This window comes from Gordonia spumicola, from assembly GCF_009932475.1.
Lineage (GTDB): Bacteria > Actinomycetota > Actinomycetes > Mycobacteriales > Mycobacteriaceae > Gordonia > Gordonia spumicola.
Genome location: NZ_BJOV01000005.1, coordinates 1,550,106 through 1,606,884 on the forward strand (window position 1 = coordinate 1,550,106; position 56,779 = coordinate 1,606,884).

General features: G+C 68.9%; 57 protein-coding genes, 1 tRNA gene and 1 pseudogene (2 of these 59 only partly in view). 13 read left to right on the plus strand and 46 right to left on the minus strand.

Features of this window, described 5'->3' with window-relative positions; genetic code table 11:
* The 10 genes from GYB83_RS18420 to GYB83_RS18465 form a co-directional block, all read right to left on the minus strand.
* A protein-coding gene (locus GYB83_RS18420) for an SPOR domain-containing protein (protein ID WP_161896785.1) crosses the window boundary here: on the minus strand, positions 1–492 show its 5' portion. It extends 3 nt beyond the left edge of the window; 492 of the gene's 495 nt are visible here — the first part of the coding sequence; its start codon is at positions 490–492; the stop codon falls past the left edge of the window.
* Positions 492–3,221 (minus strand): DNA polymerase I, encoded by a 2,730-nt coding sequence (gene polA, locus GYB83_RS18425; protein WP_161896786.1) that lies wholly within the window; start codon positions 3,219–3,221, stop codon positions 492–494. Before polA ends, GYB83_RS18420 begins: the two co-directional genes overlap by 1 nt.
* A 61-nt stretch (positions 3,222–3,282) precedes the next feature.
* Positions 3,283–3,558: a hypothetical protein gene (locus GYB83_RS18430; RefSeq protein WP_161896787.1), complete on the minus strand. Its 276-nt coding sequence runs from the start codon at positions 3,556–3,558 to the stop codon at positions 3,283–3,285.
* A 151-nt stretch (positions 3,559–3,709) separates the two neighbouring features.
* Entirely contained in the window at positions 3,710–4,447 is a 738-nt protein-coding gene (locus tag GYB83_RS18435; protein WP_161896788.1) for an ABC transporter ATP-binding protein, read from the minus strand.
* Positions 4,431–5,276, minus strand: coding sequence for an ABC transporter ATP-binding protein (locus tag GYB83_RS18440; RefSeq protein ID WP_161896789.1), 846 nt, complete (start codon positions 5,274–5,276; stop codon positions 4,431–4,433). The genes GYB83_RS18435 and GYB83_RS18440 overlap by 17 nt, the downstream gene beginning before the upstream one ends.
* Positions 5,273–6,574, minus strand: a complete 1,302-nt coding sequence (locus GYB83_RS18445) for a branched-chain amino acid ABC transporter permease (RefSeq protein WP_161896790.1) — start codon at positions 6,572–6,574, stop codon at positions 5,273–5,275. The genes GYB83_RS18440 and GYB83_RS18445 overlap by 4 nt, the downstream gene beginning before the upstream one ends.
* Positions 6,571–7,617, minus strand: a complete 1,047-nt coding sequence (locus GYB83_RS18450) for a branched-chain amino acid ABC transporter permease (protein ID WP_161896791.1) — start codon at positions 7,615–7,617, stop codon at positions 6,571–6,573. The genes GYB83_RS18445 and GYB83_RS18450 overlap by 4 nt, the downstream gene beginning before the upstream one ends.
* 71 nt (positions 7,618–7,688) lie before the next feature.
* A complete protein-coding gene (locus GYB83_RS18455) occupies positions 7,689–8,897 on the minus strand; it encodes a branched-chain amino acid ABC transporter substrate-binding protein (protein WP_161896792.1) in 1,209 nt (402 codons plus the stop codon).
* 154 nt (positions 8,898–9,051) lie between these two features.
* Positions 9,052–9,639: an ANTAR domain-containing response regulator gene (locus GYB83_RS18460; protein ID WP_161896793.1), complete on the minus strand. Its 588-nt coding sequence runs from the start codon at positions 9,637–9,639 to the stop codon at positions 9,052–9,054.
* Between the two features lie 40 nt (positions 9,640–9,679).
* A tRNA-Leu gene (locus GYB83_RS18465) sits at positions 9,680–9,761 on the minus strand.
* 214 nt (positions 9,762–9,975) lie between these two features.
* Here GYB83_RS18465 and GYB83_RS18470 point away from each other — a divergent pair.
* The gene (locus tag GYB83_RS18470) at positions 9,976–12,033 is read left to right on the plus strand and encodes a CocE/NonD family hydrolase (protein WP_186349807.1); all 2,058 of its coding nucleotides are present in this window, start codon (positions 9,976–9,978) and stop codon (positions 12,031–12,033) included.
* Positions 12,030–12,740 (plus strand): copper homeostasis protein CutC, encoded by a 711-nt coding sequence (locus GYB83_RS18475; RefSeq protein ID WP_161896794.1) that lies wholly within the window; start codon positions 12,030–12,032, stop codon positions 12,738–12,740. Before GYB83_RS18470 ends, GYB83_RS18475 begins: the two co-directional genes overlap by 4 nt.
* On the opposite strand, the gene GYB83_RS18480 is transcribed toward GYB83_RS18475, so the two are convergent.
* From GYB83_RS18480 to trpC, 7 genes are all read right to left on the minus strand, one after another.
* Complete coding sequence (locus GYB83_RS18480) at positions 12,725–13,198, minus strand: hypothetical protein (RefSeq protein WP_161896795.1); 474 nt, start codon at positions 13,196–13,198, stop codon at positions 12,725–12,727. The genes GYB83_RS18475 and GYB83_RS18480 overlap by 16 nt on opposite strands.
* Positions 13,195–14,085: an acyl-CoA thioesterase gene (locus GYB83_RS18485; protein ID WP_161896796.1), complete on the minus strand. Its 891-nt coding sequence runs from the start codon at positions 14,083–14,085 to the stop codon at positions 13,195–13,197. Before GYB83_RS18485 ends, GYB83_RS18480 begins: the two co-directional genes overlap by 4 nt.
* 64 nt (positions 14,086–14,149) lie before the next feature.
* The gene (gene pyk, locus GYB83_RS18490; protein WP_161896797.1) at positions 14,150–15,583 is read right to left on the minus strand and encodes a pyruvate kinase; all 1,434 of its coding nucleotides are present in this window, start codon (positions 15,581–15,583) and stop codon (positions 14,150–14,152) included.
* A gap of 88 nt (positions 15,584–15,671) precedes the next feature.
* Positions 15,672–17,834: a prolipoprotein diacylglyceryl transferase gene (lgt, locus tag GYB83_RS18495; RefSeq protein WP_161896798.1), complete on the minus strand. Its 2,163-nt coding sequence runs from the start codon at positions 17,832–17,834 to the stop codon at positions 15,672–15,674.
* 24 nt (positions 17,835–17,858) lie between these two features.
* On the minus strand, positions 17,859–18,656 hold the full coding sequence (trpA, locus tag GYB83_RS18500; RefSeq protein WP_161896799.1) for a tryptophan synthase subunit alpha: 798 nt from the start codon (positions 18,654–18,656) through the stop codon (positions 17,859–17,861).
* The gene (trpB, locus tag GYB83_RS18505) at positions 18,653–19,969 is read right to left on the minus strand and encodes a tryptophan synthase subunit beta (protein ID WP_161897589.1); all 1,317 of its coding nucleotides are present in this window, start codon (positions 19,967–19,969) and stop codon (positions 18,653–18,655) included. Before trpB ends, trpA begins: the two co-directional genes overlap by 4 nt.
* 85 nt (positions 19,970–20,054) lie before the next feature.
* Positions 20,055–20,873: an indole-3-glycerol phosphate synthase TrpC gene (trpC, locus tag GYB83_RS18510; protein ID WP_161896800.1), complete on the minus strand. Its 819-nt coding sequence runs from the start codon at positions 20,871–20,873 to the stop codon at positions 20,055–20,057.
* Between the two features lie 130 nt (positions 20,874–21,003).
* Here trpC and GYB83_RS18515 point away from each other — a divergent pair, with 130 nt between their 5' ends.
* Genes GYB83_RS18515 through GYB83_RS18535 form a run of 5 tightly spaced genes read left to right on the plus strand, consistent with a single transcriptional unit; the run spans position 21,004 to position 28,238 of the window.
* Complete coding sequence (locus tag GYB83_RS18515; RefSeq protein WP_161896801.1) at positions 21,004–22,278, plus strand: SWIM zinc finger family protein; 1,275 nt, start codon at positions 21,004–21,006, stop codon at positions 22,276–22,278.
* Positions 22,275–23,696: a DUF5691 domain-containing protein gene (locus GYB83_RS18520; protein WP_161896802.1), complete on the plus strand. Its 1,422-nt coding sequence runs from the start codon at positions 22,275–22,277 to the stop codon at positions 23,694–23,696. The genes GYB83_RS18515 and GYB83_RS18520 overlap by 4 nt, the downstream gene beginning before the upstream one ends.
* Positions 23,693–24,802, plus strand: a complete 1,110-nt coding sequence (locus tag GYB83_RS18525) for an ATP-binding protein (RefSeq protein ID WP_161896803.1) — start codon at positions 23,693–23,695, stop codon at positions 24,800–24,802. The genes GYB83_RS18520 and GYB83_RS18525 overlap by 4 nt, the downstream gene beginning before the upstream one ends.
* A complete protein-coding gene (locus tag GYB83_RS18530; RefSeq protein WP_186349808.1) occupies positions 24,799–27,090 on the plus strand; it encodes a DUF5682 family protein in 2,292 nt (763 codons plus the stop codon). The genes GYB83_RS18525 and GYB83_RS18530 overlap by 4 nt, the downstream gene beginning before the upstream one ends.
* On the plus strand, positions 27,087–28,238 hold the full coding sequence (locus GYB83_RS18535) for a VWA domain-containing protein (RefSeq protein ID WP_161896805.1): 1,152 nt from the start codon (positions 27,087–27,089) through the stop codon (positions 28,236–28,238). The genes GYB83_RS18530 and GYB83_RS18535 overlap by 4 nt, the downstream gene beginning before the upstream one ends.
* Positions 28,239–28,265: 27 nt before the next feature.
* On the opposite strand, the gene GYB83_RS18540 is transcribed toward GYB83_RS18535, so the two are convergent.
* From GYB83_RS18540 to GYB83_RS18615, 16 genes are all read right to left on the minus strand, one after another.
* Positions 28,266–28,799 carry a hypothetical protein gene (locus tag GYB83_RS18540; RefSeq protein ID WP_161896806.1) on the minus strand — a complete coding sequence of 178 codons (534 nt, stop codon included), beginning with the start codon at positions 28,797–28,799 and terminating at the stop codon, positions 28,266–28,268.
* Positions 28,796–29,461: a TIGR02234 family membrane protein gene (locus tag GYB83_RS18545; RefSeq protein ID WP_161896807.1), complete on the minus strand. Its 666-nt coding sequence runs from the start codon at positions 29,459–29,461 to the stop codon at positions 28,796–28,798. Before GYB83_RS18545 ends, GYB83_RS18540 begins: the two co-directional genes overlap by 4 nt.
* Positions 29,458–30,978, minus strand: a complete 1,521-nt coding sequence (locus GYB83_RS18550; protein WP_161896808.1) for an anthranilate synthase component I — start codon at positions 30,976–30,978, stop codon at positions 29,458–29,460. The genes GYB83_RS18545 and GYB83_RS18550 overlap by 4 nt, the downstream gene beginning before the upstream one ends.
* Positions 30,975–31,154 (minus strand): tautomerase family protein, encoded by a 180-nt coding sequence (locus tag GYB83_RS18555; RefSeq protein ID WP_161896809.1) that lies wholly within the window; start codon positions 31,152–31,154, stop codon positions 30,975–30,977. The genes GYB83_RS18550 and GYB83_RS18555 overlap by 4 nt, the downstream gene beginning before the upstream one ends.
* Positions 31,155–31,156: 2 nt before the next feature.
* The gene (hisI, locus tag GYB83_RS18560) at positions 31,157–31,528 is read right to left on the minus strand and encodes a phosphoribosyl-AMP cyclohydrolase (protein WP_161896810.1); all 372 of its coding nucleotides are present in this window, start codon (positions 31,526–31,528) and stop codon (positions 31,157–31,159) included.
* Positions 31,529–31,554: 26 nt separating this feature from the next.
* The gene (gene hisF, locus GYB83_RS18565) at positions 31,555–32,364 is read right to left on the minus strand and encodes an imidazole glycerol phosphate synthase subunit HisF (RefSeq protein WP_161896811.1); all 810 of its coding nucleotides are present in this window, start codon (positions 32,362–32,364) and stop codon (positions 31,555–31,557) included.
* The gene (locus GYB83_RS18570) at positions 32,361–33,209 is read right to left on the minus strand and encodes an inositol monophosphatase family protein (RefSeq protein WP_186349809.1); all 849 of its coding nucleotides are present in this window, start codon (positions 33,207–33,209) and stop codon (positions 32,361–32,363) included. The genes hisF and GYB83_RS18570 overlap by 4 nt, the downstream gene beginning before the upstream one ends.
* Positions 33,206–33,955 (minus strand): bifunctional 1-(5-phosphoribosyl)-5-((5-phosphoribosylamino)methylideneamino)imidazole-4-carboxamide isomerase/phosphoribosylanthranilate isomerase PriA, encoded by a 750-nt coding sequence (priA, locus tag GYB83_RS18575; RefSeq protein ID WP_161896813.1) that lies wholly within the window; start codon positions 33,953–33,955, stop codon positions 33,206–33,208. The genes GYB83_RS18570 and priA overlap by 4 nt, the downstream gene beginning before the upstream one ends.
* 19 nt (positions 33,956–33,974) lie before the next feature.
* Positions 33,975–34,238, minus strand: coding sequence for a hypothetical protein (locus tag GYB83_RS18580; protein ID WP_161896814.1), 264 nt, complete (start codon positions 34,236–34,238; stop codon positions 33,975–33,977).
* The gene (gene hisH / locus GYB83_RS18585; RefSeq protein ID WP_161896815.1) at positions 34,239–34,880 is read right to left on the minus strand and encodes an imidazole glycerol phosphate synthase subunit HisH; all 642 of its coding nucleotides are present in this window, start codon (positions 34,878–34,880) and stop codon (positions 34,239–34,241) included.
* Positions 34,877–35,518, minus strand: coding sequence for an imidazoleglycerol-phosphate dehydratase HisB (gene hisB / locus GYB83_RS18590; protein WP_161896816.1), 642 nt, complete (start codon positions 35,516–35,518; stop codon positions 34,877–34,879). The genes hisH and hisB overlap by 4 nt, the downstream gene beginning before the upstream one ends.
* A 2-nt stretch (positions 35,519–35,520) precedes the next feature.
* Positions 35,521–36,636: a histidinol-phosphate transaminase gene (locus GYB83_RS18595; protein ID WP_161896817.1), complete on the minus strand. Its 1,116-nt coding sequence runs from the start codon at positions 36,634–36,636 to the stop codon at positions 35,521–35,523.
* Entirely contained in the window at positions 36,633–37,985 is a 1,353-nt protein-coding gene (gene hisD, locus GYB83_RS18600) for a histidinol dehydrogenase (RefSeq protein WP_161896818.1), read from the minus strand. The genes GYB83_RS18595 and hisD overlap by 4 nt, the downstream gene beginning before the upstream one ends.
* 105 nt (positions 37,986–38,090) lie before the next feature.
* A complete protein-coding gene (locus GYB83_RS18605) occupies positions 38,091–38,351 on the minus strand; it encodes a type II toxin-antitoxin system RelE family toxin (protein ID WP_161896819.1) in 261 nt (86 codons plus the stop codon).
* Positions 38,344–38,577 (minus strand): type II toxin-antitoxin system RelB family antitoxin, encoded by a 234-nt coding sequence (gene relB / locus GYB83_RS18610; protein ID WP_228461612.1) that lies wholly within the window; start codon positions 38,575–38,577, stop codon positions 38,344–38,346. The genes GYB83_RS18605 and relB overlap by 8 nt, the downstream gene beginning before the upstream one ends.
* Positions 38,578–38,665: 88 nt before the next feature.
* Positions 38,666–39,097, minus strand: coding sequence for a GNAT family N-acetyltransferase (locus tag GYB83_RS18615; protein ID WP_161896821.1), 432 nt, complete (start codon positions 39,095–39,097; stop codon positions 38,666–38,668).
* Between the two features lie 69 nt (positions 39,098–39,166).
* On the opposite strand from GYB83_RS18615, the gene GYB83_RS18620 reads away from it, so the two are divergent.
* Both GYB83_RS18620 and adhP read left to right on the plus strand, forming a co-directional pair.
* Positions 39,167–40,150, plus strand: coding sequence for a hypothetical protein (locus tag GYB83_RS18620; protein WP_161896822.1), 984 nt, complete (start codon positions 39,167–39,169; stop codon positions 40,148–40,150).
* Between the two features lie 91 nt (positions 40,151–40,241).
* Entirely contained in the window at positions 40,242–41,273 is a 1,032-nt protein-coding gene (adhP, locus tag GYB83_RS18625) for an alcohol dehydrogenase AdhP (protein ID WP_186349810.1), read from the plus strand.
* Positions 41,274–41,316: 43 nt separating this feature from the next.
* Here adhP and GYB83_RS18630 read toward each other — a convergent pair whose 3' ends face one another.
* The 3 genes from GYB83_RS18630 to nadA form a co-directional block, all read right to left on the minus strand.
* The gene (locus tag GYB83_RS18630; RefSeq protein ID WP_161896824.1) at positions 41,317–41,574 is read right to left on the minus strand and encodes a hypothetical protein; all 258 of its coding nucleotides are present in this window, start codon (positions 41,572–41,574) and stop codon (positions 41,317–41,319) included.
* 103 nt (positions 41,575–41,677) lie between these two features.
* Positions 41,678–42,568 carry a carboxylating nicotinate-nucleotide diphosphorylase gene (gene nadC, locus GYB83_RS18635; RefSeq protein ID WP_161896825.1) on the minus strand — a complete coding sequence of 297 codons (891 nt, stop codon included), beginning with the start codon at positions 42,566–42,568 and terminating at the stop codon, positions 41,678–41,680.
* The gene (gene nadA / locus GYB83_RS18640; protein WP_228461765.1) at positions 42,565–43,575 is read right to left on the minus strand and encodes a quinolinate synthase NadA; all 1,011 of its coding nucleotides are present in this window, start codon (positions 43,573–43,575) and stop codon (positions 42,565–42,567) included. Before nadA ends, nadC begins: the two co-directional genes overlap by 4 nt.
* A gap of 256 nt (positions 43,576–43,831) precedes the next feature.
* Here nadA and GYB83_RS18645 point away from each other — a divergent pair, with 256 nt between their 5' ends.
* Together GYB83_RS18645 and GYB83_RS18650 are read left to right on the plus strand one after the other, a co-directional pair.
* On the plus strand, positions 43,832–44,647 hold the full coding sequence (locus tag GYB83_RS18645; protein WP_161896827.1) for a DUF817 domain-containing protein: 816 nt from the start codon (positions 43,832–43,834) through the stop codon (positions 44,645–44,647).
* 9 nt (positions 44,648–44,656) lie between these two features.
* Positions 44,657–45,340, plus strand: a complete 684-nt coding sequence (locus tag GYB83_RS18650; protein WP_161896828.1) for an NUDIX hydrolase — start codon at positions 44,657–44,659, stop codon at positions 45,338–45,340.
* 33 nt (positions 45,341–45,373) lie between these two features.
* Here the strand turns inward: GYB83_RS18650 and GYB83_RS23715 are convergent.
* From GYB83_RS23715 to GYB83_RS18680, 6 genes and pseudogenes are all read right to left on the minus strand, one after another.
* Positions 45,374–45,937 (minus strand): annotated as a pseudogene (locus GYB83_RS23715) (DUF2567 domain-containing protein); the annotation flags it as partial.
* A complete protein-coding gene (bsaP, locus tag GYB83_RS18660; RefSeq protein WP_371865343.1) occupies positions 45,877–46,107 on the minus strand; it encodes a biotin synthase auxiliary protein BsaP in 231 nt (76 codons plus the stop codon). The gene bsaP and the pseudogene GYB83_RS23715, both read right to left, overlap by 61 nt.
* Positions 46,108–46,168: 61 nt before the next feature.
* On the minus strand, positions 46,169–47,206 hold the full coding sequence (gene bioB, locus GYB83_RS18665) for a biotin synthase BioB (protein WP_161896830.1): 1,038 nt from the start codon (positions 47,204–47,206) through the stop codon (positions 46,169–46,171).
* On the minus strand, positions 47,203–47,910 hold the full coding sequence (gene bioD / locus GYB83_RS18670; protein ID WP_161896831.1) for a dethiobiotin synthase: 708 nt from the start codon (positions 47,908–47,910) through the stop codon (positions 47,203–47,205). The genes bioB and bioD overlap by 4 nt, the downstream gene beginning before the upstream one ends.
* Positions 47,907–49,043: an 8-amino-7-oxononanoate synthase gene (locus GYB83_RS18675; RefSeq protein ID WP_161896832.1), complete on the minus strand. Its 1,137-nt coding sequence runs from the start codon at positions 49,041–49,043 to the stop codon at positions 47,907–47,909. The genes bioD and GYB83_RS18675 overlap by 4 nt, the downstream gene beginning before the upstream one ends.
* Positions 49,040–50,335: an adenosylmethionine--8-amino-7-oxononanoate transaminase gene (locus GYB83_RS18680; protein ID WP_161896833.1), complete on the minus strand. Its 1,296-nt coding sequence runs from the start codon at positions 50,333–50,335 to the stop codon at positions 49,040–49,042. Before GYB83_RS18680 ends, GYB83_RS18675 begins: the two co-directional genes overlap by 4 nt.
* A 101-nt stretch (positions 50,336–50,436) precedes the next feature.
* Between GYB83_RS18680 and GYB83_RS18685 the strand changes: the two genes are divergently transcribed.
* Positions 50,437–51,000, plus strand: coding sequence for a TetR family transcriptional regulator (locus GYB83_RS18685; RefSeq protein ID WP_161896834.1), 564 nt, complete (start codon positions 50,437–50,439; stop codon positions 50,998–51,000).
* Between the two features lie 54 nt (positions 51,001–51,054).
* Positions 51,055–53,352: a malto-oligosyltrehalose synthase gene (gene treY / locus GYB83_RS18690; RefSeq protein WP_161896835.1), complete on the plus strand. Its 2,298-nt coding sequence runs from the start codon at positions 51,055–51,057 to the stop codon at positions 53,350–53,352.
* Between the two features lie 12 nt (positions 53,353–53,364).
* Here treY and GYB83_RS18695 read toward each other — a convergent pair whose 3' ends face one another.
* The 4 genes in view from GYB83_RS18695 to GYB83_RS18710 are tightly spaced (at most 12 nt apart) and all read right to left on the minus strand, a layout consistent with a single transcriptional unit that may run on beyond the window.
* Entirely contained in the window at positions 53,365–54,120 is a 756-nt protein-coding gene (locus tag GYB83_RS18695) for a hypothetical protein (RefSeq protein ID WP_161896836.1), read from the minus strand.
* A 12-nt stretch (positions 54,121–54,132) separates the two neighbouring features.
* On the minus strand, positions 54,133–55,293 hold the full coding sequence (locus tag GYB83_RS18700) for an MCE family protein (RefSeq protein WP_161896837.1): 1,161 nt from the start codon (positions 55,291–55,293) through the stop codon (positions 54,133–54,135).
* Positions 55,294–55,299: 6 nt separating this feature from the next.
* On the minus strand, positions 55,300–56,385 hold the full coding sequence (locus GYB83_RS18705) for an MCE family protein (protein WP_161896838.1): 1,086 nt from the start codon (positions 56,383–56,385) through the stop codon (positions 55,300–55,302).
* Positions 56,382–56,779: the 3' portion of an MCE family protein gene (locus tag GYB83_RS18710; protein ID WP_161896839.1), read on the minus strand. Its footprint extends 703 nt past the window's final position; only the last 398 of its 1,101 coding nucleotides appear in the window; its start codon lies off the right edge, out of view; the stop codon is at positions 56,382–56,384. The genes GYB83_RS18705 and GYB83_RS18710 overlap by 4 nt, the downstream gene beginning before the upstream one ends.

Here is a 56,779-nt window from a genome sequence, read left to right on the forward strand (position 1 = left end):
TTCGGCGTTCTTCACGACGCATGAACCGTCCGAAAACTGTGCGCAGACACTCGCGGCCTCACTGTAGGACGACGCGGGCCGGACCACGACCCATCTCGAGGACGATCCGACCGACGATCCGGACGTGATCACCGAGTTGTAGTGCTGGTCGCGCATGGCGACCGCATTCTCGTAGCTGTCGAACGCACCGAACTGCGCGTAGTAGGGCGCAGAGCCGCTGTCAGGCGCGGCAATCGTGGTGCGCGGAGTCTGCGTGACGGTCACCGGAGGTTGCACAGTCTGAGTGACGGTCTGCGGCGGAGTGACGGTGACCGTGCTCGTCCGTTGCGGCGCTTGTCGCAGGGTTGTCGTCGGGACAGACGAGGCTTCGTCGGCCGCGGAGGTGCTCGGCTTATCAGTCATCACCAGCCATGCGACGATGCCAAGCACGCCGACGAGCACAACGATCACGCCGACGATCGCGGGGAGCACCCAATCTCGACGTGTGTTCATCAGTGCGCGGCCTGATCCCAGGTTCGACCGAAGCCGACCGACACCTCGAGCGGGACGGACAGCTCGATGGCGCCGCCCATCTCCTCGCGGACCAGCGCCTCGACGGCGTCTCGCTCGTCGGCGGCGACGTCGAGCACCAGTTCGTCGTGCACTTGAAGGAGCATGCGCGAGCGGTGGCCCTCGGCGGTCAGGCGACGCTGGACGTTGATCATCGCGACCTTGATGATGTCGGCGGCGGTGCCCTGGATCGGCGCGTTCAACGCCATGCGCTCGGCGGACTGCCTGCGCTGGAAGTTGTCTGAGTTCAAGTCGGGAAGGTACCGGCGGCGGCCGAACAGGGTGGCCGTGTACTCGTTCCGACGTGCCTCGACGACCACGTTGTGCAGATAGTCGCGCACTCCACCGAACCGGTCGAAGTACTGCTCCATCTGCTGTTTGGCCTCTTCTCGACCGATCCCGAGCTGGGCGGCGAGACCGAACGCGCTCAACCCGTAGGCCAGACCGTACGACATCGCCTTCACCCGCGAGCGCATCTGGGCGTCCACCTGATCGACGGGTACCCCGAACGCGCGCGACCCGACGAAGTTGTGCAGGTCCTCCCCCGAGCGGAAGGCCTCGATGAGCCCTTCGTCCTCGGACAGGTGCGCCATGATGCGCATCTCGATCTGCGAGTAGTCGGCCGTCATCAACGAATCGAACTCGGGAGCCACGACAAAACCGCCGCGGATCTGCCTGCCGGCGTCGGTCCGGACCGGGATGTTCTGCAGGTTCGGATCGGTCGACGAGAGACGCCCGGTGGCCGCGACGGTCTGGTTGAACGTCGTGTGGATACGGCCGTCGTCGGCGACGGATTTCAGCAGACCGTCCACGGTCACCTTGAGGCGTGTCGCGTCGCGGTGCTCGAGCAGGAACTTCAGGAACGGGTGCTCGGTCTTCTCGTACAGTGACGCGAGCGCGTCGGCGTCGGTCGTGTAGCCGGTCTTCGTCTTCTTCGTCTTCGGCATGTCGAGCTTGTCGAAGAGGATCGCCTGCAGCTGCTTCGGCGAGCCGAGATTCACCTGTTCGCCGATCACCTCGTACGCCGACTCCGCGGCGTCGCGGACGCGCTGGGCGAACTCGGACTGCAGGTCGGTGAAGTGGTCGGTGTCGACCCCGATGCCGACCGCCTCCAGTTCCGCGAGGACGAACGCGAGCGGCAGCTCCATCTCGGTGAGGAGCGCCGTCGAGTCGATGCGTTCGAGTTCGGTGTCGAGGGCGTCGGCCAGTTCGGCGACGGCGCGGGCCGAGAGCATCAGGTTCTCGGCCGCGCGGGCCGCGTCCGCGTCGTCGTCGAGCAGCGACAGCTGTCCACCGTCGTCGACGGCGTCGTCGGCACGCAGCTCGCGGCGCAGGTAGCGGAGGGCGAGATCGTCGAGGTTGAAGGTCCGCTGGCCCGGGCGGACCAGATACGCCGCGAGCGACGTGTCGGACGTGACACCGGCGATCGTCCATCCCCGACCGCGGAAGGCGTGGACGGCCCACTTCGCCTCGTGGACGGCCTTGGCGATCGATTCGTCGGCCAACCAGTCGCCGAGAGCGGCCTCGTCGTCGACCGACAACGTCACCGGGTCGATGTACGCGGCCTCGCCGTCGGCCGCCGCGATCGCCAGACCGTCGACGTCGGCCCCGACGACCACCTGCTTGCCCGCCACCGAGATGCCGGATCGGCCGGTCCGCGCGTGCGCGTCGAGCCACGCCGAGACCTCGTCGGCTCCCAGGCGACTTCCGTTCACTTCGAAGCCCTCGTCGGCTTCGGGCTCGCTGGACGTCAGGGTCGAGAACAGACGATCGCGGAGGACCTTGAACTCGAGATCGTCGAACAAGCGGTGGATGCGGTCACGGTCCCACCCGTGCAGAACGAGGTCGGACGGCCCGACCGGCAGGTCCATCTCGCGTTTGAGCTCGGTGAGGTTCCGGTTCATGATGACGCCCGCGAGGTTCGCGCGCAGCGAGTCGCCGACCTTGCCGCGCACCTCGTCGGCGCGTTCGACGAGCTGCGCGAACGAGCCGTATTCACGGATCCACTTGGCCGCCGTCTTCTCGCCGACGCCGGGGATGCCTGGCAGGTTGTCGCTCGGATCGCCGCGAAGTGCCGCGAAGTCGGGGTACTGGGCGGGCGTGAGACCGTATTTGGCCTCCACCTCCTCCGGTGTGAACCGCGTCAGTTCGGACACGCCGCGCTTCGGGTAGAGGACGGTGATGTTGTCGTTGACGAGCTGCAGCGAGTCGCGGTCGCCGGTGACGACGAGGACCTTGAAGCCTTCGGCGTCGGCCCGTGTCGCGAGGGTGGCGATGATGTCGTCGGCCTCGAAACCGTCGACGGCGAACGCCTGGATGCCCATCGCCTCGAGCACGTCCTTCGTCAGATCGACCTGACCGCGGAACTCGTCGGGCGACTTGCTGCGCTGCGCCTTGTACTCCGGGAACATCTCCGAACGGAACGTCTTCCGGGAGACGTCGAACGCCGCGGCGATATGTGTCGGCTCCTCATCGCGCAGCAGGTTGATCAGCATCGACGTGAATCCGTAGACCGCGTTCGTGCTCTGGCCGGTGTTGGTCTTGAAGTTCTCCGGCGGCAGCGCGAAGAACGCTCGGTACGCGAGCGAATGCCCGTCGAGCAGCATGAGGGTCGGGCGGCCCCCCTTTGTTCGAGCGGACGATGGGCTGACAGACGACTGCGCGGGACTCACGGGACCAGCATAGTGATGCCGTCCGACAAATCCCGCGCGGTCGGCCGTCGCCCCCGCGGTGTCAGCTCACGGCGGCTGCGCCGACGGACCCCGCCACCCGAGAACCCTGCGGGCGTCCGTCGGCCGTCGTCCGCGAACGCATCACCACGACCAGCGCGACCGCGCACATCAGACTGATGATCAGTCCGATGTTGGTGATGTTGTACAGCGTCTGCGCGTCCGTCCGCGCGACCGCCCATGCGGTGATCAACGGTGCCGCGATGGCGCCCGCCCGCCCGAAGCCGAGCATCGCACCGTAGCCCTTCGCGCGCGCCTCGAGCGGGTACGCGGCGGGCACCAGCGCGCTGAACGAGGAGATGCCGACGCCGAGAACGAACGCGAGGATGTAGATGTCCGCGCCGGGAACCCGCCTGCGTCAGCCGCCATGCTGCGCCTGTGCGACGAACCTTCCTGACACCCCCACCCGAGAATATATTATTCCGGAGGGTCTACGCGACGCCCAGATACGCCTCCCGCACCTTCGGGTCGACGAGGAGTTCTCGGCCGGGGCCCTCGAGGGTGATGGAGCCTGTCTCGAGGATGTACCCGCGGTCCGACCGGGTGAGGGCTTGCTGCGCGTTCTGTTCGACGAGCAGGATCGTCGTGCCCGCCGCGTTGATGTCGGCGATGATCGAGAAGATCTGCCGGATCACCATCGGAGCCAGACCCATCGACGGCTCGTCGAGCAGCAGCAGTCGAGGACGGGCCATGAGCGCACGCCCGATCGCGAGCATCTGCTGCTCGCCGCCCGACATGGTGCCGCCGTACTGCTTGACCCGCTCCTTGAGCCGCGGGAACAGCTCGAAGACGTGATCGAGGACCTCGGCTCGCTCTGCCTTCGACGAGAACTTCCGTCCGTAGCAGCCCATGTCGAGGTTCTCGAGCACGGTCATGCCGGGGAAGATGTGCCTGCCCTCGGGAACCTGGATGATGCCGCGGTGCACGCGTTGGTGCGTCGACAGCCCGTCGATGCGCTCCCCGTCGAACCGGATCTGACCGCTGGTGAGCTTCGCCAGACCCGAGATGCCGCGCATCGTGGTCGACTTGCCCGCACCGTTCGCGCCGAGCAGTGTGACGAGTTCACCCTCGGCGACCTGCAGCGATATCCCGTGCAACGCCCGGATGCGCCCGTAGCCGATGACGACGTCCTCCAGTTCGAGGACCGGTCGGTCAAGCGATTTCGTCATCGGGCACTCCAAGGTAGGCGGCGATCACTGCCGGATTCTCGCGGACGTCCTTCGGCTTGCCGTCGGCGATCTTCCGACCGAATTCGAGGACGACGATCCGATCGGTCACGCCCATCACGAGTCGCATGTCGTGCTCGATCAGCAGAACGGTGTACCCGTCGTCGCGGATCTTCTTGATCAGGCTCATCAGAGCGGTCTTCTCGCTCGGGTTGAAGCCTGCGGCGGGCTCGTCCAGGCACAGCAGTTTCGGCTCCGTCGCCAGCGCCCGCGCGATCTCGAGCCTGCGCTGATCGCCGTACGGGAGATTCGACGCCTTCTCCCCCGCCCGGTGCGCGATGCCGACGAACTCCAGCAGCGCCATCCCGCGGTCGACGGCGTCGCGCTCCTCCCGATAGAAGCGCCGGGACCGGAACACCGCTCCCCACACCGACGACTTGTGGCGGGCGTCGGTGCCGACGCACACGTTCTCCAGCGCCGTCATCTCGCCCCAGAGTCGGACGTTCTGAAACGTCCTGGCGATGCCGCGCCGGGTGATCTGGTGTCGTTTGACCTTCCCGAGCGGCGCGCCGTCGAACACGACGGATCCGCGGCTCGGCGTGTAGACACCGGTGATGGCGTTGAAGCACGTCGTCTTGCCCGCCCCGTTCGGCCCGATGAGCCCGAGGATCTCACCGCGGCGGATGCCGAACGACACTCCGTCGAGCGCCGCGAGACCGCCGAACTCCACGGTCAGGTCCGACACGTCGAGCAGGATGTCGCCCTCGTCGGTCGCGATGTCCCGCTGCGGCGCGACGGCGTCGGCGATCTCGTCACCGTGGTTGATGCTCATGCCTTCGACTCCTCGACCACGGGCTGCCTGTCGGCAGACGAATAGACCTTGCGCCCGAATGCGATCAGCCGCGCGCGGGCGGGCATCAGGCCCTGCGGCCGGAAGATCATCAGCGTGACCAGCGCCAGGCCGAAGAACAGGTACTTGTAGTCGCCGAGCGACTGGTCTCCGACCTGGACGCCCTGCACTCGGGCGGGCAGGTACACGATGATGAACGCACCGACGATGACGCCGAGTTTGTTGCCCTGACCGCCGAGTACGACGGCGCACAGGAAGAGCATCGAGTTGATGACGGTGAACGCCTTCGGGTCGACGTACTGCACCTGCCCCGCGTATACGGCTCCGGACAGTCCGCCGATGCCCGCACCGATCACGAACGCCCACAGCTTGTACTTGAACGTCGGGACGCCCATGATCTCGGCGGCGTCCTCGTCCTCGCGGATCGCCACCCACGACCGTCCCACCCGGCTGCGTTCCAGGTTGCCGATGACGAGCAGGACGATGACGACGAGCACCAGCCCGAGCCAGTACCACCACACGCCGTAACTGAGGACCCCGGAGTTGTTGGACTGCCCGAACACGCCGTCGGGCTGCGAATCGCTGCGCCACACATCGGGGAACAGGACGCCCTGCAGACCCGCGGGCCCGTTGGTGACGTCGGACAGGTTGTCGGCGAGGAGCCGGACGATCTCGCCGAAACCGAGCGTCACGATCGCGAGATAGTCGCCGCGGACGCGCAGCGTCGGCGTGCCGAGCAGGAGGCCCGTCAGCCCGGTGATGACGATCGCGAGCGGCACGCACGCGAACCACGCCCACGGACCGGAGAACACGCCGTGGTCCGCGCTGTTCCAGACGGGGCTGGCCGGGCTGGTGAGCAGCGCGACGACGTACGCGCCGACCGCGTAGAAGCCGACGTAACCGAGATCGAGCATGCCGGCCTGGCCGACCACGACGTTCAGTCCGATGGCGATCAGCGCCACCATCGCGAACTGGGCGAGCGTCGCACCGAAGTCGGTCGCGGTGGTCGTGATGATCGGGGGTTTGATCACCGGCAGCAGCGCCAGCAGGACGAATCCCACCAGGCCGACGCCCCACTGGGCGGGTCGGGACTGGGCATCCCACCACGTGCGGATGCGGTCGCCGATGGTGGCGAAGAAGCCTCCGACCACCGCGAAGGGCCGCCAGATCAGCGCGATGAACCGCGCTATCGAGGAGAGCGGGCCGGTGAGCCACGGTGCTCGGGCCTCGAGGGCTCGCCACCGGCGACCGGCGTCGTTGTCGTCGTGGTCGTTCGTCATACCCTCGCCTTTCCGAGCTTCTCGCCGAGGATGCCCGTCGGCCGGAACATCAGGACCAGGATCAGCAGCGCGAACGCCACGACGTCCTTCCACTCGTTGCCGAACAGGACCGAGCCGTAGTTCTCCATGACGCCGAGGAGCAGACCTCCGAGGAGGGCTCCGCGGACGTTGCCGATGCCGCCGAGCACCGCGGCGCAGAACGCCTTGATGCCGAGGATGAAGCCGCCGGAGTAGATGACGGTGTTCGGGTAGCGCATCGCGTAGAGCAACGCGGCCGCGCCCGCCAGGAGACCGCCGATGAGGAACGTCGCCATGATGATCCGTTCCCGCGACACGCCCATCAGAAGTGCGGCGTCCGGGTCTTGAGCGACGGAGCGGATTCCGCGCCCGAGCCGCGTCCGGTTGACAAGCAGATCGGTGCCGCCCGCGAGCACGAGGGCCGAGATCACGACGATCAGCGTCACGTTGGTCACCGAGGCCCCGAACAGCTTGAACTGCTCCACCTGCTCCACGAGGCGGATCGTGGGCTGGGCCGTCGAACCGCCGAGCGGCGGATCGGACGGGACCTTGGGAAGCACGTAGTGCACGAGTTCCTGCAGGACGAACGACATGCCGATCGCCGTGATCAGGAACGCGAGCGGTTTCGCGTTGCGTTTTCGGAGGGGCCGGTAGGCGATGAACTCGACGCCGACGGCCGCGGTGCCCGACACCGCCATGCCGATCAGTCCGGCGAGCACGAGGAACATCGTCGTCTGCATGACGCCGAAGTCGTACGCGTTGGCTCGTGGGGTGAATCCGAGGATCAGGAGTCCTATGTACTGCCCGAACAAGCCGAGCATGAAGACTTCGGAGTGCGCGAAGTTGATGAGACGGAGGACGCCGTACACCAGGGTGTATCCCACCGCGACCAGCGCGTAGACGGCGCCGTAGGTGAGGCCTTCGACGGTGAGGGTCCAGAATCCGTCCCGGAGTCCCCCGAGGTCGAAGCCGATGGTTGCGGCCAGGACCGAATGGGACGACTCGGCGAGCGAGTACGCGATCATACGTGCCTTTCAGGCAGGCGGATCGACGGTGCGGACGGGTGACCGCCCGCACCGTCGACTGCGCGGTGAGACTACTTGACCTCGTACATCCAGATCAGGGACGTCGTGAGCTCGCCGTTCGGCTTCCACTCGTAGTGGCGTGCCAGACCGTCGCCCTTGTATCCGCGGACGAACTCCAGAAGATCCGCACGCGTCGTCTTGCCCTGCTCGATGCCCTTCATCAGGATCGTCGCGAGGTCGTACGCCTCCACCGAGTAGACGCCGGGCGCCTGGTTGAAGGCGGCCTTGTAGTCGGTGGTGAACTTGCTCGGAGCCGGGCCGCACGGGCACGACAGGTACGCGCCCTTGGCCGCGTCGCCCGCCTGCTGGAGGAACTGCGGATCGTTCACACCGTCACCGGAGACGAACGTGACGTCCGGCGCAGCGGCCTTCAGCTGCTGGGCGAACGGAGCACCCTCGGCGTAGTAGCCCGCGAAGAACACCGCGTCGGGGCTCGCGCCGGTGATCGTCGAGATGACGGCGGCGAAGTCGCGCTCACCGGTCTTCACCTCGCCCTGGCACGCGCTCACGTTGGCCGCGCCGAGGCCTTCGACGATGGCCTTCGACAGTCCCGCGCCGTACTCGGTGTCGTCCTTGATGACGCAGACCTTCTTCTTGCCGAGCGTTCCGGTCAGGTACTTGGCGACCGCGGGGCCCTGGACGTCGTCGTTCGCGAGGCCGCGGAAGAACGTCTTCCAGCCGTTGCCGGTGAGCGCGGGGTTCGTCGCCGACGCCGTCACCGACACGAGTCCGGCCTGGCTGAAGACGCCGCCGGTGGCCTTGGTCTCGCCGGAGAAGCCGGGGCCGATCAGCCCGATGATCGACTTGTCGTTGACGATCTGCGGCGCGACCTGCGTCGCCTTCTGCGGGTCGCCCTCGGAGTCGAACGGCTTCAGCGTGATCTGGCAGTCGGGATTGGCCTTGTTGTGCTGGTCGACCGCGAGCTGTGCTCCGTCGCGCATGTTGATGCCGAGGGCCGCGTTCGCACCGGTGAGGGCGCCCATCTGCGCGATGGTCGTCGGCGCGCACTTGGCCTTGCCGTCGCCCGCCGGATCGAGGGCTCCCGCCTCCGAACTCGACTTCACTTCCTTGCCGCTGGTGTCGATCTGCGCCAGCGGCGAGATCGTCAGGTCCGAGCCGCCGCCACTGCTCGAGTCGTCCGATTTGTTTCCACAGGCCGACAGCACCAGCACGCTGGCTAGCGCCGCGACGACCGCGCCCTTCGCAATTCCACGATGCATCCGAAAGAACCTCTCGTCTTCGAGGCCCGGCGTGACCGCCGAGAGGTCTGCTACGGCAAGACCTGCGCAGAATCTAGTCCGATTCTCAGCTCATGGGACCCGGTTGACGAAAGGAGTTACATCCGGCCACCTAAATGTAACGAGACGGAGTACGTCAGGCGTCGCCGAGCGTCTCGACGACGATCTGCGCGACCTGCTTCATCGTGACGCGGCGGTCCATCGCATTGCGCTGGATCCAGCGGAAGGCCTCCGGCTCGGAGATGCCCTGCTTGTCCATCAGCAGGCCCTTCGCCTGTTCGATGAGCTTGCGGGTCTCGAAGCGCTCGGACATGTCGGCGATCTCGGATTCGAGCGCCTTGAGCTCGCGGAACCGGCTGAGCGCCACCTCGATGGCGGGCACCAGGTCGGCCTGATTGAACGGCTTCACCAGGTAGGCCATCGCGCCCGCGTCGCGCGCCTTCTCGACGAACTCCCGCTGACTGAACGCCGTGAGCATGACCACGGCGGCGAGCCGCCTGCTGGCGATCTCACTCGCCGCGTCGATGCCGTCCCGGACCGGCATCTTGACGTCCATGATCACCAGGTCGGGTGCGAGTTCCACCGTGAGGTCGACGGCTACCTGGCCGTTCCCGGCCTCGCCGACGACGTCGTAGCCGTCTTCGCGGAGCATCTCGACGAGGTCGATGCGGATGAGCGAATCGTCCTCGGCGACGACGACGCGGACCTTCACGTCATCGGACATGGCGCGTACTCCCGTCCATCGTCGTCGATCGAAAAATGTGTGCCCCGGGCCGGACTCGAACCGGCACCCCGTGAGAGACCGCATTTTGAGTGCGGCGCGTCTGCCAATTTCGCCACCGGGGCAGGTGTAACTGTGCGAGGCACAAGCATACGGACCCACCGCGGTCGATTTCCAGTCGGGTCGGTCGTGCACTGCGCCAAGACAATCGGGCCACGACAATCGAGTCTCGACTATGACGGTCGCTACCCTTATTGTTACCTGAGAGTCAGATCACGGACCGGTCGCGAAACCGTCACGACCGCGGGCTGGTCGACCGTAGTTCGGGGAGGAAGTCGCATGCGCGCATCACGCCGTGTCGTTCGGCAGTTGTTGGTTCTCATGGTCACCGCGATCACCGTCGTCGCCGGTGTCGGGCTGTCGGCCGCGGCGTCGGGTGACGCGAACGCCGAACTGTCCGGGGCGCTCGGCGCCAAGTGGACGCGTACACAGGACGGCCCGCAGAAGTACGCCGGGTACACGGTGAAGCCCGACGTCCCGATCCGGATGAGCGACGGAACGATCCTGCGCGGCAATCTGATCCGGCCCACCGGACGCGACGGGCGCCCGGTGAGCGAGAAGCTGCCGACGATCGTGAACATGACGCCGTACACGAAGATGGTGTCGGCGCTCGCGACCGAGGTCATGAACTACCCGGCACTGGTGCCGCAGCTGATCGAGCTCCTCAACGCGATCAATCTCCAAGGCACGTTCCTGTCCGGCTACAACGAACTCGTCGGCGCACTGCGCGGCGGTCTGATCAACACGTTCGCCTACGACCCGAAGCTCATCAAGAGCGGCTACAACATGCTCGTCGTCGACGTCCGCGGCACCGGCTTCTCCCAGGGCGACTGGCAGGTGTTCGGAAGCCGCGAACGCAAGGACACCGTCGAGGTCATCGACTGGGTGAAGAAGCAGTCGTGGGACAACGGCAAGGTCGGCATGGCCGGCGTGTCCTATTCCGCGATCAACCAGCTGCAGGCAGCGTCGGACGCCCCGGGCCAGCTCGGCGCGATCTTCCCGATCGTCCCCGGCGCGGACCTCACACAGGACGTCATCGCCCCCGGCGGCGGCGTCGGCATGGGCTTCCTCGCCCCCTGGCTCGGCCTGGTGAACGGCACCAAGCTCATCCCGAACGTCGCATCGATGCTCAACGGCACGTTCGACTGGAAGTGGCTGGGCGACCGCGTCAAAGACCCGCTCACCTACTTCGACGTCATGATCGAGGCCCTCACCACCCGCACTCCGAAGGGTCTTCACGGCACGACGAAGGCCCTCGTCACCGCGGGCTCGGAACGACGCAAGTCGCTGTACACCGATCTGTCGAAGGTGCAGACTCCGACGTTCGCGATCGGCGGCTGGAACGACCTGTTCACCTTCAGTGAATCGCGCCTGCTCACGAACCTGACGTCGTTGAACGACGGGCAGCGCAAGCTGATCATGGACGACGGCTACCACATCACGTCGGGCTCGAACTTCGGACAGCCCGGCTACCCGCCCCGTCTGGATGTGCTCGCCCGCGCCTGGTACGACAAGTGGCTCAAGGGCATCGACAACGGCATCGACCGCTACTCCCCCGCGACTCTGTCTCAGGAACCGAGCGGCACGTTCGTCCAGGGGCCGACGTTCCCGCTCCCCGGGCATCAGCGCCAGCGGCAGTACCTGTCGGGACGCCCGTCGCACACCACGTCCACGCCCGTCGCGGGCGACGGATCCCTGTCGGCCGACGCTCCCTCGGCACGCGCGACGCGTCAGGTGAAGCCCGGGCTGTCGACCGTCTGCAGCCGAGACGGCGCCCAGTCCGCCGCGGGCATCACAGCCCTGTTCGACTTCTGTGCACGCGACTCCCGCGTCTCCGAGATCGCCGCGCAGACGTTCACGTCGGCCCCAGCGAGAGTCGCGACCACCATCAGCGGGACGCCCGTCGTCCACCTGCGTCAACGCCTCAGCGCGACGGACGGATACTGGCACGCGACGGTCAACGTCGTCTCGCCCGACGGACGGTCGACGACGGTCTCGATGGGTCAGCTGATGGTGTCGTTGCGCGCACTGGACCGCCAGCGCACGACGTTCGCGCCGAACGGCGACGTCATCGACGCGATCCCGCTGCTGTCGATCGACGACTACCGGCCGGTCCGTCCCGGGCAGGTCCTCACCATCGACATCCCGATGACGGCGACCCAGGCCAAACTGCGGCCGGGCGACCGTCTGCGCGTTGACCTCTACGCCTTCAACTTCCCCAAGGGCGTGCCGCTCGGTCCGGAACTGTGGTCGTCGCAGCTGCGCCCGCAGTACATCGAGATCGATCCGGCCGCGCCGAGCTGGGTGAACGTCCCCGTCTCACGGCCGTTGCCGTGACCGCGCTGGAGATCGCGGTGCAGGACGCCGCGGGCGCGGCGATCGCGCTGGCGGGCGGAGCCGACCGGGTGGAGCTGTGCGCCGCACTCGGCGTCACGGGCGGGCTCACGCCCTCGCCGGGGACGATCGCGGCGGCCGTCGCGACCGGCATCGATGTACACGCGCTGATCCGCAATCGGCCCGGCGGATTCGTGTACTCGCCCGATGAGGTCGCGGTGCTCGCCGACGACGTGCGGCGGGCCGTCGACCTGGGTGCGACCGGGGTCGTGATCGGTGCGCTGCGTCCCGACGGCGCCCTCGACGCGACGGCCACGGCAGCGCTTCTCGACGCGGCGGGCGACGCCGACGTGACGTTCCATCGGGCGTTCGACACGGTCGCCGATCCCGTCGGGACACTGGAACGGCTCGCCGACATCGGCGTCCTCCGGGTGCTCACGTCGGGCGGTGCGGCACGGGCCGGTGACGGCATCGACGCGCTCGCCGCACTCGTGGCCGCCGACACGGGGGTCGAGATCATGGCGGGCGGAGGCGTCACTCCCGATGCGATCGGGGCGTTGATCGCGATCGGCGTCGACGCCGTCCACCTGTCGGCCAAGACCGTCGTCGCCGACCCGGGCGTCACCGGTCCGGGCGGCGGGTCCGGCGGCGGCCTCGAGGTGACCGATCCGGCGATCGTCGCCGCCGCGCGGTCCTACGCGAAGAGGTAGCCCGCCTCGAGCGCGCCGGACGAGACCAGCGCGCGGAAGTCGTCGCCGATCGTCACCGTGTAGAGCGGGACCGAGTCGAGGTCCTTGACCTCGAAGTCGGCGAGGCACACGTCGCCGCCGAGGCGGCGCAGCCCGTCGAGGTACGTGGTGGCGAGGGGCGATCCGTCGGTGTCGTCGGCGTCGTACAGTGCGACGGGCGCGCCGAATCGGATCTGCGACGATCCTCCCGCGGTGCGCGTGACACAGTCGACCGTGACCGCTCCGCTCGCGGTGATCGTCGACCGTGCCGCGAACCCGTAGACGATCGCGACGGTGCTTGCGGCGACGAAGACGAGCACCGCGACGACGCTGCCGACGCGGATCGGCCATCGGTAGCGTCGCTGCCACGACTTCGGCGGGAGCTGTGGGCCCTGCGGCAGGTGGAACCGGACGTCGACCGGCATGTTCGGCGCCGTCATGACCGCGAGGGGAAGTGCTTGATGAGGGCCTCCTGGACGACCGACGCGGCGAGCGTCCCGTCACGCATGAAGTAACGTCCCGAGCCGATGCCGCGCGACCCGGCGGCGACCGGCGATTCGGTGGCGTACAGCAGCCAGTCGTCGAACCGGAACTCGCGGTGGAACCAGATCGAATGGTTGACGGTAGCCGCGAACAGCCGGTCGATTCCCCACGACAGGCCGTGCGTGGTGATGATCGAGTCGAGGACCGTAGTGTCGGACGAGTACGCGAGTGCGCCCATGTGCAGGAGCGGGTCGTCGGGCATCGGACCGTCGGTCTTCATCCACGCCCGATTGTGGTTGAGCTGTTCGCCGGTGCCCTTCATCTTCCACGTCGGCGCGTTCGCGAACCGGACGTCGATCGGGTGGAGCGCGTTGACGAACGCCGCGACGGTGTCCTCGTACCCTTCGAAGTGCTCGCTGATCGGCGGCAGATCCTCGGGGTACGGGACCGACGGGATGTCGACGGCGTGCTCGAGGCCGGCCTTGTTGTCCTGGAAGGCGACGAGCATGGTGAAGATCACCTCGTCGTCCTGCATGGCGGTGACCTGCCGGTTGGCGAACGCCTTGCTCTCGCGGAACCTGTCGACGTGGTATTCGATCGGCTTGCTGACGTCGCCGCCGCGGATGAAGTGCGCGTGCAGCGCGTGCACGGGCGGCGTGCCCTTGGTGAGGGATCGGCCCGCCGCGACGAGCCCTTGGCCGAGCAGTTGGCCGCCGAAGGTGCGGGCCATGACCTGGTCCGGATGCCTGCCGAGGTAGATGTCGTCGTCGACGCGCTCCACGTCGAGCAGTTCGAGGAGGGTGCGCAGGTCGTCGGACTGTTCGGTCACCGGGACGTCGATCATGCCCCAACCATAAACGACGCGCACCGTCCCTGGTCGGGACGGTGCGCGTCGGTCGTGCCGGTGGTCAGTGGTCCTGTTCGCCGATCCGGTGGACGTGGACGAAGTTGGTCGACCCGACGACGGCCGCGGGCGCGCCCGCGACGATCACGACCACGTCGCCGTTCTTGAAGTTCCCGCTCTTGACGAGCATCTCGTCGACGAGGTTGATCATCTCGTCGGTGTGCTGCAGTCGGACGACGAGCTGCGGCTGCACACCCCAGCTGACGGAGAGATAGTTGCTCGTCGACTCGGTGGTCGTGAACGCGAACAGCGGGACGCGCGAGTGCAGGCGAGCCACGCGCCGGGCGGTGTCGCCTGATTCAGTGAACGCGATGATGGCGTCGACGTTGAGGCGCTCGGCGATGTCGCGTGCCGCGTAGGTGACGACGCCGCGGCGCGTGCGCGGGACGTGCTTGAGCGGCGGGACGTCCCGGCTGCCGCCTTCGGCGACTTCGACGATCCGGGCCATCGTGCGGACGGTCTCGTGCGGGTACTTGCCGACCGAGGTCTCGCCGGACAGCATGACTGCGTCGGCACCGTCGAGGACCGCGTTGGCGACGTCGGACGCCTCGGCACGCGTGGGGCGGGAGTTCTCGATCATCGAGTCGAGCATCTGCGTCGCGACGATGACCGGCTTGGCGTTCTCGCGGGCCATCTGGATGGCACGCTTCTGAACGAGCGGGACCTGTTCGAGGGGCATCTCGACGCCGAGGTCGCCGCGGGCGACCATGATCGCGTCGAATGCGAGGACGACGGCTTCGAGGTTGTCGATGGCCTCGGGCTTCTCGAGTTTGGCGATGACGGGCACGCGGCGTCCGACACGGTCCATCACCTCGTGGACGAGTTCGATGTCGGCGGGGCTGCGGACGAACGACAGTGCGACCATGTCGACGCCGAGTTCGAGGGCGAACTCGAGGTCGGCGATGTCCTTCTCGGACAGCGCGGGCACCGAGATGTTCATGCCGGGCATCGACAGGCCCTTGTTGTTGCTGACCGTACCGCCTTCGGTGACGGTGCAGACGACGTCGTTGCCGTCGACGCTGTCGACGGTGAGTCCGACCTTGCCGTCGTCGACGAGGAGTCGGTCGCCCGGCCGCGCGTCGACGGCCAGGTTCTTGTAGGTGGTCGACACGCGATCGTGGTCGCCGATGACGTCGTCGACGGTGATGCGGACCTGCTCACCGTCGTTCCAGTCGACGGCGCCGTTGGGCCGACCGTTGTCCTCGAACTTGCCGAGGCGGATCTTCGGGCCCTGCAGGTCGGCGAGGATGCCCACCGTCTTGCCGACCTTCGCGCTCGCCGCGCGCACCGTGTCGTAGACGCTCCGGTGGTCGCTGTGGGCTCCGTGGCTGAAGTTCAGTCGCGCGACGTTCATTCCGCATTCGACGAGTGCGGTGACACTCTCTTCAGTATTGGTAGCAGGGCCCAGGGTACAAACGATCTTGGTTCGACGAGTCACCGTTCAAGGCTATCGGTCCGGCGCTGACATTCCGAACCTACTGGCGAGTATGTGGAGACGTTCACCGCAAGTTCGCCGCGGGATGGTCTCAGGCGTCGTCCTCGGGAGCCGCTGGACGGATCTCGATGGCTCCCGCCGACCATCCCGGGTTCTCTTCGACGACGGTGATCGCGTCCAGGTCGGAGCTCGACGACACCGTGTACGACTCGGTCCCCTCGTGCGCGACGATCAGCGGCTGCGCTCCCGCCCGCACCTCCTCCACCGTCGGCACCTCGGGCCCCGCGATCTCATCGTCGTCCCCGACGACGACCGCACTCACATCCCCTGTGCCGTCGTTTGTGACCACTATGTGGTCACGATCTACGGCAGAAGCGTCAGCATCATCAGACTCGACAACGGCCTCAGCCTCGACAACAGCAGCGTCACCCTCAGCTCCGCCAGTTGTGTCACTATGCACGCCCAAACTGGCGGACGAAACCTCAACCTCGCCCACCGACTCCTCAGCAGCCTCATCGACCACAAGGTCACCGGACTCGACAGCATCAGTCGCAACATCCTCTATGCCGTCGTTTGCGACCACTATGTGGTCACGATCTACGGCGCTGACGTCAGCGTCGTCAGACGAGACCTCAGCAGCCTCGTCCACCACAGCGGCACCGGACTCAACGACAGGGGTCTCGACAGTGTCATCCACAGCAGGCTCCGCAACAACAGCGTCACTGGGCTCGACGACGGAAGTCTCGACGGCGTCGCTCTCAACTGGATCCTCGACGACAGCATCACTCGACTCGACGACGGGAGTCACGACATCCTCGTCCCGAGCAGGCTCCTCAACGACAGCGGCACTGGACTCGCCGGCGCCCGCCTGTGTGCCGTCGTTTGTGACCACTATGTGGTCAGAATCTACGGCAGAAGCAGTTGCATCGTCAGACGCAACCTCGCCCGCCGAGTCCCCTGAAGCCTCATCGACCACGGCCTCGCCGGACTCGGCAGGGGAAGCCTCGGCCGGCTCCTCCTCAGCCACCTCCGGAACCACAGCGTCAGCTGACTCGACAGCATCGGCCGCAACCTCGTATGTGCCGTCGTTTGTGACCACTATGTGGTCAGAATCTGCGGCAGAAGCAGTTGCATCGTCAGGCGCGACCTCACCAGCCTCATCACCCACGGCATCATCGGACTCGACGACGGAACTGTCGCCGGTCTCGTCGTCGGCGACAACAGCGTCGGGGTCAGTGGACTCGACGGCCTCCGGCGCCCTCGCCCACTCCGAGTCCGCACTGACGACATCGGACACGACGGGCTCGTCGACGACAGGCTCGTCGGTCTCCGGGATGTAGCCGACTTCGCCTTCGGCGGCGAGTGCTTCGGCGCGTTCGGGACGGAAGACGGAGAGTCCTTCTTCACGTCCTCTCGGCGCCATGACGACGTAGAGTGCCGCGCCGAGGAAGACGAGGGCGGCGACGAGGACGTTCACTCGGAGACCGAGGATGTGGGTCGCCTCGTCGGTGCGCATCAGTTCGATCCAGAAGCGGCCCGCACAGTATCCGGCGACGTACATGGCGAACAGTCGGCCGTGGCCGATGCGGAAACGCCGGTCGACGAAGACGAGGAGCCCGACGATCAGCAGATTCCAGACGAGCTCGTACAGGAACGTCGGGTGCACCACTCCGACGACGTGACCGTTGGAGACGCCGTCGATGACGGAGACGCCTGTCGCGCCGGTGTCCGGGTTGACACGCTGGTACAACTCGAGACCCCACGGGAGGTTCGTCGAGTCGCCGTACAGCTCCTGGTTGAAGTAGTTGCCGACTCGACCGATGGCCTGCGCCGCGAGGATGGCGGGTGCGAGAGCGTCACCGAACGGCGGGAGTTTGATGCCCTTCCAGCGGCAGCCGACCCACGCGCCGACACCGCCGAGCGCGACCGCGCCCCAGATGCCGAGGCCACCGTCCCACACCTGGAAGACGGCTCCGAAGCCCTTCCCGTTCTCGCCGAAGTAGCGCCACCAGTCGGTGATGACGTGGTACAGACGTCCACCGACGAGCCCGAACGGCACGGCGATGAGCGCGACGTCGAGGACATCGCCCGGCTGACCGCCGCGGGCCTGCCACCGGCGGTCGCCCCACCAGACGGCGAGGATGATGCCGACGATGATGCAGAGCGCGTACGCGCGGAGCGGGAACGGACCGAGATGCCACACGCCTTGCGGCGGGCTCGGGATATAGGCGAGGACGACGTCTCCTGCAGTCACAGGTGTCACCCTAATGCACGCCTGTCAGACGCGGGCCCGGCGCACTCCCTGTGCCAGTTCCTCGACCAGCGCCGCAACCGCCTTCTGGCTCTCGCTCGCGGCGCTGACGATCGCCGATCCGACGATCACGCCGTCAGCGTATGCGCCGATCTCGGCGGCCTGGTCCCCGCTCCGGACGCCGAGGCCGACGCCGATCGGAATGTCCGACACCTCCCGCACACGACGGCACAATTCCGGCGCCGCACTCGACACCGTCGACCGGGCGCCCGTGACGCCCATCGTGGACGCCGCGTACACGAAGCCCCGGCAACTCTCGACGGTCATGGCGAGCCGCTCGGGCGTCGACGACGGGGCGACCAGGTAGATCCGGTCGAGGTCGTGAGCGTCCGACGCCGCGTGCCATTGCGCCCCCTCGTCGGGGATCAGGTCGGGCGTGATGATGCCGAGACCGCCCGCGGACGCCAGGTCGCGAGCGAACGCGTCGACGCCGTACTTGAGGATCAGGTTCCAGTAGCTCATCACGACAGGCTTGGCGCCCGCCGACGCGACGACCTCGGCGGCGGCGAAGACGTCCCGCACGCGGGTCCCGTTGGCGAGCGCCCGGATCGCGGCCTGCGCCACCGTCGGACCGTCCATCACCGGGTCGGAGTACGGGATGCCGAGCTCGACGACGTCGCAGCCCGCGGACACCATGGTCCGCAGCGTCTCATGCGAGCCCGGCAGATCCGGGAAGCCGACGGGCAGATAGCCGATGAGGGCCGCGCGGTTGTCGTCGCGGCAGGCGGCAAACGTGTCGCCCAGGCGGGATGCGGGTGCGGTCACTTGTCTTCCCCTGCGGTCGATGCGGCCAACTGTGCTGCGTATTCGGTCTCCGACGGAGGCTTGCCGTACAGGCCGAACCACTGGGCCGCGGTGTCGACGTCCTTGTCGCCGCGGCCGGACAGGTTGACGACGATGATCGCGCCCTCCCCCAGCTCCTGGCCGAGCTTGAGGGCCCCGGCGACGGCGTGCGCCGATTCGATGGCCGGGATGATGCCTTCGCGGCGTGACAGCAGACGCAGGGCGTCCATCGCCTCGGTGTCGGTGATCGGCCGGTACTCGGCGCGACCGATGTCCAAGAGGTGAGCGTGTTCGGGGCCGACACCCGGGTAGTCGAGGCCGGCCGAGATCGAATGCGACTCGATCGTCTGGCCGTCCTCGTCCTGCAGCAGGTACGAGTAGGCGCCCTGGAAGGCGCCAGGGCTGCCGCCGGTGAACGTGGCCGCGTGCCGACCGGTCTCGACGCCGTCGCCCGCCGCCTCGAATCCGACGAGGCGCACGTCGGCGTCGTCGATGAAACGGTGGAAGATCCCGATGGCGTTCGACCCGCCGCCGACACACGCGGTCACGGCATCGGGCAGACGTCCGGTCTTCTCGAGGATCTGGTGCCGCGACTCCAAGCCGATGATCCGCTGGAAGTCGCGGACGAGCATCGGGAACGGATGCGGGCCCGCCGCGGTGCCGAAGCAGTAGTAGGTGTCGTCGGCGTTGGTGACCCAGTCGCGCAACGCCTCGTTGATCGCGTCCTTGAGGGTCGCCGAACCGGATTCGACGGCGACGACGGTCGCACCGAGCAACTGCATGCGGGCCACGTTGAGCGCCTGGCGTTCGGTGTCGACACGGCCCATGTAGATGAGGCATTCGAGGTCGAGCAGAGCGCACGCGGTCGCGGTGGCGACGCCGTGCTGGCCCGCGCCGGTCTCCGCGATCACCCGCGTCTTGCCCATGCGCTTGGCGAGCAGCGCCTGGCCGAGCACATTGTTGATCTTGTGCGAACCCGTGTGATTGAGGTCTTCACGCTTGAGGAACAGTCGAGCACCGCCCGCGGCGTCGGACAGTCGAGTCGCCTCGTAGAGCGGCGACGGACGGCCCGAGTAGTCGCGCTGGAGACGGTCGAGCTCGTCGAGGAACTCAGTGTCGGTGCGAAGCTTCTCGTAGGTCGAGGTCACCTCGTCGATGACGGCCATGAGCGCCTCGGGCACATGGCGGCCGCCGTACGCACCCCAGTGGCCCTTCTCGTCCGGTCCGATCTGCGCGATGTCGGCGACGCCGTCGCTGGCCTTGGGAAAGTCGGTCTGATCGGTCACGTGATCCATCATCCTCATCGAGGTCGGGTGGCGGCAAACGAAATTCGCGTCACACCCGGCCGCCCGAGCCGACGCACTTCTCACATGGGGCAGGTCAGCGCGACGGCTTGGGGCACGACGGGTGCGCCCCCGCGGCGACGAGATCGGCGACGGCCGCACGCGGGTCACCCGAGGTCACGAGACCCTCACCGACGAGGACCGCATCGGCGCCCGCACCGGCGTACGCCAACAGATCGGCGGTGCCGCGGACCCCGGACTCCGCGATCTTCACGACGTTCGACGGCAGGCCCGGCGCGATCCGCGAGAACACGTCACGGTCGACCGTGAGGGTCTTGAGATCGCGCGCGTTGACGCCGACGACGCTCGCGCCCGCCTCGAGCGCGCGGTCGGCCTCCTCTTCGGTGTGAACCTCGACGAGCGCCGTCATGCCGAGCGACTCGGTGCGGTCGAGCAGCGACGCGAGCACCTTCTGCTCGAGTGCGGCGACGATCAGCAGGATGACGTCCGCACCGTGGGCACGCGCCTCGTGGATCTGGTACGGGCCGACGATGAAGTCCTTGCGCAGGATCGGGATGTCGACGACGGCGCGGACCGCATCGAGGTCGGCCAGCGAACCGTTGAACCGGCGCTCCTCGGTGAGCACGCTGATCACGCGCGCCCCGCCGTCCTCGTACTGCTTGGCGAGACTGGCCGGGTCCGCGATGTTCGACAGCATGCCCTTGGACGGGCTCGCACGCTTCACCTCGGCGATCACCGCGATATCCGGTTTCCGGAGGGCCGCGGCCGCGTCACGCGGGTCCGGAGCCTTGGCGGCGAGCGCCTTGACCGCGGCGAGGTCGAGGACGGCTTCGCGCGCGGCGACATCGGCCTTGACACCGTCGATGATCGAATCGAGCACAGACTCGCTGCTCATGCTGACGTCCCTTTCTCGCGCCGTGCATCAAGAGTAAGCATCGGCTCGACTCCGGTCGGGGTCGGGGTCCCGACCGGCGTCGTGGCCGTGGCGCGGCGCCGTTGTCGGACCATGCCCTACTGTGCCGGGTATGCCGTGGACACAAGAGCAGGTGATCGCCGCCGCACCCGACGCCGCCTCGGTCACGGCCGGCCGCAAGCTCGCGTCGCCCGGCCCCTGGTCGGGCACCGGCGCGAACGACGCCCTCCTGTGGGGCTCGTGTCAGGGCAGTGGGAAGAAGCCGTACCAGGTGAGCATCGACCTGACCGGCCCAGCGTTCCGCTGCTCGTGTCCGAGCCGGAAGTTCCCGTGCAAGCACGCGATCGCGCTCCTGCTGCTGTGGTCGGCGGGCGCGATCGGCGACGGCGAAGTGTCCGAGTTCGCGTCGAGCTGGGCCGACGAGAGGGCGACTCGGGCACAGAAGCCGACCAGGGCCGCGACACCCGTCGACCCGGAAGCGCAGGCGGCCCGTCGTGCCGAACGCGTCGCGACGATGGACGCGGGCGCCGCCGAATTCACGCGGTGGCTGTCCGATCTCGTTCGGGCGGGCGTGGCGGACGCGCTGCGGCGTCCGCAGGCGTGGTGGGAGACGGCCGCGTCCCGGCTCGTCGACGCGCAACTGCCAGGGCTCGCCGAACGGGTCCGCGACACCGGGGCCGACGTCGTCGTCGGTCTCGACGCGGCCGACCTGCTGGAGCGCATCGGCGTGTGGTGGATGCTCGTCCGCGCGTGGGATCGACGAGCCGACCTGACAACGGCCGAATCGGCCGACCTCCACGCCGCACTCGGTTGGCCGACGCCGACCGCCGAGGTCCGCGCGGGCGTCGTCGAGTCGCGAGTGTGGACCGTCGTCGGCGCGCATCGCGACGAGAAGGGCAGGCTCGCGCAGCAGCGGACGTGGCTGCGCGACGACGACGGGCGTTACCGGATGCTGCTGGAGACGGCCGGCCCCGGCCAGTCGCTCGGAGTCCCCCAGCTCGCGGGTGCCCGACTCCGCGCCGACCTAGCCGTCTATCCCGGCGCCGAACCGTGTCGCGGACTGTTCGTCGGCGACCCCGAACCCGTCGGGTCGGGCGTCTCGCTCGGTCCGGGCACCACGCTCGACGCCGCGCTGGCCGACGCCGCCGCGGCGCTGGCGGCCACCCCGTGGCGGGATCGTCATCCGGTGACGCTCGCCGACGTCCGGTTCGGCGACGGGCACGTCGTCGACCCGCGCGGGTCGTCGTTGGCGCTGGTGGACGACACGCCGTCGACGATGCTGGCGGCGGTCAGCGGCGGCCGGGCCGATCTGGCGTTCGGCGAGATCGACGGCGGCAGGCTCCGCGTGCTGACCATCGACGTGGACGGCCGGGTGGTGCCGCTGTGACCGGGTACGCCGACTGGCACCGCGAGGTGACGACGGCGGCGGTGCTCGGCACGGACCGTCGTCCGCCGCCGTCCGGACCGCCGGGGTTCACTGCCGCTCCCGACACCGATTCACCCCGATCACTGCTCGACCAGGTCGCCCTCGCGGCCGCACTGGTGAGAGGCGGGCGCGTCGTCGGGCACGCCGAGCCCACGTCTCCCGCGCCGCCCGAAACGGACCAGTACGCGCCAGAGACCGCGCTCGCGCAACTGCGCACGCTCCTCGCGGTGCCACCCGTACCGCGCGAACTGCGACTCGAACTGCTGGTCCGGTGGCTGCGCGCGGCCGCATCCAGGTCGGTCATCGTGCCGCCCGAGTTCATCCCGCCGCTGTCGGCGCACGCCTCCGGGAACCCCGCCCTGCGGACGGCGTTGGCCGACGTCTGGGGCGAGCGCGGGCGCTGGCTCGCACCACGACTCGGTCATGCCGCCGTCACCGCGACGACGTCGTCCGAGATCGCGAACGCGCCCGAGCGGTGGCCCGGCCTGTCGGCACGCGACAAGGAGCAACTGCTGCGGGCGCCCGACGGCACGGTGACCGGAGTCGACGACGCGTTCCTCGAATCCTGTCTCGACGAGCGGGCGGCCCGGGTGAGGGACGCCGCGCGCGACGCGCTGTCGGCGCGCCCGACGTCGGCTTTCGCCCGCCGCATGGGTGAGCGGCTCGCGAGCCTGGTCGACATCGAGCCTCCGCGTCGCCGACTGCTCGGATCGACCGACCTCGTCGTCCGCGTCCGTCCACCCGCCGACCTGGACGACGCCGCAGCCCGCGACGGTCTGCCGGGGACGGCCACCGACGGCGACCGCGCGGCGTCGTTGCGGGCCATCGTCCGCAGTGCCCCGCTGCACACGTGGACGACGCTGACCGGCTCGACTCCGGAGGCGATCGCGACAGCCCTGGCCGCCGACGACACCGTCCTGACCGCGGTCTCCACCGCGGCGATCACGCAACGCGACCGGGCGTGGGCGGCAGCTCTGACACCGTTCTCGACGGTGTCGGGGCTCATCGAGGTCCTCGGCCCACGCGACCGCGAGGCGTACGTGCTCGCCCGCCTTCCGAGCGCTCCGCACGCCGAGTTCATCCGGCTGATCGACATGGCGGACCGTCCGTGGCCCGCGGCCGTCGCCTCCGCCGTCCTCGACCGGCTCGCGTCACCGAGGAACGACGCGGCGTGGGCGTCGCTCCCGTCACTGCCGACCGAACGCGCCGCCGACGTGCCGTCGTCGCACATCGGCAGGGTTCGGGTGATCCTCGACGCCGCCGAACCGGCCACCGACAAACCCGTCACCCGCGCCGCCTACGAACGCCGACGCCGGTTCCTGCACGCCGCCGTCACCTTTCACGCTTTCGACCAGTCCATCCAGGAGAGCTTCGCATGACCCAGACTCCCGACCAGACGTCCGTCCTCCGGGCGCACGCCGAACACGCGTACGCCGACGAACTGGCTGCGCTCGCCGCGGCCGACGACCGTCCGCGCCCACCGCAGTGGCGACTGTCGCCGTGGGCGGTGTCGATGTACCTGCTCGGCGGGACGCTGCCGGACGGCACGACGATCAGCGCCAAGTACGTCGGGTCGCGACGCCTCATCGAGATCGCCGTCGCATCCCTCGCCACCGATCGCGCGCTGCTCCTGCTCGGCGTGCCCGGGACGGCGAAATCGTGGGTCAGCGAACATCTCGCCGCCGCGGTCAGCGGCGATTCGACTCTCGTCGTCCAGGGGACGGCCGGTACCACCGAGGAGACTCTGCGCTACGGCTGGAACTACGCGAGCCTGCTGGCGCACGGGCCGTCCGACGCCGCCCTCGTCCCCGGACCGGTGATGCGCGCGATGCGCGAGGGCACAGTGGCCCGCATCGAGGAGTTGACCCGCATCCCCGCCGACGTGCAGGACACGCTGATCACGATCCTGTCGGAGAAGTCCCTGCCGATACCGGAGCTGGACGACGAGGTCCAGGCGCGTCGCGGCTTCAATGTGATCGCGACCGCGAACAACCGCGACAAGGGCGTCAACGACCTCTCGTCGGCGTTGCGCAGGCGATTCACCACCGTGGTGCTGCCGCTCCCCGACTCGCTCGACGACGAGGTGTCGATCGTGCAGGGCCGCGTCGCGAGCCTGGGCGCGTCGCTCGACCTGCCCGCCGACCTCGAATCGCTCAGCGAGATCCGTCGCGTCGTGACGGTGATGCGTGAACTCCGGTCGGGTGTGACCCGCGACGGCCGGACCACCATCAAGTCGCCGAGCTCCACGCTGTCGACCGCCGAGGCGATCTCGGTGATGACCAGTGGCCTGTCTCTCGCGGCGCACTTCGGCGACGGCCGCGTCGGTGCGGACGACGTCGCCGCGGGACTGCTCGGAGCCGTCGTCAAAGACCCGGTGCAGGACGCCGTGGTGTGGGACGAGTACCTGGAGACCGTCGTCCGCAGCCGCCCCGAATGGGACGACCTGTACCGCGCGTGCCGCGAACTGGGTCCGGCACGGACGTGAGCGTCCGAGCGTTCGGGATCCGCCATCACGGTCCGGGTTCGGCGCTGTCGGTTTCGGCCGCGCTCGATCGGTACGACCCGACGTTCGTGCTGGTGGAGGGACCGCCCGAGCTGACGCCGATCCTGCCGCTGCTGGCCGACGAGGAGATGGTCCCGCCGGTCGCCGGACTCGTCTACGCCGTCGACGCACCGCGCCGCGCCGCGTTCTATCCGCTCGCCGAGTTCTCTCCGGAATGGGTCGCGACGCGGTGGGCGCTGACCCGCGGCGTCGACGTGGCCTGGGCCGACCTGCCCGCGGCGCAGTCGTTGGCGATCCAGACCGCCGTCGACGACGCCACCACGACCGACGCCGGCGCATTCGTCACCGCTCGTGCTTCTCGGGTCACCGATCCGATCGGCGAACTCGCCCGGACCGCCGGGTACGACGACGCCGAACGGTGGTGGGAAGACGCCGTCGAGCATCGGTCCGGCGACGCGTCGGCCCAGTTCGACGCGGTGCGCGAGGCGATAGCCGAACTCCGGCGCGACGAGCCCGCCCCGGCGCCGCTGATGACGGAGGGCAAGACCGTCGACGTCACGGCCGCCGCCGACCCGACCGGCCCCTCGTTGACCGCGGTGCGCGAGGCCGCGATGCGCAACGCCGTGCGAGCCGCAGCGAAGGCGGGACACGAACGGATCGCGTTCGTCTGCGGCGCGTGGCACGCCCCGGCCGTCGACCCGTCGTCCGCACCGTCGGCCGCCGCCGACAACCGGCTGCTGCGGGGTCTCCCGAAGACGAAGGTCGCCGCGGCCTGGGCCCCGTGGACGGCGACCCGACTGTCCCAGCGTTCGGGCTACGGCGCGGGTGTCTCGTCACCGGGGTGGTATCGGCACCTGTTCGTCTCGCGCCTGACCGGCGACGGCGCCGACGACGCGGCGTCGTCGTGGCTCGTGCGCGTGGCACGTGAACTCCGCGTCCAGGGGATGACGGCGTCACCCGCGTCCGTCGTCGACGCCGCCCGCCTGGCCCGGACCCTCGCGACCATCCGCGGCCGCCCCCATCCGGGCCTGTCCGAACTCGACGACGCCGCGCTGGCCGTCCTGGCCGACGGCGACCGGCTCCCCCTGACATTGGTGCACCGCGATCTCGTCGTCGGTTCGGACATCGGAGCCGTGCCCGACGCCGCGCCGATGGTTCCGCTCGCCGCCGACCTGCAGCGCCACCAGAAGCGCTGCCGGTTGAAGCCCGCCGCCCACAGCCAGACCGTCACCCTCGACCTCCGCACCGACAGCGGACGGGCGCGGTCGACGCTGTTGCACCGACTCGTCGTGCTCGGCGTCGACTGGGGCGAGCCCGCCGACGCGGGCCGCACCACCGGCACGTTCAAGGAGGCGTGGACCCTCGCCTGGGATCCGGGGCTCGCGGTGTCCGTCGTCGAAGCCGCCGTCTACGGGACGACCGTCGTCGACGCGGCGACGGCCAGGGTCGCCGCCGCCGCCGAAGAGGCCACCACGCTCGGCGAGCTGTCGACACTCGTGGACCGCTGCATGACGGCGGACCTGCCCACCCACGACGTCGTGCGAGTGCTCGCCGACCGGGCCGCGGCCCACAGCGACGCGCCGGAACTGCTCGGTGCGATCGAACCGCTCGCCCGCGTCTGCCGGTACGGGACCGTCCGCAAGGTCGACACCAGCCGCGTCCGGGCGGTCCTCGACGAAGTCACGGTGCGCGCGGGCATCGGCCTGCCGTCCGCGGCCGTCGCCCTCAGCGAGGAGGCGGCCGCGACGCTGCGCGCGGCGGTCGACTCGGCGCATCGCGGCCTGATGATGCTCGACGACCCGCTCCTCGCCGACCGCTGGTTCACGGCGCTGCACGAGGTGACCGGCCGCGCCCGCGTGCCGGGCGTGCTCGCCGGACGGGCCGTCCGGATCCTGCTCGACGCCGACCGCATCGACCGCGACGAGGTGGAACGGCGCATGAGCCGGGAGCTGTCCCGCGCCTCCGACCCCGTCGACGCCGCGGCCTGGCTCGACGGGTTCCTGTCCGGCGACGCGATGATCCTCGTGCACGACGCGGCACTGCTCGACGTCGTCGATCGCTGGGTGGCCGGAGTGGCCGCCGAGACCTTCGACGATCTGCTTCCCCTGCTGCGCCGGACGTTCTCGGCGTTCTCGACCGCCGAACGCCGGTCGATCGGCCGAGCCGTCGCACGCGGCGACGCGACCGAGTCGGCCGCCGCGTTCGACGCCGACCGCGCCGGACCGGCGATGGCCGCCGTCGCCCGACTCGTCGGATGGGAGTCCGCATGACCGACCCGATCACCCGTTGGAGACTGATCCTTGGTGGTGGCGACGCCGACGGGACCGGCGTCTCGTCCACGGACCTGTCGGTCGACGACGCCGCCCGCGACCGTGTGCTCGGCGAACTGTACGACGCGCCCCGACGCGCCGGGCTCGGCGGCTCGAAACCACGTGTGTCGCGGTGGCTCGGCGACATCCGCAGCTACTTCCCGACATCCGTCGTCAGGGTGATGCAGGGCGACGCGATGGAACGTCTCGGGTTGCGGCAGATGCTGCTCGAACCCGAGATGATGGCGTCGGTGACACCCGACATCCACCTCGCCACCACGTTGCTCGAACTGAAGTCGGCGATGGACGAGACCACCCGTGAGACGGCCCGGCAGGTCGTCAGGGCGGTGACCGACGAGTTGGAGAAGCGTCTGCGCGACGCGACCGTCCAGGCGGTGACCGGCGCGATCGACAGGTCGGCGCGCACACGCAGGCCGCGCCCGGCCGACATCGACTGGAACCGCACCATCGCCGCCAATCTGAAGCACTACCAGCCCGACTACCGGACCGTCGTCCCCGAACGTCTCGTCGGATACGCGCGGCGACAGTCCCAGGTGGAACGGGACATCATCCTGTGCATCGACCAGTCCGGATCGATGGCCGAGTCGGTCGTGTTCTCCAGCGTGTTCGGCGCGGTCCTCGCGTCCCTGCGGTCCGTGCGCACCCGACTCGTCGTGTTCGACACGTCGATCGTCGACCTCACCGACGACCTCGACGATCCCGTCGACGTCCTGTTCGGCGTCCAACTCGGCGGCGGCACCGACATCAACGGGGCTCTCGCCTACTGCCAGTCGCAGATCACGAGGCCCGCCGACACCGTCCTCGTCCTGATCAGCGACCTGTACGAGGGCGGCATCGCCGAGGAGATGCTCGAACGGGCTCACGCGGTGGTCGAGTCCGGTGCGACGATGGTCGCGCTGCTCGCACTGTCCGACTCCGGCGCGCCGTCGTACGACGCGGGTCACGCCGCGGCCCTGGCGTCGATCGGCGTCCCCGCGTTCGCGTGCACACCCGACCTGTTCCCGGACATGATGGCGGCCGCGATCGAACGGCGCGACATCACCGAATGGGCGTCGGCCAACGACATCGTGACCGCGCACGAACGCTGACCCGAGACGTTCGCACGTGGTCGGATGTCACGGTTCGTCCCGCGCTCGTGTCAGGAGACGTTCGACGAGCTCGATTCCGCGCAGCGCGTCGGCGCGATGCGGCCATGCGGGGTGGCGCGCGGTGTCGGTGTACAGGCAGCGCAGTACCCTGACGCCCGCCCGACCGCGGATCTGCATCGACGGGGACACGACGCCCTCTATCTTGAGTTGGCCGACCGCCGCCGCGATGCACGCCTGACCGACCGCGACGAGCCTCGCCTCGGCCGAACCGTCCGCGGCCAGCGCGAGCAGCCTGTCGTCCGGGAAGTCGAGGACGTCGTCGGGCAGATCGAACGCCCACCCCTCCAGGAGGTCGTCGAGAAACCCTTCGGGGTCCACGCCCGGGTCGCGCTGCTCGTACCACGCCTCCATGTCACGGAGCACGTCGTTTCCGTCGTCCGAACCGAACGGCGCGAACTCGTCGGTGGCGCTGTAGAACGACTCCGGAGCCAGTGCGACGAAACGCGGGTGGCTGGTCTCCGGGCTCAGCGATCCCGCGGCCTCGTCGAAGTGATAGCTCACGTTCGGTCGTCGGTGGGGTCGACGCCGCTGTCCAGCGAGTCCCAGAGGAGGCGTTCGTTGGTGTCGGCGTCGTCAGACGACTCCGCGGCGAGACGACGCTCGCGTTCGGCGAAGACCTGCTTCTCCAGCTCCTCCTGGCGGGCGGCGGGCGACGAGTACTTCGACGACATGCCGCGGGCCGACGCGCCACGCATCATCAACACGGCCGCGACCACCGCGCACAGTGCGCCGGCGATCAGCAGGTAGCCGGGACCGGTGTTCGCGGTCACGACGTCCACCTGGTAGCGGCCCGGGATGTCGATCCGGTTCGCGGCGTACATGTTGCCGTCGCCGTCGCGGATCAGCGTGAAGCCGGGGACCGCGGACAACACACCGGCGACCGCGATGATCACCGCGACGATCCGCAGAATCCATCCCCGGACCGCGAACTGCGCCACGACACCCGCGCCGAACAGCGCGGCGACACCGGTGAGCCACGGACTCCAATCGGACCCGAGGACGTCGAAGACGCGCGGCAACGACAGCCCGTCGGTTGCGAGCACCTGTGCCCACGTCATCCGCGACGATCCCCACAGCGCTCCCGCGGCCGCGATCAGCAGCAGACTCGCGAGGCCCTGCATGCGGCGATTCGCCTTCGGCCTGTCCGCCGCCTGATCGGTCATTCCCGCCCTCCGTCGACTCGGGTGACGGTGGCAGCGGCGGCGACCGCGTTCAGCACGCCCGTCGCCTTGTTGCGCGCCTCGTTGAACTCGTATTCGGCATCGCTGTCGGCGACCACACCGCCGCCCGCCTGCACGTACGCGGTGCCGCCCGACATGAGCGCGGTGCGGATGGCGATCGCGGTGTCGGCGTCGCCCGCGAAGTCGAAGTAGCCCACGATGCCGCCGTAGAGGCCGCGCCTGGTGATCTCGTGCTCCTCGATGATCTCCATCGCCCGCACCTTGGGCGCGCCGGTCAGCGTCCCGGCGGGGAAACAGGCGGTGACGGCGTCGAGTGCGTGCTTCCCGTCACGGAGACGGCCCGACACGGTCGACACCAGGTGCATCACATGGCTGTAACGCTCCACCCGCCGGTAGTCGGTGACACGGACGGTGCCCGGCTCGCAGACGCGGCCGAGGTCGTTGCGGCCGAGGTCCACGAGCATGAGGTGCTCGGAGTTCTCCTTCTCGTCCTCCAGGAGGCCTTTGGCGAGCAGCTGGTCCTCCGACTCGGTCGCGCCGCGCCACCGCGTGCCCGCGATCGGATGCGTGGTCGCGACACCGCCTGCGACCGTGACCAGCGCCTCCGGCGACGATCCGACGATCGTGAACGGATCGCGTCCCACGCCGGGGATGCGGACGAGGTACATGTACGGGCTCGGATTCGACGCGCGCAGCACGCGGTACACGTCGACCGGGTCGGCCCCGGTCTCCATGCTAAACCGCTGCGACGGGACCACCTGGAACGCCTCACCCGCCTCGATCTCCTCGACGACCTGCTCGACGATCACGCGGTACTCGTCCAGCGTGCGCTGCGAGGTGTACTCGGGCGTCGGACGGTCGAACGTCGACACCGTCGACGCGGCGGGCGCCGCGAGGGCGGCGGTCATCTCGTCGAGTCGCCGGACCGCGTCCGCGTACGCCTCCTCCACACGCTCGTCGCTGCCGTCCCAGTTGATCGCGTTCGCGATCAACGTGATCGTGCCCTCGTGGTGGTCGAACGCAGCCAACTCGGACGTCAGCAGCCAGAACATGTCGGGCAGGCCGAGGTCGTCGACGGTCGTCGACGGGAGCCGTTCGAGGCGGCGGACGAAGTCGTACGCCATGAACCCGACGAAGCCTCCGGTGAGCGGCGGCATGTCGGCCAGCGCCTCGGTCTGCAGGAGCCGCAGCGACTCGGCGAGCGCGGCGAGCGGATCACCGCCGACGGGTGCGCCCGCGGGGGCCGTCCCCCACCAGGCCGCGGCGTCGTCGACGACGGTCAGCGCCGTCGAACCCGCACCGATGAACGACCACCGCGACCACGACTGGCCGTTGGGCGCCGATTCCAGCAGGAACGTGCCGTCGCGGTCGCCCGCCAGCTTGCGGTACGCCGACAGCGGCGTCTCGGAGTCGGCGAGCACCTTGCGGGTCACCGGGACCACCCGGTGGTCGGCGGCGAGGTCGAGGAACTCCTCGAGCGATGTGGTGCGCGGGCTCATCCGAGGGGTTCCCCGCCGACGCCCCACTGACTGCGCGGGATCTCGGTGATCGTCACCCACACCGAGTCGGGGTCTTTGCCGGTGGCCTTCGCGTACGCGTCGGTGACGGCGGCAATCGTCTCGCGCTTGACGGCGTCGGAGAGTCCGGCGGTCTGCGAGATCTGAATCAGCGGCATGGTCAGCGCCCTTCGTCGGTGATGGTGATCGAGTCGGTGAACTCGAGGGGTTCGGTGTCGAAGCAGCTGTGATTGCCCGTGTGGCAGGCCGCGCCCACCTGGTCGACGGTCAGCAGCAGGGTGTCGCCGTCGCAGTCGATGCGGATGTCGTGCACGTACTGCGTGTGGCCGCTCGTCTCCCCCTTGACCCAGTACTCCTGGCGGGACCGCGAATAGTAGGTGCCCTTGCGGGTCGCGAGCGTGCGTTCGAGCGCTTCGTCGTCCATCCACGCCATCATGAGGACGACGCCTGTCTCGCGTTCCTGGGCGATGGCGGCGACGAGGCCGTCGGGCCCTCGCTTGAGTTTCGCCGCGAGTTCTGCGGGCAGAGCCATGAGAGATCTCCTGCTTGAGGTGTCGTTCAGCGGACGGTGATGTGTTCGGCGCGCATCGCGGCCTTGACCTGGCCGATCGTGAGTTCGCCGAAGTGGAAGACGGAGGCCGCGAGAACGGCGTCGGCCCCGGCCCGGACGGCTGGCGCGAAATGGTCGACGGATCCCGCGCCGCCGGAGGCGATCACCGGGATCGTCACCGCGGCGCGGACGGCGCGGATCATGTCGAGGTCGAAACCGTCCTTGGTGCCGTCTGCGTCCATCGAGTTCAGCAGGATCTCCCCGACGCCGAGTTCCGCTCCCCGCGCGGCCCACTCGACGGCGTCGATGCCGGTGCCGCGGCGCCCGCCGTGCGTGGTGACCTCCCAGCCGGACGGAGTGGGATCGACGCGGTGTTCATTGGGCCCGCTCGCTCCGCTCCCGGCGCCCTCCGGAACAGTCCGCGCGTCCACCGACAGGACGATGCACTGCGAGCCGAATCGGCGGCTCATCTCGTCGAGCACCTCGGGACGGGCGATGGCCGCGGTGTTGACGCTCACCTTGTCCGCGCCCGCACGCAGCATCATGTCGACGTCGTCGACGGTGCGGATGCCGCCGCCGACGGTCAACGGGATGAAGATCTGGTCGGCCGTCCGCCGGACCACGTCGATCATCGTCGACCGGCCCGAACTCGACGCGGTGACGTCGAGGAACGTCAGCTCGTCCGCGCCCTCCGCGTCGTAGCGGGCCGCGAGTTCGACCGGATCTCCCGCATCGCGCAGGTTCTCGAAGTTGACGCCCTTGACCACTCGGCCGCCGTCCACGTCCAGACACGGGATGACGCGCACCGCCACACTCACAGCTCCACCTTGCTCTCGTTGCCTCGTCTGTCCGGCACGCCGCTCTCGGCGACGACCGTCAGCAATTCTTCATGAAGACGCCGGTTCCCGGCCACCATCGACCTCGAGCCCACTCGCCACGGATGGCCGTGCACATCGGTCGCGACGCCGCCCGCCGCCCGGATCAGTGCGACTCCCGCCGCGTTGTCCCACGCGTGCCTGCTGAACGACACGGCCCCGCCGAAGATTCCCCCGGCGACGTACGCCAGGTCGGTGCCTGTCGACCCCGTCATCCGCAACCGCCTGGCCCGGTGGCTCAGCAGCCGGTACAGATCGGCGCGCGCGGCGCCCGAATACCGTCCGCCCGCCTTGGCGTTGAACGATCCGACACCGATCACCGCCGACGACAACGGCGTCTCGTCCAACGGTCGCCCCGGCACCCCGTTCACCGTGAACGACTCCCCGACGACGCCGGCGAACGACTGATTCAGCAGCGGCAGCCGGGTGACGCCGAGCAGCGGCTCGCCCTCGACTGCCAGCGACAGCAGCATCGCCGCCACCGGCAGTCCGACCGAGTAGTTGTACGTGCCGTCGATCGGATCGAGGATCCACACGGTGCCCTGTTCGGACGGCGGACCGCCGAACTCCTCACCGTGCACCTCGATGCCCGTCAGTTCCTGCAGCTCCGAACCGATGCGTCGTTCCAACGACAGGTCGACGTGCGTCGCGAAGTCGTCGCCGACCTTCGACACCGCGCTCGACGCCCCGAGGCCGTCGACGAACGTCGACGTCACCGAGTCGAGGACGCCCTCGGCCACCGACAGCAGCCGCTGCGGGTCGAGGTCGGCCGGAACACCCACGGTCATTCCCCCGCGGACACCGCTGCCAGTGCTTCGGGGAGGGTGAACCGTCCCGCGTACAGGGCCTTGCCGATGATCGCGCCCTCGACGCCGAGGTCGGTGAGCTCGGCGATGGCGACGAGGTCGGCGACGGTCGACACACCGCCGGACGCCACGACCGGTGCGTCGGTCGCCCGCGCGACCTGCGCAAGCAGTTCGAGGTTCGGGCCGGTCAGCGTGCCGTCCTTGCTCACGTCGGTGACGACGTACCGCGCACAGCCGTCGCCGTTGAGACGTTCGAGCGTCTCCCACAGGTCGCCGCCGTCGGTGACCCAGCCGCGCCCGCGGACGCGCCACTGCCCGTCGTCGTCGCGGAGGACGTCGAGGCCGACGGCGATCTTGTCGCCGTGCTCGGCGATCGCCTTCGCGCACCACTCAGGGTTCTCGATGGCCGCGGTGCCGAGGTTGACGCGGGTCGCGCCGGTCGCCAGCGCCGCCGCCAGCGTCGCATCGTCGCGGATGCCGCCGGACAGCTCCACCTTGATGTCGAGTTCGCCTGCGACCTCGGCGAGCAGTGCGCGGTTGTCGCCCCGCCCGAAGGCGGCGTCGAGGTCGACCAGGTGCACCCATTCGGCGCCCCCGGCCTGCCATGCCTGGGCGGCGTCGCGCGGGGACCCGTACGACGTCTCCGATCCGGCCTCGCCCTGCACGAGGCGCACGGCCTGCCCGTCGACCACGTCGACGGCAGGCAGCAGTTCCAGGGTCTTGCCCATCTAGGTCTTCTCTCCCGCTCTATTCATCGTCCGCCGCAGCGCGGCGCTCGTCGATCTCTCGCTGGACTCCGGCCAGCATGCGCTTGGACACCAGTGCGATCACCGCGACCATCACGAACACGGCGACGATCGCGACGATCAACGCAGCCACCGCCGACGCCTGCGCGACCAGCAGGATGATCACCACCGCGACCACCAGCACGCCCACCCCGGCGCCGAGGGCGTAGGCCACCGACTTGCCGTAGGAGTAGTCGTCGGCGGCGGACGCCTTCTTCGCGGCCATCTACAGGCTCCCGATCCAGTTGGTGAGCAAGTGCGCCCCGACGTCGCCGGACTTCTCCGGGTGGAACTGAGTCGCCGACAGCGGCCCGTTCTCGACGGCGGCCAAGAACGGCCCGCCATGATCGGCCCAGGTCAACAGCGGTGGCGCGATGCTCGACCCGTCCGAGTCCATCTCCCACTCCTGCACCCCGTAGGAGTGGACGAAGTAGTAGCGCGCGTCGTCGTCGATCCCGGCGAACAGCGTGGAGCCCTCCGGCGCCCGCACCGTGTTCCAGCCCATGTGCGGCAGGACGTCGGCCTGCAGGCGGGTCACCGAACCCGGCCACTCGTCGCAGCCCGCGGTGTCGACACCGAACTCGACGCCGCGCGAGAACAGGATCTGCATGCCGACACAGATGCCGAGTACCGGGCGGCCGCCGGCGAGGCGGCGTCCGATGATGCGCTCGCCTTGCACGGCCAGCAGGCCCTCCATGCACGCCGCGTACGCGCCCACGCCCGGCACCAGCAGGCCGTCCGCGTCCAGCGCGGTCTGGAAGTCGGCGGTGATCTCGACGTCGGCGCCCGCCCGCTCCAGCGCACGCTGCGCCGACCGGAGGTTGCCGGAGCCGTAGTCCAGGAGCGCTACCTTCTTGGGTCCGCTCACAGGCTGCCCTTCGTCGACGGGACGCCGGTGACGCGCGGGTCCGGTTCCACGGCTTCGCGGAGCGCACGGGCGACCGCCTTGAACTCGGCCTCGGTGATGTGATGCTGGTCGCGGCCGTACAAGACGCGCACGTGCAGCGCGATCCGCGCGTTGAGCGCGATCGATTCGAACACGTGCCGGTTGATCACCGTCGAGTACGAGACCACCGGACGGTCGCCGCCCGAGTAGCCGCCGATGGTGGCGGTGAGCATGTGCTCGGGCTCGCCGGAGTGGACGCAGTACGGCCTGCCCGAGACGTCGACGATCGCCTGAGCGAGAGTCTCGTCCATCGGGATCCACGAGTCGCCGAAGCGGCGGATGCCCTTCTTGTCGCCGAGCGCCTGACCGATCGCGGTGCCCAGCACGATCGACGTGTCCTCGACTGTGTGGTGCGCTTCGATGTCGATGTCGCCCTTGGCGTGCACCGTCAGATCGAAACTGCCGTGCGCGCCGAACGCGGTCAGCATGTGGTCGAAGAACGGGACGCCGGTGTCGATGTCGGTGACGCCGGTGCCGTCGAGGTTGATCTCGACGACGATGGACGACTCGCGGGTGGTCCGCTCGACGCGTGCGATGCGGGCCTGCGGTGCTGAAGTCACGCTCACTGCTTTCGGTCGGTGGCGGCCAGCTTCTCGCTGACCGTCAGGAAGACGTCGTTCTCGGCTGCCAGTCCAATCGTCGCACGCAACCGACCCGGAATCCCGACGTCCCTGATCAGGACGCCGTCGTCGAGGTACCGCCGCCAGGTGGCGGGGGCGTCGGCGAACTCGCCGAAGAGGACGAAGTTGGCGTCGGACGGCACGACGTCGTAGCCCATCTCCTCGAGCGCGGCGACGACCCGCTCGCGCTCGGCGATCAGGGTCGCGACGCTGCCGAGGGTCTCCGCACTGTGCCGCAGCGCGGCGCGTGCGGCGGCCTGGGTGAGGACCGACAGGTGGTACGGCAGCCGCACCAGCAGGATCGCCTCGATCATGGCAGGCGCCGCGGCGAGGTAGCCGAGCCGGCCGCCCGCGAACGCGAACGCCTTGCTCATGGTCCGCGACACGATCAGCTTGTCGCCGAACTCGTCGAGCAGGGTGACCGCACTGACCTGCGACGAGAACTCGCCGTACGCCTCGTCCACGATCACGATTCCGGGCGCGACCCGCAGGATCTCGGTGATCTCGTCGATCGGGACGCTCGCACCGGTCGGGTTGTTCGGGGACGTCACGAAGACGACGTCGGGCCGGTGTTCGGTGATCGCGGCGACCGCGGCGTCCACATCGAGGCCGAAGTCGTCGGCTCGGTGCGCGGGGATCCACGAGGTCTGGGTGCCGTCGGAGATGATCGGGTGCATCGAGTACGACGGGACGAAGCCGAGCGCGCTGCGGCCGGGGCCGCCGAACGCCTGCAGGATCTGCTGCAGCACCTCGTTGGAGCCGTTGGCGGCCCACAGGTTGTCGACCGTCAGCGGCGCTCCGGTCGCGCCCGCCAGGTAGGCGGCGAGGTCGGTGCGCAGGTCGACCGCGTCGCGGTCCGGGTACCGGTGCAGGTCTTCGGCCGCCGACCCGACGGCCTTCGCGACGTCGTCGACGAGGGCCTGGGTGGGCGGGTGCGGGTTCTCGTTGGTGTTGAGCACCACCGGCACCTTCAGCTGCGGGGCTCCATACGCGGACTTGCCGCGGAGGTTGTCGCGCAGGGGCAGATCGGCCAGCGAGAACTTGTCGCCGACGCTCATCGCGCGAATCTCGTCGGCGCCGGGAGCGGAGCGAGCGGGCCGAATCTCGCCGTGACGGCCTCGCCGTGCGCGGGGAGGTCTTCGGCGTTGGCGAGGGTGACGACGTGGTCGGCGACGCCCGCGAGCGCGTCGCGGTCGTAGTCGATCACGTGGACGCCGCGCAGGAACGTCTGCACCGACAGGCCCGACGCGTACTTCGCCGACCCGGTGGTCGGGAGCACGTGGTTGGAGCCCGCGCAGTAGTCGCCGAGGCTCACCGGCGAGTACGTGCCGACGAAGATCGCGCCCGCGCTGGTGATGCGCTCGGCGACCGCGGCGGCGTCACACGTCTGGATCTCCAGGTGCTCCGCCGCGTAGGCGTCGACGACGGCCACACCGGCGTCGAGGTCGTCGACGAGGACGATGCCGGACTGCTTGCCCGCGAGGGCTTCCTTCACCCGTTCGGAGTGCTTGGTGGCGTTCGCGGCCTGTTCGACGGCCGCGTCGACCGCGTCGGCGAACTCGACGCTGTCGGTGACCAGCACCGATGCGGCGAGGACGTCGTGCTCGGCCTGGCTGACCATGTCGGAGGCGACGATCGCCGGGTCGGCGGAGTCGTCCGCGAGAATCGCGATCTCCGTGGGCCCCGCCTCGGAGTCGATGCCGACGACGCCGCGGACGAGCCGCTTGGCCGCGGTCACGTAGATGTTGCCGGGTCCGGTGATCAGGTCGACCGGGTCGAGGATTCCGCCGTCGGTGTCGGCCCCGCCGTAGGCGAGGAGCGCGACACCCTGTGCGCCGCCGACGGCCCATACTTCGTCGACACCGAGCAGCGAGCACGCGGCGAGGATCGTCGGGTGCGGCCAGCCGCCGAAGTCGGCCTGCGCGGGCGAGGCGACGACGAGCGACCGCACCCCTGCTTCCTGCGCCGGGACGACGTTCATCACGACGCTCGACGGGTACACGGCGTTTCCGCCGGGCACGTAGAGGCCGACGCGGGCGACGGGGATCCACTTCTCGGCGACGGTCCCGCCGGGCACGACTTGCGTGACCGACGTGGTGCGCCGCTGGTCGGCGTGCACGAGGCGGGCCCGTCGGATCGACTCTTCGAGGGCCGCGGTCACGTCGGCGTCCATCGACGCACGCGCCTGGGCGATCACGTCGGCGGGGACGCGGACCGTCGCGGGACGGACCTTGTCGAACTGCTCGGTGTAGTCGAGAGCGGCGTGCGCTCCATGCTCGGCGACCGCTTCGACGACGGGGGTGACGACGTGCATCACGGCGTTGACATCGGTTCCGCCACGGGGCAGCGCTCGACGCAGGGTGCTCCGCGTCAGGGCGGCGCCCCGCAGGTCGGTTCGGGCGAGCATGGCTTCTCCACTTTCGGGCGGGGGATTTGGGCTTCCACCAGGATATGCGGTCGCCGCAAACCGTTTGTGACCGCCCATGCCGGGTGTGACGCACTCGGCGACCGACTACCGGTACACCTCGCGGCGATGTGCGAGCGTCACGACCAGGACCGTGAGTTCGCCGTCATCGATTGTGCACAGGATCCGATAGTCCCCCACTCGATACCGCCACTCGTCGCGATTGACGAGCGGCGTTCCCAGCGACCGGGGGTTCGTGCGATCGAGTGTCTCTTCGAAGAACCGTCGAATCCGTTGCACAGTCCCTCGATCGAGCTTGGCGATGGACTTCAGCGCCTTCCGCGTGTAGACGATGCGGTACTCAGTCATGCCCGAGGTTGTCCCAGTCGACGGCATCATGCGGGGTACCTTCATCGTCCGAGGTGTAGAACTCGTCGAGCGCATCCTTCAGGAGGAAATGATCTTCGAGATCGTTGAGCCCACGCTCGATGAACTCCTTCGCGTAGAACGACTTCGTCCGGCCAGTCCGGCGGGCGAGCATCTCCAGCCGGTCGTTGGTCTCATCGTCGAGACGTGCGTTCACCTGAATGCTCATTGCAGTCACCTCCTTCGCGCTATACAAGTATAGCGCGAACAAGCACGTCGAGAACCGCATCCACGCTGCGCGATGCCACCAAAGACTCTCAGCGGCGCATAGGGATGTGCGGGATCCCGTCCTCTACGAACTCCGGCCCGTAGGCGGTGTACCCCCACCGGGCGTACATCTGCTCCAGGTGCGCCTGAGCGTCGAGGACGCTGGTTCGGTCACCGATGTCCGCGACGATCCGATCCAACAGCACCCGCGTCACACCCTCACCGCGGTGATCGCCGTGGACGCACACTCTGCCGATGCGGAGTTCGAATTCGTCCGTGAGCAGCCTCGCCGTCGCGATCGGGGTTCCGGATTCGTCGACGCACCAGTAATGAAGCGTCGCGGGCTCCGCGTCGCGGCCGTCGAGCTCCGGGTACGCGCACTCCTGCTCGACGACGAACACGTCGACGCGCAATCGGAGGATGCCGTACAGCGTCACAGGGTCGAGGTCGGCCAACGGTGCGGCGAGAACTGTCGGAGTCACCCCACGATAATGCCGACTGCATGGTCACGGCACCGACGATTGTCGTAGGCCCAGGCCACACTGTGCTGTATGTCCCACTACGCGATCGCCATCGACATCCGTGACGGCCGCCGCAGCGTGTCGGTATCCCGTGCAGGCCAGTTCATCTATGTTCCTACCCTTGTCCACGGCAAGACCGACCTCCGCTTCACCAACGATATCTTCGAGTCGCTCGACGATCCCCCACAGGGACTCCTCGAATCCCTCCAGTGGGAGAGCGAATGCGGAGCGGCTCTCGTCGACAACGACAATCGAGTGATCCTGTGGGCCCACATCACACTCCTCGCGCCACGGGTGGTGACCCGCCTGATCCACGCGGCGAACCCCGGGTGGTCGGTGTACTGGTGCCCCGAGGGCGTCGACGACATGATCACCTATGCCGGCCTCGAACGGGCCTGGCCCTGTCGACCCGCGATGACCGACAGATCGATCCAGGCCGCCATCGCTCCCGACTTCATCCACGAGACGGTTTCGATCCTCAGCGTCCGTGCGATGGGGACGGTGGTGACCTGGCAGACGACCGTCGAGGTCGACGAACTCTCCCGAGCCTCGGGATCCGTCGTACTTCGAGCCGCGCTCGACATCGCCGACTCGCGACGAGGCCTCCCCCACCCGCACGCATGGGGAATCGGTTGGACGGACGATCCACTCGAAGAACCCGACGAGGACTGGAGCTACCCCGAGTTCGGCATGCTCATCGACGCCGACCGACTGCGTGCCGACTGGTGGACAACCAAAGATCAGACGTCCGTCACCGGCGCGTTCGCACAGAATTGGCCCGACTTCACCGTCGTCCCCCATGGCGATGACGCCTCGTGGCACGAGTCCATCGCGGGCCTTCACGGACTCCACGAACCACTCGCCCAGAACGTTCGCGTCTACCTTGACGACGTCACACGCGACACCGCCGAGGAGCGCGGGCTGGCGTCCGATCACCTCGCCATGCCGGGCTCTGCGTTCCTGTCCGGCCGACACCTGCATCAGCCCGGTGAGAATGACCCCGACCCGTCGTGACCTTCGACCTGACATCGCCGGAAAGCGGTGTCGCAGCGAGTACCAGGTGACAGGCTGGAAACACCACATGCCGTCGAAAAGGACCCCCGCCATGTCCGACAGGACAGCCACCGCCGCCGTCGTCACCGAGTTCGGTGCGCCCCTGAAGATCTCCGACGTCGCCGTCCCCGAGCCGGGCCCTGGTCAACTCCTCGTCAAGCTCCTCACGTCCGGCGTCTGCCACACCGACCTGCACGCGGCGCACGGCGACTGGCCGGTGAAACCGTCGCCCCCGTTCGTTCCCGGCCACGAGGGCTGCGGCGAAGTGGTCGCGGTGGGGCCGGGCGTCGACGACGTCGCGGTCGGCGACATCGTCGGCAACGCTTGGCTGTGGTCGGCGTGCGGGACCTGCGAGTACTGCCGCACCGGATGGGAGACGCTGTGCGAGCAGCAGCAGAACGGCGGGTACTCGGTGAACGGCTCGTTCGGCACGTACATGCTTGTCGACGCCCGATTCGCCGCGCGGATCCCGGCCGGACTCGACCTCGTCGAAGTAGCGCCGATCCTGTGCGCGGGCGTCACCGTGTACAAGGGTCTCAAGGTCGCCGACACGCGGGCAGGCCAATGGATGGTGATCTCCGGTGTCGGCGGACTCGGTCACGTCGCCGTCCAGTACGCGACCGCGATGGGCATGCGCGTCGCGGCCGTCGACGTCGCCGACGACAAGCTCGAGCTCGCCCGGTCCCTCGGCGCGGAGGTGACTGTCAACGCGACGACCACGGACGACGTCGCCGCGGCGATCGTCGAGGCGACGGGCGGAGCGCACGGCGTCCTCGTCACCGCAGTACACCGCGAAGCATTCGGTCAGGCGATCGGCATGGCCCGTCGGGGCGGCACCATCGTGTTCGTGGGTCTGCCGCCCGGGGAGTTCCCCGCACCGATCTTCGACATCGTCCTCAAGGGACTCACGATCCGCGGATCGATCGTCGGCACCCGCCAGGACATGGTCGAGGCCATCGACTTCTACGCGCGCGGACTCGTCAAGCCGACAGTCAGCACCGTTGCGCTCGGTGACATCAACGACGTCTTCGCCCGCATGGAAGCCGGCGGCATCGACGGCCGCATCGTCATCGACTACCGCTGACAACTTCGGCACTCGCGGCCGCGCCTGGCGCGGCGGCGAGTGCCTACGTTGCGGAGTCGCCGCGACGCATCAAGCACACACCGGCGCCTCCGAGCACGGTCGCGACCACGACCCAACCGGCACCGACCGTCAGGCGATGAATCCGCTGCTGCGCGCAGATCGCCGCGCGATCAGTGCCTGAACCCCTTAACTCCGCCTGAAACGCCGGATTCGACGGTGAATCGACCACCGCCGCGCACTTCACACTGCCGGTGGATCCGGGATCCACGATCGAATCGGCGAAGAGGTAGTTCGACGCCACGTACACCGCCATCGCGGCCAGGACCAGTGCAAGGAGTCCGAGCCCATAGGCGCGTGACCGGACCCGACCCGCACCCTCGCGGTGGTCGTACGGATACGCCACGTCACATGTCCAGACCGAAGTCCAGGACGGTGACCGAGTGGGTGAGTGCGCCGACGGCGAGGTAGTCGACGCCCGTCTTCGCGTAGTCCCGGGCCGCGTCCAAGGTGAGACCACCCGACGATTCGAGCTTCGTGTCGGGTGCGCGGCTGTCGCGCCGCTGGACCGCCATCTGCGTGGCCCACGGCTCGAAGTTGTCGAGCAGCACGAGCTGCGGCGACAAGGCGAGCACCTCGTCGAGCTGATCGAGCGAGTCGACCTCGACCTCGACGGGGATGTCCGGCGCGGCGGCGCGGACGGCGTTCAACGCCTCGGTGACGCCGCCCGCGGCGACGACGTGGTTGTCCTTGATGAGCGCGGCGTCGCCGAGTCCCATGCGGTGATTTACACCGCCGCCCGCACGGACCGCGTACTTCTGGAGCGAACGCATGCCGGGGAGGGTCTTGCGCGAGTCGCGGATCTTCGCGCCGGTCCCCGCGACCTCGTCGACCCAGGCGGCGGTCGCCGTCGCGATGCCCGACAGATGGCACAGCAGGTTCAGTGCCGTGCGCTCGGCCGTGAGAAGTGCGCCGGTGGGCGCGGTGACGGCCAGCGCGACGGTCCCCTTCTCCACACGGGCACCGTCGTCGAGCTGCTCGGTGACGGTGTACCTGTCGGCGCCGATCACCTCGTCGAACACGGCGCGGACCACCGGCAGTCCGGCGACGACGCCGGACTGCCGCGACACGATTCTCGCCTCGGCGACCGCGTCGGCGGGGACCGTCGCGAGCGAGGTGATGTCCGGCCCGTACCTCAGGTCCTCGATGAGCGCGGTGCGGATCAGGGCGAGAACATCGTCATCGATGTCCAGGGTCAACGCATCGGACGCCGACTCGTCGCCGATGAACGAGCTCATTCGCCGCCACCCGGGTTGCCGATCTCGATCATCCGCTGCACGGATGCACGCGCGCGCTCCGCGACGTCGGGCGCCACGTGCACCTCGTCCTTGCCCTCGCGCAGGCAGCGCAGGAGCGCCGCCGGGGTGATCATCTTCATGTACGGGCACGCCGCACGGGAGTTGACGGCCTGGAAGTCCACCTCGGGGGCCGCCTTGCGCAGCTGATGGAGCATGCCGACCTCGGTGGCGACGAGCACCTGCTTGGACGCGGTGGCCTTCGCGGCGTCGATCATGCCGCCCGTCGACAGGATCTGGACGCGGTCCGCGGGAACCGTGCCCTCGCCTGCGAGGTACAGGGCCGACGTCGCGCAACCGCATTCCGGGTGGATGAACAAGGCCGCGTCGGGGTGCGAGTCGACCTGGTCGGTGAGCTCGTCGCCGTTGATGCCCGCGTGGACATGGCACTCGCCCGCCCAGATGTGGATGTTGTCGCGGCCGGTCTCACGCTTGACGTGCGCGCCGAGGAACTGATCCGGGAGGAACAGCACCTCGCGGTCGGGATCGATCGACGCGACGACGTCGACCGCGTTGGACGACGTGCAGCAGATGTCGGTGAGCCCCTTCACCTCGGCGGTCGTGTTCACATACGACACGACGAGTGCGTCGGGGTAGTCGGCCTTCCACGCGCGCAGGTCGTCTGCGGTGATCGAATCCGCCAGCGAGCACCCCGCCCGCTCATCCGGGATGAGAACGCGCTTGCGCGGGCTCAGGATCTTCGCGGTCTCCGCCATGAAGTGCACGCCGCAGAAGATGATCTCGTCGGCGTCGACCTCCGCCGCGATCCGCGAGAGTGCGAGCGAGTCGCCGACGTGGTCGGCGATGTCCTGGATCGCGGGCAGCTGATAGTTGTGGGCGAGGATCGTCGCGTTGCGTTCCGACGCGAGCCGCTTGACCTCCTCGGCCCACGCGGCGTCGGGCTCGACTCCCCCGTATGCGGCGGGGATGCCGTGCCGCGGGTCGGGCATGCCGAGATCGGTCTCGGTCCGGGTGATGACAGTTCCTGAGGTCATGACGACTCCATCTCATGCGTCTCCGGGCGGCGGGCTGAGCCCCCGGAACAGGTTTCCGACTGACGATCGATAACCTTGCTCGTCATGGTAACACCCGTCACGTACACCGGCTCCACGGCCGAACTCCGGGCGTCCGTCGGATGACCGATTCGCTCCCGGTGTCCTCTATCGTCGCGGGTAGGGGCTGACGACGACACGAGGAGAGGTGTGCATGGGGGTGCAGTCGGCGATCACCCCATTCGCCGCGCAGATGCTGCGCTTCACCTGGATTCAAGTGCAGTGCTGCTATTTCGCTGTCGCAGTCGTCGCGGGCATCGCACTGTCGACGCTCCTGCGCGGATACTGGGACGCTCCGATCGGCAGGTACGACGCCCTCTTCGTCTATGTCGTGGCCCTCCAGATCGTCTTCGTCGCGACGGGACTGGAGACGCGGCGCGAGCTCGTCGTGATCTGCATGTTCCACATCGTCGGGCTCGCCCTCGAATGCTTCAAGGTGGCGGCCGGATCGTGGACGTACCCCGAACCGGGCGTGTTGGTGGTCGCGGGTGTCCCCCTGTACGCCGGATTCATGTATGCGGCCGTCGGCTCGTACATCTGTCAGGCGTTCCGTCGGTTCGACCTCACCGTGACGCGGTACCGGATATCGGTGGTGGGCACACTGGCGGTCCTCGCGTATGCGAATTTCTACACACATCATTGGATCCCAGACCTGCGAGTGCTGATCCTGGCCGCGTTCGCCGTCGCCACGGCCCGGATGAAGGTGTGGTTCACCGTCGGCGGACACCGGTACTGGATGCCGCTCCCGGTCTCCTTCGTGCTGATCGGCTTCTTCCTGTGGGTCGCGGAGAACATCGCGACGTACTTCGGAGCGTGGGAGTATCCCGACCAGGAGGGTGTGTGGCGGATGGTCCACCTGGGCAAGTTCAGTTCGTGGATTCTGCTCGTCAGCCTGAGCTTCGTCCTGGTCTCGGCGTTGATGACGCATCGGACCTCCCGCGACGACGTCGTCGCCGTGCACGCGCAATAGACTGCTCGCATGCCGAGCTCCGTGGACGTCGAGGTCCTGACCGCCGTGTTCCAGGTGCGGGAGTGCGCCGAGAGCGGTCACACCCTGCACGTGCTGTTGAGTCGGCCGTCGCCCGACGAGGCGTGGCGGCTGCCCGGCGGACGCATCGGCGACACGGACACGCTTCCGAGGTCGGCGCAACGTCACCTGAGCGAGCAGGCCGGGCTTACGAGGGTCGCGCACCTTGAGCAGTTGTCGATGCTGTCCGAGCCCGACCGCGTTCCCCGGACGAGGACGATCGCGTCGACGTTCCTCGGCCTCGTGCCGCGGGACATCCCGGCCGACCCGGCCACCGAGTCCGCGGCGTGGTTCGACGTCGACGCGCCGCCCCCGCTCGCCTACGACCACGGCGACATCGTCGATCTCGCTCGTCAGCGACTCGCGGGCAAGCTGTCGTACACCAACATCGCGTTCGCGCTGGCGCCGGGGACGTTCTCGATGTCAGAGCTTGCCGAGATCTACGGAGCCGCCCTCGGCTACCCCGTCGACGCGACCAACCTGCTGAGGATCCTGTCGCGGCGCGGCGTCGTCGTCGCCACCGGGACCGTCGGCCGAACGGGCCGCACCGGTGGCAGGCCACCCAGCCTCTACGCCTTCGCCGACAACCGGCTGCGGGTGACCGACGAGTTCGCCACCCTCCGTCCCCCGCTCTGACCCGGGGCGCAGACCGGGGCTCTTCGCCGTCAGGACGCACACCAGGTAGACGATCACCGCCGCTGTCGGTGCGCAGATCAGCAGCAGCCACGACGGTGTCGACGCCGAGGAGAACCAGAGTCGGGAGATCGTCTCGTAGTGCCCCGGAGTCGACTCGTCGAACATCGGCCGCGTCGCCCTCGCGATCCGGCCTGCGAGGTCCATCGACAGTCCGGACGCGACGATCGACGTGCCGGTGGTGAGCAGCAGTCCGGGGACCCCGCGCATCTGCGGCAGACCGAACCAGCCCGCCAGCCCGAGGACCACGCCGAGTCCGAACGAGAGCAGCGCGAACACCGCGACACCGCCGAACAGGTTCCGCGACGCGGACTCGTCGGCGAACCCGACGTCGCCGTTCGTGAGCACGACGACCGGGATGTGCGGCGCGAGCCACGCCCACAACCCGCCCACCAGCACCGACAGTGCGAGGACGACGACGGCGAACAACACCGGGGTGCGGTAGCCCGCCGTCGCGGGGCGAGCGGGCGCGGCGAGGGTCATCGGCGACCGAGCTCCGCCGAGTCGACCGATCCGTGCCGCGAGCAGCGTGCGTCCCATCCGTCGGGTCGGACCTGCACGATCATCCGACGGCCGCACTGCCCGCAGTAGCGCGGCGGCTCGAGGCCCATGCGCGCGGAGGCAGGCACCGCGTCGTCTGCCTGCAGCTCCAACTCGACTCCGGTGAAGATCCCGAACTTGAGCGGCTCGGCGAGCGGTGTCGGAACCATCGTCATGATCTCCCCTATCGGCGGACGTGTCCCCACGACGCTACACGTCGCCTCCGACGGGTCAGATCGTGTCATTGAGCGCCTTGATGGGCATCGACAGATCGGACAGGAGGTCAAGGTCGCTCTCGGCCGGGCGGCCGAGGGTCGTGAGGTAGTTGCCGACGATGACGGCGTTGATGCCGCCGAGGATGCCCTGCTGCGCTCCGAGGTCGCCGAGGGTGATCTCGCGACCGCCCGCGAACCGCAGGATGGTGCGCGGGAGCGCTAGTCGGAACGCGGCGACGGCGGCGAGCGCCTCGGACGCGGGCAGCACGTCGAGGTCGCCGAACGGGGTTCCGGGCCGCGGATTGAGGAAGTTCAGCGGAACCTCGTCGGGCTCAAGCGACGCGAGGTCGGCCGCGAACTCGGCGCGCTGCTCGAGCGTCTCGCCCATGCCGAGGATGCCGCCGCAGCACACCTCCATGCCCGCGTCGCGGACCATGCGCAGGGTTCCCCACCGCTCCTCCCACGTGTGGGTGGTGACGACGTTCGGGAAGTGGCTGCGCGCCGTCTCCAGGTTGTGGTTGTAGCGGTGGACGCCCATCGCGGCGAGCTCGTCGACCTGCTCCTGGGTGAGCATGCCGAGGCTGCACGCGATCTGGATGTCGACTTCGTTGCGGATCGCCTCGATGCCCGCCGCCACCTGTGTCATCAGTCGCTTGTCCGGGCCGCGGACGGCCGCGACGATGCAGAACTCGGTGGCTCCGGTCTTCGCGGTCTGCTTGGCGGCCTCGACGAGCGACGGGATGTCGATCCACGCGCTGCGGACGGGCGACGCGAACAGACCCGACTGGCTGCAGAAATGGCAGTCCTCGGGGCAGCCGCCGGTCTTGAGGGAGATGATGCCCTCGACCTCGACCTCGGGTCCGCACCAGCGCATGCGCACGTCGTGAGCGAGCGCGAGGAGTTCGGTGAGACGGTCCTCGGGCAGCTGCAGCACGCGCAGGACCTGGTCTCGGTCGAGGCCGACTCCCTCGGCGAGCACCTGCTCGCGGGCGACCGCGAGGATGTCGTCGGTGGCGGGATCGGGCCGGTCGGTCTGGGTCTGCGTGGTCGTCACTTGTGGGCTCCTGGCTGTGCGATCGGGTTGACGATGGGGCTGTGCACCCAGGCGGGTGCGGAGTTCTGGAAGTCTGCGGGCGCGAGCGACCCGGAGCCCGCGGGAAGCACCGCGACGATCGGCACACCCGTGAGTCGGTGCAGGTCGTCGCGATTGCAAGTCATCGCGAGGTCGGGTGCTGCGGGCCATGAACCGAGGATCAGGCCGTCGACGTCGAGGCCCGCTCGGCGGATCTCCCGGACCGTGAGTTCGGTGTGATTGAGGGTGCCGAGGCCAGGATCGGTGACGACGAGCAGGCGCGCGTCGAGGTCGCGGGCGAGGTCGAGGAGCGTGAGATCGGGCGCGAACCGGACGAGGACGCCGCCCGCTCCTTCAACGATCACCAGATCGCACTCGGCGGCCAGATCGGTGACGGCCGCTCGCACGTCGTCGATCGTCACGAACGGCAGTCCACCGCGGCGCGCCGCGGTCTCGGGTGCGAGCGGCTCGCGATAGCGGGCCGCCTCACGCGTCGGGACGTCGCCGGCCAGTGCGGTGACGACGGCGAGGTCGCCGGGCTCACCCGGCGCGACCCCGGTCTGCGCGGGCTTGCAGACGCCGACACGCAGTCCGTTCGCCTTCGCGGCCGCGGTCAGCGCGGCGACGGCGATCGTCTTCCCGACATCCGTCCCGGTGCCGGTGACGACGACGATGCGGGCGGTCACGCCGCACCGATCCTGGCGCCCGCGAGTGCGTCGCGCACCACGGCCGCGACGGTGTCGATCGTCGCGTCGTCGATGTCGGCTCGCATCGTCAACCGGAGTCGCGACGTGCCGTCGGGCACCGACGGCGGCCGGAAGCAGCCGACGAGCACGCCCCGGTCGCGACACTCCTGAGCCGCCGCGACGGCCGCGACCGGATCGCCGACGATCAGCGACACCACCGCGGAGTCCGGTTCGTCGGCCCCGATCGCGGCCGCGACGCGTCTGGCGTTGGCGAGCAGTCGATCGGGCAGGCCCGGATCGGCGACGAGCACCCGGAGCGCCGCATGTGCGGCCCCGACCGCCGCGGGGTTCACGCCCGTGTCGAAGATGAACGTCCGCGCGTGATCGATGAGGTGCGCGCGCAGCAGCGTCGAACCGGCGACGAGACCGCCCTGCGCTCCGAGCGACTTGGAACACACGCCGGTCACCACCAGGTCCGGCGCTCCGGACAGTCCGCACTCGGCGACCAGTCCCCGACCGCCGGGTCCCCGCACGCCGATCGCATGCGCCTCGTCGACGAGCAGCGTCGCACCGGTGGCCCGCGTCGCGGCGTACAACTCGCGCAGCGGTGCGAGCCTGCCGTCGATGCTGTACACTGAATCGGTGACGACGAGCGCCCGTTCTTCGTTCCGTTCGGCGAGCGCTCGGCGCACCGCCTCGTGGTCACCGCGATCGACGACGACCACGCGCGCCCGCGACAGTCGGCACCCGTCGATCAACGACGCGTGCGCGCCGGTGTCACTGACGATGAGATCGCCGCGTCCCGCGAGAGCGGTCACGGCGCCGACGTTCGCCAGGTACCCGGACGAGAACATCAACGCCGCGTCGGTTCCGAGGAATCGCGCGACGTCGTCCTCGAAGTCGATGTGCGCCTGCACGGTCCCGACGACCAGCCGCGACGACGTCGAGCCCGTCCCCCACTCGTCGATCGCGGCGTGCGCGCCCGCGATCACGTCCGGATGGGTCGAGAGGCCGAGGTAGTCGTTCGATGCGAGGTTCACCTCGGTCGCGCCCGACCGCCTGGCGATCGGCGCGCGGTGCAGCCCGGCGGCGGCGGTGCGGTCGGCGACATCGGAGAGCCATGCGGCGGTCATGCGGGAAGGTCCTCTCGAACGAGAGCGCAGGCGTGCACGGCGGCGGCGACGCCGTCGGTGAGCGTCTGGAGCTGGGCGTCGCCGGTGATGAACGGCGGCATCGTGTAGATCAGGTTCCGGAACGGCCGCAGCCAGACGCCCGCGTCGAGCGCGGCGTCGGTGGCCGCGACCATGTCGACCGGCCGGTCCAGTTCGACCACGCCGATCGCCCCGAGCGTGCGGACGTCCACGACGCCGTCGACGCCGCGGAGTCCGGCGAGACCGGCCGTCAACCGGTCCTGGATCTGCGGGATCCGGGTGCGCCAGCCGGAGTCGGCGAGCACCTCGAGCGATGCGCAGGCGACCGCGCACGCCAGCGGATTCGCCATGAACGTCGGCCCGTGGGCGAGACCGCCCGCTTCCCCACGACTGATCACGTCGGCGATTTCGTCGGTGGTGAGCGTCGCGGCGAGGGTCATGTATCCACCGGTCAACGCCTTGCCGACACACATGATGTCGGGTGTCACGCCCGCGTGGTCGACCGCGAACAGCTCGCCCGTGCGGCCGAACCCGGTGGCGATCTCGTCGCAGATGAGCAGGACGTCGTGGACGTCGCACAGTTCTCGGAGGGCCGCGACGAGCCGCGGGTCGTGGAAGCGCATGCCGCCGGCCCCCTGCACCACCGGCTCGATGATGACGGCGGCGACCGACTCGCGATGCGCGTCGAGGGCGCGGTCGAGGGCGGCGACGTACGCGGAGTCGTACCGGACGGGCGGCGCGGGCACGAAGATCTGCTCGGCGAGTACGCCACGCCACATCGCGTGCATGCCGCCGTCCGGGTCGCAGACGCTCATCGGCGCGAACGTGTCGCCGTGATAGCCGCCGCGCCAGGTGAGGATCTTGGTGCGGCCGGGCAGTCGCCGCCCGCGCTGGTACTGGATCGCCATCTTGACGGCGACCTCGACCGACACAGATCCGGAGTCGGCGAAGAACACCTTCCGCAGCGCGTCCGGCGTCATCCGGACGAGACGCTCGGCGAGCCGCGCCGCCGGTTCGTGCGTCAGGCCGCCGAACATGACGTGCGACATGCGCCCCAGCTGGTCGGCTGCGGCCGTGTCGAGCACCGGGTGGCGGTAGCCGTGAATCGCGGCCCACCACGAGCTCATCCCGTCGATCGCTTCGGACCCGTCAGCGAACCGGAGGTGGACGCCGGACGCGGAGTCGACGATGCGGGGTCGCGTGGTCGACGGGAAACCGCCGTACGGGTGCCACACGTGATCGGCGTCGATCCGAGCGATCGTGTCGGGGCGCACGTCGCCTCCTCTCTTGTCGATCCGGCCACACGGGGACCCGCTGGTCCTGAACACCGTACAGGACTTCCTGTACGTCGTACAGGGCCGCTATTGTTGCTCTCGTGAGCAACACCCGGGCCGACGTCCTCGCCGCAGCGCGCGCCATTCTCGCCGAGCACAGCCTCGCCGACCTGACGATGCGCCGCCTCGCGACCGACCTCGGGGTGCGCCCCAACGCGTTGTACTGGCACTTCCCCAACAAGCAGTCGATGTTGGCCGCACTCGCCGACGACATCCTCTCGACCGTGGCGGCCCCGGCCGCGGGCGATCTCCCCGACCGGATCCGGGCGGTCGCGATCGCCATGCGACAGGCGCTCCTGTCGGTCCCCGACAGCGCCGAGATCGTGTCGTCCGCATGGGCGTCCGGACTGGCCGCCCGCGACACGGTGAACGTCGTCGTCGACGTCGCCGCCCGCGGCGGACTCGGGCCGGAAACGTCGGCCGGAGTGGCGACCGCGGTGTGTCAGCTGACCATCGGGCTCACCATCGAAGAACAGACCCGCACCCAGATGGAACGCCTCGGCGTCATCGAACCGTCCGGACGCGACTTCGACGCCGAGTTCGCGTCCGGCTTGTCGGTGATCGTCGCGGGAGCCGCCGCCGGAGCGAACCCGCCGCCCGACTGAACTGCCCGACGCCATCGTCGGGAGAACGGCCGCTCGGACCGGTAACATCGGCCCGTGGAACCGGTAGCGACATATCGCGTGCAGCTGACGCCCGATTTCGCGTTCGCCGAGGTCGTCGGCATTCTCGACCATCTCGTCGATCTCGGCGTCAGCCACCTCTACCTGTCGCCGATCCTCGAAGCGATGCCCGGTTCCACCCACGGCTACGACTGGAGTCCGCCGTGCCGCGTGTCGACCGGACTCGGCGGACTCGACGGCTACCGGCTGCTGCGTGCGCACGCCAGGGCCGTCGGCATCGGGATCATCCTCGACATCGTGCCCAATCACGTCGGAGTGGCCGACGCCCGCCACAACCCGTGGTGGGCCGATGTCCTCCGCAACGGCGCCGACTCCGCCTACGCCCACTACTTCGACCTCGATCTCCATTTCGGCGACGGCGCGCTGTGCCTGCCGTGGCTCGACGCCGACGGTGACCTGTCGTCGCTGCGGCTCGACGACGACGGCAACCTCGTCCTGCACGAGCGGGTGCTGTCCACCGCGGAGGGAACCTCGCACGCAGGCGACGACCCGGCCGTCGTCCTCGGCCGCCAGCGGTACCGACTCGTCCCGTTCACCAGCATGCAGATCGGCTATCGGCGGTTCCTCGCGGTGAATGATCTCGCCGCACTCCGCCAGGAGGCCGACGACGTCTTCGACGCGACGCACGCCTGGCTCGCCGACCTCGTCGCCGACGACCTCGTCGACGGCGTTCGCGTGGACCACCTGGACGGACTGACCGATCCCATCGGCTACTGCCGCAGGCTCAGGGCGGTGATCGGCGAGCGTCTCCTGTACGTCGAGAAGGGCCTCTCGGTCGGCGAACGACTCGACCCCGCGCTCGTCGTCGACGGCACCACCGGCTACGACGCCCTTCGCGTCATCGAAGGCGCCTACACCGCGGCGTCCGGAACCATCGAGCTGTCCGAGACGTATCAGCGGATCACCGGCGTCAGCGGCGACGGAGACGAACTGACCGCGCGGGCGAACGACCTGCGGCACGTGACGCTCATCGATCTGTTCTCCGACCGCGTCCGGCGCACCACCGAGCTCTTCGCGGCCGCCGCACCGGACGTTCCCGTCCACAACCTGCAGCAGGCCGTGACGACCTTCATCTGCGACGACAGGCTCGCCAGACCCGACTATCCGGCACTCGTCGACGACGTCGTCGCCGCCATCGGCCGGCTGCGTGCGGACAACCCGTCGATGTCCGGCGCGTTGGACGTCGTGGCCGACGCCTTCGTCCACCGCGACCGAGCGCCGGAGGCGATCGCACGGCTGAGCGAGGCCATCGTCGCCGTGACGGCCAAGGCCTTCGAGGACATCGGGTATCACCGCACGAGTCGGCTCGTGTCGACGAACGAACTCGGCTGCACGCCTGCCGTGCCGTCGGTGAACCGGACCGAGTTCCACACGATGTTCGCCGACCGCGACGCGCACTGGCCGCGGTCCCTCAACGCCCTGTCGACGCACGACACCAAACGGAGCGAGGACGTCCGCGCACGCATCGCGGTGATCGCGCAGACCCCGCAGCGGTGGTCGGTGCTCGTCCTGACCCTGTGGGGCGTGGTGCCGCCGCCCGACGACCGGACCGCGTACTTCCTGCTGCAGAACGTGATCGGCGTCTGGCCGCAGGGGTCGGCGCCCGACGACGAACTGCGGGAACGACTCGCGGGGTACGCGCGCAAGGTGATGCGCGAAGCGGGACGGATCTCGTCGTGGTCCACGGTCGACGAGGCCGCCGAGTCGTCGATCATCGACTGGCTCGAGACCCTCTACGTCGGCCTGCCCGCCGACCTCATCGGAGCGTTCGTCGACGTGATCGCCGATGCCGGCCACGACGAGGCGATCGCCCGCAAGGTCCTGTCGCTCACCCTGCCGGGCGTCGGCGACCTCTACCAGGGCACCCAGTGGTGGACCGACTCCCTGACCGACCCGGACAATCGCCGACCGGTCCGGTACACCCAGCCGACCGACCATCCGAAGCTCGACGCCGTCCGCACCGCCCTCGCCGTCCGACGCCGCTCACCCGAGGCGTTCGGCTCCCGCGGCGGCTACACCGACATCCGCACCAAGGGCGCCAACTCGACGCACGTCATCGCGTTCTCGCGAGACGTCGACGGCGAGGCGAGGGCGGTCGTCGTGGCGGTGCGTCTGGCGCACACCTTCCGCACACACGCTGCCCGCGAAGACGCCGTGGTGCCGCTCCCGCCCGGTCTGTGGCGCGACGCCGTCACCGGCCGCGATCACGAGGGCCGCGTGACGTCGGCGGAGATCCTCGGGGACGCGCCCTACGCGCTCCTCGAACTGCTCTAGTGGCCCGACCGCTCAGCCCGCGGGCTGGGTGGACGGAGCCGGAGCCGGTGTCGTCGTCTGGTCGGGGGTCGACGCGGTCGGCATGCCGGGGACGATGTCGAAGTTGGAAACCAGCCAGTCGCCGTCGACGTTGTCGACGGTCAGCTGGACCAGCGCCAGGTTGGTTCCGCCGGTCGGGGCCGTGGCGCTCGTGCCCTTGAGCTCCACCGCGATCACCACGACCGCCTGGTCACTGTCGAACGACTTCACCGACGCCGACGTCACGGTCGACGTGAAGTTCGCGACCTTCGTCTCCTGCGCGAACTTGACGGCGTCCTGCGAGTCCTTCTCGACCCGGTCGTGGAACGCGCCGGTCGTCAACGGCAGCACGGCGTCCTTCAGAGCGGTCGCCGACTGGTTCTCGCTGAAGAGCACGGTGAAGTACTTCGTCACGAAACTCGACGCCGCCGACTTCGAGTCGTCGAACGCCGCGAGGTCGCGCTTGGCCGTGTACAGCGACCACCCGCCGAAGGCGAGCGCCGCGATGACCGCGACACCGACGAGGCCCGCCGCGATCTTCTTCAACGTCCGCACCGACACGGTCAACTGCTTGTCGGCGGCCGCGGCCTTCTCCTGCGCCTCCGCCTTGGCCCGAGCCTTGGCCGCCACACCCGTCACGGGTACCGTCTCGGCCTCGACTGCCGCCTCGTCGGCCTCCAGCGCGGCCTTGTCAGGGCTCACGGTGTCGACGTCGTCGACTGTGCGGTTCTCAGATGATTCGGAGCTCATGGGTCCTTCGTCTTATCGGTCCAGCGGAACGGTTCTCGCGTTCGGATCGTAGTTCGGCGGCGGACCGGCCGTGTCGTCGCCCTTGGGACGCGGGGCGTTCGCCGCACCGCGCGTCTGGAGCGTCGGATCGTTCGTCACGCAGTACAGGTTCTTCGGGACGGTCAGCTCCAGCACCTTCGTCGGCGGCGTCTGGGCGATCGAGTAGTTGCACGACGGGCGCGGGTAGATGGACGCGAGCACCCACCATGCCCCGTCGTGGAACATCTTCTGCGCCTGGATGCTGCCGTCACGGATCGACGGGAACAGGGTCGCCATCGTCGGCGCACGGAGGGCGCCCTGGCGGGCGATGTCGGTGAACTGTTTGACGATGTCGCTCAGCGGATCGGTGATCGTCGCCAGCGAGCCGGCCAGCGACGAGAACTGCGCAGGCCCCTGGCCGAGGAGTTCACGGAGCTCGCCGTCGGCGGCCGCGGCGGCCGACGCGACGGTGTTGAAGCCGCGGGCCAGTCGTTCCAGGTCGGGTTGGGCGTTCGCCGTCGTCTTGAAGATCGTGCCGAGGTTCTGGATCAGGCGCGTCGTCTCGGGCAACGTCCTGGCGAGGTCGGCGAAGATCACGCCGCCCGATTGGAAGATCGACCGGAGCTGATTGGGACCGCGGTCGTTGAGGGCGATCTCCAACTGCTTGAGCGTCGCCGTCAGCTTCGGCGGGTCGATCTCGCTGACGACGTCGAGCGTCGACTGCAGCATCGAGGCGAACGCGACCGTCACGTGCGTCTGGCCGACGTCGATCGTCGAACCGTCCTCGAGGAACGGGCCGTCGTCGGTGGTCGGGGTGAAGTTCACGTACTGCTCGCCCGCCGCGGACAGGCCGAGCGCCGAGACCTTCGCGTTCTTGTTGATCTTGACGTCGTCGTCGAGCCGCATGGTGACGACGACGTCTTTCGGCGTCACCTGGATCGAACGGACCGAACCGATCTGTGAGCCTCGCAGCATCACCTTGCTCGTGTCCTGCAATCCGCCCGACTGCGGGAAGTGGACAGTCACGTCGTACGTGCCCTGCCAGGGCCGCCAGCTCAGCGAGCCGAAGGCCAGATACGCCAGTCCGAGGAGCATGACCAGGACCAACGACAGGTTGCCGACCATGATCTTGTGTTCACGAAGCCATCCCATCATCGCCGATCACCTCCCCGCCAGTCGTGCGAGCAACCGGGCCAGCGTCTGCTGGAGTGCGTGATCGCCCTGCGTGATGTCGCTGCCCTCGGGCAGCCGCGACGCCGAGTCGAAGCCGAGGCCGGGGCTGAGCCAGAACACCTTGGCGCTCACGAGCGCGGCCGAGCCCTGCGTCGACTTGATCCACTTCGGGTTCAGCTCCGCGACGGCGTCGGCGAGCGGACCGAAGATCGGAGCCGACTTGTCGAGCGCGACGAGCGTCTGATCGAGGTGACCGAGCAGTTCCGGCAGATCGTCGCGGCCCGTCTTCAGGAAGTCGTTGGTCGCATCGGTCACCTTGTTGGTCTTGTCCAGGGTCGACAGGATCAGGTCGATGTCGCCGTTGATCGCGTCGATCGCGCCGGGCAGCTTGTTGATCGACGCCGCCAGCTGCGTCCGGCCGTCGGCCAGCAGCTGCGTGAGGCGCGCGGTCGTCGCGAACGCGTTGTCGACCTCCGTCGAATTCCGGTTCATCTTGTCGATGGCCGTGGTGAAACCTTCGATGGCTCCGTGCAGTTCGGGCGCGTTGCCCGAGACCGCGGTCGACAGCTCGGTGAAGATCCGCTGCAAGGCGCTCACCGAGCCGCCGTCGACCAGTCCCGTCATGCTGACGAGGAGGTCTTCGACGGTCGCCGCCGCCGACGTCGGGCCGGTCAGGCTTCCGCCGTCGCGGACCATGCCCTTGGACGTGTCCTTCGGCGGGATCAATGCGACGAACACGTCGCCGAGCGGCGTCGCCTGGCGTAGTTCGGCTCCGGTGCCGACGGGGATGTCGACGTCCGTCGACACCGACATCGTGACGTCGGCCTTGTAGTTCGACGCGACGATGTCGTCGACCTGTCCGACGTCGGTGCCCGCGAGACGCACCTTGGCCTGAACGGGCAGGTTGAGCGCGTTGTCGAAGGTGGCGTGGACGGTGATGGCGTCGCCGATGCCGCCCGGTGCGGGCAGCGGGATCTGTTCCACCGTCAGGCCTGGAATCGACCCGCATGCGGCGAGGCTGACGGTGGTGACGAGCGCGACGGCGGTCGCGGCGACCTTCCGGTAACGGTTCATTTCTGCAACAGCCCCAACAGTCCGGAGTAGATGCCGAGGTCCGGGCCGAAATCGGCCAGCTGACCGGTTCGGCAGCCCTTCTTGTTCATGTTGATCGCCTCGCACAGGCGGTTCGTCATCTCGTTGTCGATGAGCGACTTGTCGAGCAGCACGGATGCGCGCCACGCGCCCTGTTCGGCCGAGATCGAGTTCGACAGGTTCTGGAACAGCAGCGGTGCGGTGTCGATGGCGTCGACGACCTCGCGGGAGAAGTCCGACAGGTTCGCGGTCACGGCGGCCATCCGGCCCGTCGAGGAGCTGATCGTGTCGGCGTTGGCCTCGAGGAACTCCGAGGTGTTCTTCAATGTCCTGTTGAGGTCGTCGAGCGTCGAGACCAGACCGACGGACTGGTCGC

Excerpts from the sequence above, each read along its gene's own strand:
- GYB83_RS18435 (WP_161896788.1), bottom strand. The coding sequence starts at position 4,447 with ATGACGAAATCGCTTGACCGACCGGTCCTCGAACTGGAGGACGTCGTC.
- GYB83_RS18440 (WP_161896789.1), bottom strand. The coding sequence starts at position 5,276 with ATGAGCATCAACCACGGTGACGAGATCGCCGACGCCGTCGCGCCGCAG.
- GYB83_RS18445 (WP_161896790.1), bottom strand. The coding sequence starts at position 6,574 with ATGACGAACGACCACGACGACAACGACGCCGGTCGCCGGTGGCGAGCC.
- GYB83_RS18450 (WP_161896791.1), bottom strand. The coding sequence starts at position 7,617 with ATGATCGCGTACTCGCTCGCCGAGTCGTCCCATTCGGTCCTGGCCGCA.
- GYB83_RS18455 (WP_161896792.1), bottom strand. The coding sequence starts at position 8,897 with ATGCATCGTGGAATTGCGAAGGGCGCGGTCGTCGCGGCGCTAGCCAGC.
- GYB83_RS18460 (WP_161896793.1), bottom strand. The coding sequence starts at position 9,639 with ATGTCCGATGACGTGAAGGTCCGCGTCGTCGTCGCCGAGGACGATTCG.
- GYB83_RS18470 (WP_186349807.1), top strand. The coding sequence starts at position 9,976 with ATGCGCGCATCACGCCGTGTCGTTCGGCAGTTGTTGGTTCTCATGGTC.
- GYB83_RS18480 (WP_161896795.1), bottom strand. The coding sequence starts at position 13,198 with ATGACGGCGCCGAACATGCCGGTCGACGTCCGGTTCCACCTGCCGCAG.
- GYB83_RS18485 (WP_161896796.1), bottom strand. The coding sequence starts at position 14,085 with ATGATCGACGTCCCGGTGACCGAACAGTCCGACGACCTGCGCACCCTC.
- trpB (WP_161897589.1), bottom strand. The coding sequence starts at position 19,969 with ATGGATCACGTGACCGATCAGACCGACTTTCCCAAGGCCAGCGACGGC.
- trpC (WP_161896800.1), bottom strand. The coding sequence starts at position 20,873 with ATGAGCAGCGAGTCTGTGCTCGATTCGATCATCGACGGTGTCAAGGCC.
- GYB83_RS18515 (WP_161896801.1), top strand. The coding sequence starts at position 21,004 with ATGCCGTGGACACAAGAGCAGGTGATCGCCGCCGCACCCGACGCCGCC.
- GYB83_RS18525 (WP_161896803.1), top strand. The coding sequence starts at position 23,693 with ATGACCCAGACTCCCGACCAGACGTCCGTCCTCCGGGCGCACGCCGAA.
- GYB83_RS18535 (WP_161896805.1), top strand. The coding sequence starts at position 27,087 with ATGACCGACCCGATCACCCGTTGGAGACTGATCCTTGGTGGTGGCGAC.
- GYB83_RS18545 (WP_161896807.1), bottom strand. The coding sequence starts at position 29,461 with ATGACCGATCAGGCGGCGGACAGGCCGAAGGCGAATCGCCGCATGCAG.
- GYB83_RS18550 (WP_161896808.1), bottom strand. The coding sequence starts at position 30,978 with ATGAGCCCGCGCACCACATCGCTCGAGGAGTTCCTCGACCTCGCCGCC.
- GYB83_RS18555 (WP_161896809.1), bottom strand. The coding sequence starts at position 31,154 with ATGCCGCTGATTCAGATCTCGCAGACCGCCGGACTCTCCGACGCCGTC.
- hisI (WP_161896810.1), bottom strand. The coding sequence starts at position 31,528 with ATGGCTCTGCCCGCAGAACTCGCGGCGAAACTCAAGCGAGGGCCCGAC.
- GYB83_RS18570 (WP_186349809.1), bottom strand. The coding sequence starts at position 33,209 with ATGACCGTGGGTGTTCCGGCCGACCTCGACCCGCAGCGGCTGCTGTCG.
- priA (WP_161896813.1), bottom strand. The coding sequence starts at position 33,955 with ATGGGCAAGACCCTGGAACTGCTGCCTGCCGTCGACGTGGTCGACGGG.
- GYB83_RS18580 (WP_161896814.1), bottom strand. The coding sequence starts at position 34,238 with ATGGCCGCGAAGAAGGCGTCCGCCGCCGACGACTACTCCTACGGCAAG.
- GYB83_RS18595 (WP_161896817.1), bottom strand. The coding sequence starts at position 36,636 with ATGAGCGTCGGCGACAAGTTCTCGCTGGCCGATCTGCCCCTGCGCGAC.
- hisD (WP_161896818.1), bottom strand. The coding sequence starts at position 37,985 with ATGCTCGCCCGAACCGACCTGCGGGGCGCCGCCCTGACGCGGAGCACC.
- GYB83_RS18605 (WP_161896819.1), bottom strand. The coding sequence starts at position 38,351 with ATGACTGAGTACCGCATCGTCTACACGCGGAAGGCGCTGAAGTCCATC.
- relB (WP_228461612.1), bottom strand. The coding sequence starts at position 38,577 with ATGAGCATTCAGGTGAACGCACGTCTCGACGATGAGACCAACGACCGG.
- GYB83_RS18620 (WP_161896822.1), top strand. The coding sequence starts at position 39,167 with ATGTCCCACTACGCGATCGCCATCGACATCCGTGACGGCCGCCGCAGC.
- adhP (WP_186349810.1), top strand. The coding sequence starts at position 40,242 with ATGTCCGACAGGACAGCCACCGCCGCCGTCGTCACCGAGTTCGGTGCG.
- nadC (WP_161896825.1), bottom strand. The coding sequence starts at position 42,568 with ATGAGCTCGTTCATCGGCGACGAGTCGGCGTCCGATGCGTTGACCCTG.
- nadA (WP_228461765.1), bottom strand. The coding sequence starts at position 43,575 with ATGCCCGACCCGCGGCACGGCATCCCCGCCGCATACGGGGGAGTCGAG.
- GYB83_RS18645 (WP_161896827.1), top strand. The coding sequence starts at position 43,832 with ATGGGGGTGCAGTCGGCGATCACCCCATTCGCCGCGCAGATGCTGCGC.
- GYB83_RS18650 (WP_161896828.1), top strand. The coding sequence starts at position 44,657 with ATGCCGAGCTCCGTGGACGTCGAGGTCCTGACCGCCGTGTTCCAGGTG.
- bsaP (WP_371865343.1), bottom strand. The coding sequence starts at position 46,107 with ATGGTTCCGACACCGCTCGCCGAGCCGCTCAAGTTCGGGATCTTCACC.
- GYB83_RS18675 (WP_161896832.1), bottom strand. The coding sequence starts at position 49,043 with ATGACCGCCGCATGGCTCTCCGATGTCGCCGACCGCACCGCCGCCGCC.
- GYB83_RS18695 (WP_161896836.1), bottom strand. The coding sequence starts at position 54,120 with ATGAGCTCCGAATCATCTGAGAACCGCACAGTCGACGACGTCGACACC.
- GYB83_RS18700 (WP_161896837.1), bottom strand. The coding sequence starts at position 55,293 with ATGATGGGATGGCTTCGTGAACACAAGATCATGGTCGGCAACCTGTCG.
- GYB83_RS18705 (WP_161896838.1), bottom strand. The coding sequence starts at position 56,385 with ATGAACCGTTACCGGAAGGTCGCCGCGACCGCCGTCGCGCTCGTCACC.